This is a genomic window from Corynebacterium sp. HMSC076C10 (genome assembly GCF_001812455.1).
Lineage (GTDB): Bacteria > Actinomycetota > Actinomycetes > Mycobacteriales > Mycobacteriaceae > Corynebacterium > Corynebacterium jeikeium_D.
On sequence record NZ_KV809157.1, the window covers coordinates 103,730 to 160,796 of the forward strand.

Genomic DNA, 57,067 nt, shown 5'->3' on the forward strand with positions numbered 1-57,067 from the left:
TAACACGGGTTCAAATCCCGTACGGGGTACAAAGTTACTCCCCAGTCAGTCGGCTGGGGAGTTTTTGTTTTTTAAGCATCGAGGCGACTATGACCAGGGGCGACTATGACCAGTGAACGTTTCGCACGACTGAAGCTTCTCCTAGGGGAGGAGGGGCTAGAAACGTTGGCTGAATCTACCGTCATGGTTGTCGGACTCGGAGGCGTGGGGTCGAGTTGTGCCGAAGCTCTCGCCCGAGGCGGCGTGGGCAACCTCATCTTGATCGACGGCGATGTCGTAGAGCCGAGCAATCTCAACCGTCAGGCGCTGGCTTTTGTCTCCACGATTGGCCGGGTCAAAGCCGAGGTCATGGAGGCGATGGTTGCCGATATCAACCCGGATTGTACGACCTATGCCCGGCAGATTTTTCTTACACGCGAAAACCTGGCGGAGGCCTTCGAGCAGTTCCCGCGTCCGGATTACATCATCGACGCTATCGACGATGTCACCGGCAAGATTGAGATCGCGCAGTGGTGCGCGGAAAATCGCACCCACCTCATTTCCGCTATGGGTGGCGGAAATAAGCTCGACCCAGCTCGGCTAACCTTCTCGAAGATCAATAAGACTAAGGTCTGTCCGCTGGCGAAGGTCGTCCGTCAGGTGTGTATCCGCCGACGCATTCGCGGTCTTGAGGTGCTGTACTCATCCGAAGAGCCAGTGAGAATTGCGGACAAGGGCAGCGGTACCAAGGCGGAAACCCTCGGTACCATGAGCTACATACCGCCAATCATGGGGCAGATGCTGGCCGGAAAGGTCATTCGCCGTCTGCTCGGGTTCGAGGAAACCCCGCTGGCCCCGCGCATCGGCGGTCCGGCCGACGAAAACCAGCCACCAACGGAAAAATGATGCGGCTCATCGATACCCACTTTCACTACGATTTCCTGCCACCGGCTTCGCGCGAGTGCTTCAAAGCCGATATTGCGCAGGAAGGCGTGGAGATCATCGCGCAGACAGTCCGCCCCTCCGGATTTGTCGAGATAGAGCGCGAAAATCTCCCCATGGCCGCAGTCGGCTATCACCCGTGGTATATCGACGGCAACTACGAGCGCGAGCTTGAGATATTTCGCGAGGCCCTTCCACGCACCCGTTTCGTCGGTGAGATTGGCTTGGACTTCGCGCCCCGCAGGCTTGACGACGTTCCCGCCGAGACCCAAATCCACGTCTTCACAAGCATTCTCGATGCTGTCCGAGCCTCGAGCCAGCCGCATATTCTGTCCATTCACACAGTCCGCAGCGCCGATAGAGTGCTTGATCTGCTGGAACCACGCTTGGACTCCGACAAAGGGGTAGGGCTCGGTCAGAATCTCGTGCCCATCTTTCACCGTTTCGGTGGCACCAGCGATGAGCTGACCAGGCTTATCCGAGCCGGTGGCTATATCTCCGTCAATCCGCTCATGTTGCGGACCAAACGCGGACGGGCCTATGTGTCGCAGGTGCCCGTCGATAGGCTTTTGCTGGAAACTGACCTTCCGCACGAGCCTGGAAGCGGCTACGCGGCGGAGGCGGTCTCTGCCGAGGTCGTCGCGGCCTTGCGGGACACTGTCGCCGAGGTTGCGGCTCTGCGAAAAATGGATGAAGCGGAGCTTAAAAACGCACTGGCAAAAAATGTGGAAGCACTTGGAATTTAGCGCCTTGACCGGGCGATTTGCAGTTACTATCCACGTCTAGTGTATTGTTTAACAAGTCCGCAGCGCGCGGATGAAAGTTCTAAGCCCCGTTCGTCTAGCGGCCTAGGACGCCGCCCTCTCACGGCGGTAACACGGGTTCAAATCCCGTACGGGGTACAAAGATATATAGAGACAAGAGCCTTCACTCGTAATCGAGTGGAGGCTTTTGTCTTGCTGCTCACCCCTCCACCGCGGCACGGGATTTCCACAGTCCTAGTATCGAAACTATGAAACATTCAAAACTCGTTTGTATTGGTCTCGGTCACGTCGGTTCGTATGTCCTGACATATGCCATGGAATCCGGGCTGTTCGCTGAGATTGCCACGATTGACACGGCACCAGGCGTCGCGCATGGCGAGGCTCTGGACCAATCCCAGTCCACTGGTGTTCCCGGCACGGACTATGTCAATGTGCATGCTGGCGACTACAGCGATTGCACCGACGCGGATATGATTATCGTCGCTGCTGGTGCGTCCATTCTCCCTGATCCGGACGACCCGGATTCCCGTCCGGACCGTGCCGGGTTAGCCAAGCTCAGCGGGGAAGTGGTTCGCGATGTCATGCCGGGAATCGTGAAGCATACGCGCGATGCGATTGTCCTCTTTATTACTAATCCGCTCGATGCAGTGGTGCACTTGGCTCATACCGAGTTCGATTACCCCGCGGAAAAGCTCTTTGGCACCGGCACGATGCTAGATTCGGCCCGACTGCGCTGGGTAGTTGCCAAACAGCTCGGTATCGACCCGAAGTCAGTTACTGGCTACATGATGGGTGAGCACGGGCTTACGGCCGTCCCAATTTTGTCCACGCTGAACGTGCAAGGTGTGAGGTGGACAGAACTGGAAAAATGGCATGGCACGCAGTTGCCTTCACCGCAAGAAATTCAAGATGCCGTAGTCGGGGCAGCTTACGATGTTCTCAATGCCAAGGGCTGGACTAATGCTGGTGTTGCACGCTCCGCTTTGGAAATTGCCCGCGCGGTGATGCTGGATCAAAACAGCGTCCACCCGGTGTGTACACGCTTGGATGGTGAATACGGGTTGACGGATGTCTCGCTGTCGATGCCAGCGGTGATCGGCCGAGGTGGAATCATTCGTCGTATGCCGCCACAGCTAAACAGCTGGGAGCTGGAGCGACTGCGTGAATCTGCTCAGTACATCTTGAGCACCGTCGAGAACATGTAGAAGAAATTATGTAGATTCCACTTTTGCCGAAATAACACGGGGAAGTACTTTGCGCTCCTAAAATATTGCCATGAATTCGGCCAAGTCCACCTACGTTCCGGAGCTGACCAGCATCCGAGCCATCGGCGCGTTCGGCGTCCTGCTCACGCATGCCGCGTTTTGGACGGGCAATTACACCGGCGATTGGTGGGGGCGCCTCAACGGTCGATTCGAAATTGGCGTCACCATCTTCTTCGTGCTCAGTGCGGTTCTGCTCACAGGGCGCTGGCTCGGTTCGCCTGACGACGTCCCCGCGAACCGACCGGACTTGCGGAAGTATTTCACCAGCCGTGCGAAGAGAGTCCTGCCGGCCTACTGGATTGTGGTCACTGCGGCCTTTCTCATTCACACCGCAGACGACCCACCACCATCTGGTGGAGGGCTACAGGGCTGGTTGCGCACGATGTCGTTTACCCAGACGCTCCAATTCGGCTGGATTCACCCGGGCTTGCCGCAGATGTGGTCGATGGTGGTGGAAGTCGGCTTCTACTTGGTATTGCCGCTGGTGGGGCTTGGCATCTGGACGATCACAAAGGGGCGGTTACGGCCTGGTCCAACGTTGGCCATTATTATTGGTTTTGGCCTCATTGGGCCGGTCTGGACTGTGCTATCGCACCAGGAAAACCTGCTGCCGGTGGTGGCACGGCTGTGGCCGATGGCGTATTTCGACTGGTTCGCCATCGGTATGCTGCTGGCCTACGGTCGAAAGGTCGGATGGCGCGTTAATCTGGCCGCCAGCTGGTTGATAGCTCTGGTGCTGTTCGTTCTATCCACTACTACGCATGTGGGGCCGGCTACCTTGGTGCCAGATGATGTTGACCAGGCTTTGTGGAAGACCACGCTGTATGGCTTGTCCGCAGGCGCATTCGTGGCCCCGATTGCGCTGGGTACGGAGGTAAGGTGGCTTCGTCATCCAGCCTTGATGTGGTTGGGGGAGGTCTCCTACGAGTTCTTCCTCGTCCACGTGTTGGTCATGGACTGGGTAATGAGCTTGATGGGTTATCAGACCTTCCAGGGCTCGATGTTGGCAGTGGCAATTGTCACCACTGCCATCGCCCTGCCATTGTCGTGGCTGCTGCGCCGCATCACTGATGTACTAACGCAGAGGCCAGGGCCTGAGAGCCCGTGGGCTGCCTACTGATCGTCGTCGTCAAGCGGGCCGAGCTCAGCAACGAGCACTTCCTGCGCGACCTTCATCGCGGACAGTGCAGCTGGTGCGCCGCAGTAACCGGAAGCGTGGACAATGGCTTCGGTGATTTCGGTGCGGGTCAGACCGTTGGCGAGAGCGCCCTTGATGTGGCCGCGCAGTTCCTCGGTGGCTCGCAGGGCCACGAGCATTCCAATGTTGAGCAGGGATCGATCACGCTTGGCCAGTCCTTCGCGGCTCCAGACAGAACCCCAGACTGTGGCGGTGATGTGCTTCTGCAGGGTCTCTCCGTCGGAGCCGGCGTTGCGAGAGAGGGCGGCATCGACGAATTCGTCGCCCATTACCTCGCGGCGGATTTGGATGCCGGCATCGTAGCGGTCGGAGGAAAAGAGGTCATCATTGGGATTGCTCATGCTTGCTAAGTATAGGACTAGCAATGCGGATAAATTCCGAAATGTCTCCACTAGCTTTACTGCCACGACGCATAACCACGCTGAGGTTGCGAGTAAAAACGGTGTCGGTGGGGACGATGACGATGCGCCCGAGCGTTACCTGATCGCGAATTGCGCCACGGGCGATGATTGTTGGCGCTGCCAGCGCAATCATGCCAGCGCGCTGTGCCGAAAGAGAGCCAAATTCTCCGGCGGGTTCGGTGAGAGTGCCCAGTGCATCCTCCACCACCTGTCGGCTACCGGAACCCGGTTCGCGAATAACGAGTGGCGTCGCGCGCAGTTCTTCGACGGATATCTCGGCCCGCTCAGCCCACGGATGGCCAGTCGGCACGGCGAGGACCAATTCGTCGGTGCCGATGATTCGTTCTTCGAGGTCGTGCCGACCAGCCTCGCCCTCTACCAGGCCGAAGTCCACCGCACTGTCGGCCACTAGTTGCCGCACCTCACGGGAGTTTGCCTGCACCATCGACAGTTTGACTGCGGGATGTTGCCGGTGGAACTCGGCGGCCCAGCCGGGGTAGTAGAGCTCAGCGACAGTGTTGGACACCGCAAGGGTGAGGTGGCGGGGAACATTGTCGGAACGCAAGCTGGCGGCAATGCCCGAAAATCTGTGGCAGGCGGCGAGGAGATCTGGGAGAGCGTCGATAAGCACTTGCCCTTTTTCTGTAGGGGAGACGCCGTAAGGGGAGCGTTCGAAGACGGTGATTCCCAGCGCTCTTTCCGCCCGTGCGATGCGTGCGGACATGGTCTGCTGGTTGGTGCCGAGCTCACGTGCTGCCTTCGAGATCGCCCCCGCACGGGCGACGGTGAAAAGTGCTTCGAGTTCGGCCACAGCGGAGGGGTACATGCGTCAATGGTACCCCTCACAGAGTTTCGTGATAGCGGTGACTGCAGCAAGAACAAATACGGTATGGGCATGACCAACTCTCCTCGCAGTGATGTGCTTGCGCCCGCCGGGCCTGCGTGGGCAGGATCGCTGATGGGCACCTCCATCTTCGCCACGCTTACGCACATTCATGATGTGCCGGTGGTTCCGGAACTGCTTCTCGTCGTGGCAGGTGGCATTCTCGGTTTCATAGTGGTCGGTTGGTTGCGATTTCGAAACCCGGCTTTTCACTCGAAGTTGCAGGCGCCGTGGGGCATGTTCGCGATGGGCATTATGTCTCTCGGTAGTGCCGCAAGCTCGTTGTTTAACGATTCTGTGTGGCAGCTGGCGTCCTGGTGGATTGGCGCGCCGCTGGCAATCTACGTCAGTCTTCGTCAACTGCGAGGATTCGAAGGCGAGCCGACTTTTCAGTGGGGCCTTGCACTGGTCGCCCCGATGGTGGCGGCGACAAGCGGCGCGCAGCTGAGCGTTGACTACGGCACGTTCTATCACGTCTGCGCACAAATATTCTTTTGGATGGCGTTGATTACCGTTCTGCCGATTTTCGTACGCTGCTACGTCGCGCTGTTCTCCGGCACCATGCGTATCCCCGATTCCATCGCCGGTACTGCCTGGATTCCGCTCGGATTGGTCGGTCAGTCCACGGCCGCTGCCCAGCTGCTTTTCAACCGAACCTTCGCTGTCGCTTACGGCACCACCGTGCTCATTGTCGGTGTCTTCCTCGCCGCCATTGCTTTACGACGATTCACCCGCGCCGTAATCCGTTGGGCGGGATACAGCCCTGGTTGGTGGGGTGCAACCTTCCCCGTGGGCACTCTGAGTCTTGGTACGCACAACCTGGGTGGCACTATCGGCGCGCAGTGGCTGTACGTGATCAGCGCTGGGCTGCTGTGTTTGCTGGCTGTGCACTGGTGCGCGTGCGTGGCTCGATTTGTTTGGTGGGTGCGGAGCTAGCTAGTCAAGCTCGACCCGCACCCTCCCGTTGCGGTTCTGGTCTTCTCGTGGCGCAATACCCAGCGCGGCGGCGGGGAACAGAGCCGTGACGGCAAACAGTGCGGGGAAGCCCGCAGCGGCCACAATCGCACCCGAAACCGGAGGCGTTGCAGCGTAGATAATGTTCTGGAACGTGTTCTGCGTACCCATAGCGCGTCCGGACCAGAAGGGGCCTGCGTATTCAGCAACTGCGGTGAAGGCAAGACCATTCGGGCTGACCACGGCAACGGCCAGTGCGCAGACCAGCACAGTGCCAAGTGTGCGCCAATCAGCCCAGCTGGCAATCATCATTGCGACAGCCAGGATAAAAGTCGCACCCGAGACCCAGCGGTAGGGGCGGATGCGGGACCGAACGCGGTCGGAGACCACACCCATCAGTGCTCGCGATCCGGCACCGAGCAGCTGTGAGACCATCACAACCGTGCCCGCCGTGCTATCGGCATAACCCACGGACAACAGCCACACCAGAATGTAGGCGCCCATCATCGACTGCGGCCAAGACAGCAGCGCCGAGGCGATATGGATGCGCACAAGGTATTTGCCGTCGCGGTAAGGGCTGGCCGTGACGGTGGGGTTCGAGGCATCAGGGCGAGGGGGATTCTTTACGCCTATCAACACAAGCAACGCCAGCACGGCGCACAGGATTGCAGGCATCGCGAGTGCGACACCGATGCTGTAGTTTTGCGCGAGAGGGTGCAGGGTTACCGCTGATAGTGCAGCGCCAAGGGGCTGAGCCATTTGGCGAATGCCCATCGCAGTACCGCGTTGATGCGGCGGATACCAGCCCGACACCACGCGGCCGGATGCAGAATTCACGCTCGCCGCCGCACATCCAGCGAGGAAGAGCGCAGCCCCGAGCAGGGCCGGGCTTGACGACGAAGCCAGCGCCGCAAGCCCCGTCGTCAAGGCGGTAGAAGTCAAGCCTGCGAACAGAGCTGCGCGTTCGCCGTAGCGGTCGACAAACCAGCCCCAGGCGATGAGTGTGAAAACAATACCGGCCGCCGGCATTGCTGCGACGAGACCGGCGGCGGAGAGGCTTAAACCGTTTTCCTGCAGGGATGGGATGAGAAAAGGCACACCCATGTGAACGACGGACGAACCGACCGCCGCGAACATGGACAGAAGTAGGACAAGGTGACGGTAAGCGGGCATTACAGTCGGGAGCTCATCTCCTCAGCGGCGGCGAGAACCTTTGCGCCCCAGCATTCATAGGGCGACGGAGTCATGCGCTCCACGGGGCCAGAGACGGACAGGACTGCAATCATGCGGTGGTTGCCGTCGAAAACCGGGGCGGAAACAGAGGCGAGTGCGGGGTCGCGCTCGCCCATGGACTCAGACCAGCCGAGACGTCGGCAGTCATCGAGATCCTGTTCGTTGAAGTCGGCGTCGGGCAGCATGCGCTCAGCGAGATTGGCCGGGCCAAAAGCCAGCAGAACACGTGCGGCGGAGCCGGCGGTCAGCGGCATACGAGAGCCAACCGGCACGGTGTTGCGCAGCCCGGTGGCGGGCTCCATGGAGGCAATGCAGGTGCGGGTGTCGCCGGTGAGACGGTAGAGCTGCACGGACTCTCCGGTTACCTCTACTAGCTTCGGCAGGATGTGCGCTGCGGCGTCGGCAAGCAGGTCGGTTGTGACAGGCGTGATCTCGGTGAGGCCGGGGCCCGTCGTCCAGCGGCCGTCCGGAGTGCGGGTGACAAGGCGGTGTACTTCCAACGCCGTGGCCAGCCGATGGGCGGTGGCGCGGGGCAGGCCGGTGTCGTCGCAGAGCTCGGCGAGGGTGCGTGGAGTTTCTGCAACAGACTTGAGAATGAGTACCGAACGGTCGAGAACCTTAATGCCACTTAGAGCTGGCGTCTCGGATGTGCTAATCTGTCCCATGCCATGATATTAACATCTCATTCCTTGAGATAAAAGAGATATATCCGGAAGGCGGCTCACCCACTATGCGCACCACGGACACCAGCCCGAAGACTCTGGCCGAGAAAGTCTGGCATGACCACGTAGTCAAGCAAGGCGACAACGGCGAACCAGATCTGATTTATATCGATCTGCACCTCGTCCACGAGGTTACCTCGCCACAGGCTTTTGATGGCCTCCGTCTGGCAGGGCGCAAGGTACGCCGCCCGGATCTGACTATCGCAACTGAGGACCACAACGTTCCGACCACTGTCGCCGGCGGCAAAATCAATCTGATTGAGGAACCGACCTCTCGTACTCAGATTGCCACACTGCGCAAGAACGCCGAGGAGTTCGGTATCCGCCTGCATCCGATGGGCGACCGCGAGCAGGGTATCGTGCACGTCGTCGGCCCACAGCTGGGCCTGACTCAGCCGGGCACCACCGTCGTCTGTGGTGACTCACATACCGCAACCCACGGTGCTTTCGGTGCTATGGCCTTCGGTATTGGTACCTCCGAGGTTGAGCACGTTCTGGCTACCCAGACCCTGCCGCTGAAGCCTTTCAAGACCATGGCGGTTAATGTCACCGGCGAACTGCAGGATGGTGTTACCGCCAAGGACCTGATTCTGGCGATTATCGCCAAGATTGGCACCGGCGGCGGTCAGGGCCACGTTATTGAGTACCGCGGCGAGGCCATTGAGAAGCTGTCGATGGAAGCCCGCATGACCATCTGCAACATGTCCATCGAAGCCGGTGCCCGCGCTGGCATGATTGCTCCGGACGAGACCACCTTCGAATACCTGAAGGGTCGCCCGCACGCGCCGCAGGGCGAGCAGTGGGACGAGGCTGTCGAATACTGGAAGTCCCTGGTTACTGACGAGGACGCGAATTTCGACAAGGTCGTCGAAATCGATGGTTCCGCGCTGACTCCATTCGTTACCTGGGGTACCAACCCTGGCCAGGGAGTGCCGCTGGGGGAGACCGTGCCAGATCTGGAGTTCATCGCAGAGGACTCCGACCGCATCGCGGCCGAGCGCGCACTGGAGTACATGGATCTGAAGCCGGGCATCCCGATGCGCGACGTTAAGGTCGACGTGGTCTTCGTAGGTTCCTGCACCAACGGCCGCATCGAGGACATGCGCGCCGTCGCCGACGTGCTGAAGGACCGCAAGGTTGCCGACGGCGTCCAGATGCTCATCGTGCCGGGCTCCGCAAAGGTCCGTGCGCAGGCTGAGGAAGAGGGACTGGGCAAGATCTTCGAAGAGGCAGGCGCCGAATGGCGTATGCCGGGCTGCTCCATGTGCCTGGGCATGAACCCGGATCAGCTGACCCCGGGCCAGCGTTGCGCTTCGACCTCCAACCGCAACTTCGAGGGCCGTCAGGGCAAGGGTGGTCGTACCCACCTGGTCAGCCCGGCTGTCGCCGCAGCCACTGCCGTCGCCGGTCACTTCGCAGCACCGGCTGATCTCTAACTGACTCTCACTGCCGATCTTTGTACAACAGACCCAAGCAGAACTTCTAAGGACCTTTCACTATGGAAAAGTTTGATACTCACACCGGCGTCGGCGTTCCCCTGCAGCGATCCAACGTCGACACTGACCAGATCATCCCGGCTGTCTACCTAAAGCGCGTCACCCGCACCGGATTCGAGGATGGCCTGTTCAGCAACTGGCGCAACAACGAGTCCGACTTCGTGCTCAACCGTCCGGAATACGCAAAGGGCTCCGTCCTCGTAGCAGGGCCGGACTTCGGTACCGGTTCTTCCCGCGAGCACGCCGTGTGGGCCCTGATGGACTACGGTTTCCGCGTCGTCATCTCCTCCCGCTTCGCCGATATCTTCCGTGGCAATGCCGGCAAGGCGGGGCTGCTCGCCGCACAGATGCAGCAGTCCGATGTCGAGCTGCTGTGGAAGCTGCTGGAGGCTAACCCTGGCATGGAGCTCACCGTCAACCTGGAGACCCGCACCGTCGAGGCCGGTGAGCAGGTCTTCCCGTTCGAGGTCGACGACTACACCCGCTGGCGTCTGATGGAAGGGCTTGACGACGTCTCCCTGACCCTGCGCAACGAAGCGGACATTGTGGCCTACGAGGAGAGTCGTCCGGCCCACAAGCCTAAGACGCTGTAGGTCAAAAAATGCTCTAGCCCAATCCGCGGTAGGCGTTAGACTTGCCGTATGTATCTGGCAATCACTAAACACTCTCGGCTCGGTGAATCTTCGCCTGCTGAATCGGCACGCGATTTGGGATTTATTTTGCGAAAGCATCCCGATCGCGTGCATGAGTCCGAGTTAAAGTTCGGTGTTGCCAGAGTCTTTTTCCCCACGGCTACCGATGCCGAATGCACGGCAGCCCTTTGGGTTGATATTGACCGCGATGAGCTGCTGAAACTCAAGCAGTACCGCGCTGATACGTTCAATCTGACCGGCTACATCAATGACCGGCAATGGGCCGCGTCATCGCTTATGACAGTGGCGCTGAAGTCCGTCTTCTCCACGGCGATGGTCATGGAAAAGCCCTCGCCTTACGACGAAACCCCGAGCGACCTCACCGCGACAGTCGCCGCGGTACCCGGCACCGAGGAAGAAATCCGGGCTCTGTTCGAACCGCTGGGGTGGAACGTCGCCTGCGATTTTTCGAACAATATTGCCGGCCAGAAGTTCTCACCGACGGTAACGCTTTCGGGTAGGGCAACCGTCCGCGATTTGCTCAATCACCTGTATATTCTGCTGCCCGTCCTCGACGGTGGGAAACACTATTGGGTCGATGACCGGGAAATCGACAAGCTCGCCGCGCGTGCGCGGGACTGGCTACCGGAGCACCCACAGCGGGAGAGAATCCTGGGGCGCTATCTTGCGGATCAAAAAGGCCTGGTCAACGAGGCTGTCGTGAAGCTTGCTGGGGAAGCCGCTGCAATCGAACTGCCCCGCGGTGACCAGCCAGCCAAGCCACTTAATCGACAGCGCCAAGAGCGAGTACTGCGTGAAGTACTTAGCCTGCGCCCGCGCAGTGTAGTCGACATCGGCTGCGGTTCCGGCGTGCTACTGGGGCCGATGCTGGAGAATCCGCGAATCGCGCAGATCGTTGGTACCGATGTTTCTGTGGGGGAGCTTCGTAAGGCGCACAAGGCGCTGAACCTAGATCGCATGCCGGAGCGCCAAGCCGCGCGGGTTGAGCTTTTCCAATCCTCGGTCACCTATGTCGATGAGCGCATTGCGAACATGGACGTGGCAATCCTGATGGAGGTCATCGAGCACATTGATGCCGACCGGCTGCCCGCGTTGGAGAACAACGTCTTTGGGCTCGCACGCCCGCAGTATGTCATCGTCACCACCCCAAATAGTGACTACAACGCTTGCTACCCAAACCTAGAGCCTGGACAGTTCCGGCACCTCGATCACCGTTTCGAGTTCAGCCGCGCGGAATTTCGTCAGTGGGCCAGGGGCGTGGCCGAGAAGTTCGGTTATCTGGTGGACTTCGACGGTATTGGGGACGTGCACGAAACTTACGGCCAACCAACACAAATGGCGGTCTTTTCCTACGACTTCACCGCAGCAGAGGAGAGCTAACTATGAGTACCATCTCACTTCCTAACCTCAGCTTGGTCATGCTGGTCGGTGTCTCCGGTGCTGGAAAGTCTACCTTTGCGGCACGACACTTCGGCCCGTTTGAAGTCGTATCCTCGGATACTTGTCGCGGCATTGTTTCCAACGATCCGAATAACCAGGCGGCGACGGCGCCTGCTTTTGAGCTGCTGGAGACGATCGTCGGCAAGCGGCTGAAAGCAGGCTTACTCACCGTGGTCGATGCGACGAATGTGAAACCGCAGGACCGCGCCCGGCTCGTGAAGCTGGCGCGCAGACACCATGCGCTCAGTGCTGCTATCGTTTTGAATCTTCCGTTGGCGGAGGTGAAGGAGCGGCACAGGCAGCGCACTGACCGCAACTTCGGAGTGGAGGTGTTGGAGCGTCAGCACCGTGACCTGCGCCGAGGGCTCAAGCACCTGAAGCGCGAGAAGATTCACAACGTTTTCATCTTGAATTCCGCGGAGGAAATCGACAACGTCACCATTGAACGTGTGCCGCTGAAGGTCGATCGCAGCGATCTCCACGGCCCTTTCGACATCATCGGCGATGTCCACGGTTGCTTCGACGAGCTGACCGCACTGCTGGAGAAGCTCGGCTACGAGCTCTCGGCGGATGGCAGCAATGCTCATCACCCAGATGGCCGCAAGGCCATTTTCGTTGGTGACCTCGTTGACCGCGGCCCCAATAGCCCAGCCGTCTTGAAGCTGGTCATGGGGATGGTCTCGGACGGCAATGCTCTCTGCGTGCCCGGAAACCACGACTCTAAGTTGGTGCGCGCCCTCGACGGCCACAACGTCACCACGGGCCACGGGCTGGCCGAAACACTTACTCAGCTCGCAGGCGAAAGTGAGGAATTCCGGAAGGACGTCCGCGACTTCATCGACCACTTGCCGGTGCACTATGTGCTGGATGACGGCGCCCTGGTCGTAGCCCACGCGGGACTGCCTGAGCACCTCCATGGCAGGGCCTCCGGCAAGGTCCGCGAGTTCGCGCTCTACGGTGCGACTACTGGCAAGCGTGATGAAAATGGCCTGCCAGAACGTTTGGATTGGGCAGCGGACTACCGCGGTTCCGCCCGTGTGGTCTATGGCCACATGGAAGCGGACCGTCTGCGCTGGGTCAATAACACCATGTGCATCGACACTGGTTGCGTGTTTGGCGGCAAGCTCTCTGCGCTGCGCTATCCCGAGCTAGAGACTGTGCAGGTTGATGCAAAACACACCTGGTGGGAGGCCCCATCCCGCAAGACCACCAATCGCCCGGAGTCCGAGCTGCGCATCACTGACGTGTTGGATGTCGATGGTATCCAGACTGGGCGCCATGGACGCATCCGCATTGATAGTGACCGCGCGGCTGCAGCGCTGGAAACAATTAGTCGTTTTACGCTCGCGCCGGAGAAAATTCCGTACCTGCCACCGACAATGTCACCGGCGCCGACCTCGCAGCGAGAGGGATTCCTGGAACACCCGGAGGAGGCATTCCGCTACTACGCAGCGCACACTGACCAGGTCATTTGTCAGGAGAAGCACATGGGTTCCCGAGCTGTGCTCTGCCTGATCCGGCCAGGGGCAAAGACCCGTTTCGGTGCTAGCACCTACGCATATACCCGTACCGGACGCGCCTTCTTCGAAGGTAAGAATCCAGCACTCGACGAAATGACCAAGGCCGCAGAGCGCGCCGGGCTTTTCGATCAATTCGGCGACTGGGTCCTGCTCGACGGTGAAATGTTGCCTTGGAATCTCAAGGCACAAGGGCTTATCGACGACATCTATGCACCCACCGCTGCCGCGGGTATCGGTGCAGGGAGGCAGCTCGCGGTCGCTCTGCAGGCGGCAACCGATAGGGGAGTAGAGGTCGGCGGTCCCGCTCCAGAACAGACTCTGGACGAACTCGAGAAGTTCCGCGCTGCTTACAACCGCTATGTCGACAGCGACAACAAGATTCAGTTCGCGCCCTTCCAAGTGCTGGCAAGTGAGGATGCCACCTGGCACCACAAGCCGCACTCATGGCACTTGGATATCGCGAACCAGCTGGTAGCAGCTGACAGTGAGATCTACCGGCAGACGCGCTGCTTCGTCCTCGACCCCAGTGACCCGGAACAGGTGGAGGCCGCATCGCAGTGGTGGTTGCAGCTGACAGAGTCGGGCGGGGAGGGGGCCGTCGTCAAGCCAATGGAAAACGCGGCAGTGGACCGTCAGGTGCAGCCCGGTATGAAGGTGCGGGGGCGGGAGTATCTGCGCATGATTTATGGGCATGACTACCTGCACCCGCAGCGTCAAGAGCAGTTGAAGCGGCGAAATCTGCAGCACAAGCAGTCATCGGCGCTGCGCGAGTATGCCCTCGGCATTGAGTCGCTGGAGCGCCTAGCGGCCGGCGAACCACTGCATCGGATCCATGTTCCGGTCTTCGGCGTGTTGGCGCTGGAGTCAGAGCCGATGGATCCGAGGTTGTAGGGATTACTTCACCGGCAGCGCCGAGGCGTAGTAATCAGCCGTGGTCATCACACCGTCGTTGAAGCCCAGCACCCAGGCAGAGCCCTTCTTGCACAGGATTTCCTCGTCGAAGGGCAGGGTGCCCTCAGCGGACCAGGCGGCAAGCAGGTCTGGGATGGTGATGCCCTGAGAGCAGATGACGCTGACTCCGCCTAGCGCGACAATGTCTTCGAATGCCTTCTTGGACTCAACCTGGTTGGCAATCCAGTGCTCGTCGCCAAGCCGTTCGTCGACTGTGACCTGCATGCCCAGCTCTGCGGCGAGTGGCGCGACGGTGTCCTGGCAACGCACGGGCTCGGCGGAGTAGATCCGCTCGGGGCGGAAGCCTTCCAGGGCGGAGACGAGCAGTTCCGCTTGACGACGTCCCTTCTTATCCAGTGGCCGCAGTGCATCATTGCCGTTCCAGTTGGTGCGACGGTGCGCACGCCCATGGCGAACCAGAATGAGACGGGTGTCCGGTTCCTTGTTCATGCGCTTGCGGGCCTTGACCAGCACGTCGCGGTCGAGGTCGTAGGACAGCAGCTCCTCGGCTTCGTCCCAGGAGACCCAACGAAGCTCGTTGACCTCGGAGTTCTGTTCGAATTCGCCGTCTAGAACCTCAGCGGTCCAGTACCAGACCAGCTTCGTGCGTCCGGCGACAGGGTAAGAGACGTTGCCGACGAGCTTGCCCAGACGGACGCGGTAGCCGGTCTCTTCCCAGATTTCGCGGACGGCGGTGGCAATGAGGTTCTCGCCGGCGTCGAGCTTGCCTTTCGGCAGCGACCAGTCGTCGTAGGAGGGACGGTGAATCACGCAGATTTCAGGGTTGTGGACATCGCCGCGCCATAGAACCGCGCCAGCCGCGAAGGTCGGCTTGGTGACATCCTGACCTGGCTTCGTTGGAATCTGGCGCAGGCGACCGGTCACGGAGGTATCGCCCTTGAGGTCCTTGTCCTCTTCGTGCATCATCGTGAATTCCCTTTCAATCCTTTGTCGCCGACCTAGTTTAGTATCGCAGTGTGAGAACGTCTCGCTAGACTTGTTGGAGATTAGAGACTAACGGAGGAAGGTCGCGGCGATGGTGCAGGTTTCAGTGATGGGTGCGGGCTCGTGGGGCACGACGCTCGCCAAGGTTTTTGCTGATGCGGGCAATCCTGTACGGCTGTGGTCGCGACGTGCGGAGCAGGCACAGCGTATTCAGATCAGCCGCGAAAACCACGACTACCTGCCTGGTCTGGGGCTGCCGCGCAACATCGAAGCCACCTCGGATGCAGAGGCCGCGCTGAAGGGCGCGGATGTGGTGGTGCTGGGCGTGCCCTCGCAGACTCTGCGTGACAACCTCAAGGTCTGGAAGGACTTCATCGGGCCGGAGACGATTCTGCTCAGCCTGGCCAAGGGTGTGGAGCGCGAGACACATCTGCGCATGAGTGAGGTCATTGCGGAGGTCACAGACCTGCCAGCAGAGCGTATTGCGGTGCTGTCCGGCCCGAACCTCGCCCGCGAAGTTGCGATGGAGCAGCCAGCGGCAACGGTGATTGCTTGCGCCGATGAGAACAATGCCAAGATGATTCAGGCGGCAGTTGCCACTAATTACTTCCGCCCGTACACCAACACCGATGTGATCGGCTGCGAAATCGGCGGTGCCTGCAAGAACGTCATTGCGTTGGCCTGCGGTATGGCCGCTGGTCAAGGATTGGGTGAGAACACGCTGGCAACCATTATCACCCGTGGCTTGGCGGAAATCACGCGTCTGGGCGACGCGGTTGGTGCAGAAGATAAGACTTTCGCGGGATTGGCGGGCCTCGGTGACTTGGTGGCCACTTGTTCCTCGCCGCTGTCGCGTAACCGTACCTTCGGCGATCGTCTCGGTCGCGGTGACACGATGGAGCAGGCGCAGCACGCTACGCGCGGTCAGGTGGCTGAGGGTGTGATTTCTTCAATCTCGGTCCGTGACCTCGCTCGTCGCAATGGCGTGGAAATGCCAATTACTGAGGCCGTTTACGCCGTCTGCCACGAAGGCGCGAAGGTCGATGAGACAATTCGCAAGCTGATGGGGCGAAGCCGCAAGTCGGAGTAACCACTTCAACGAGGTCGGGGCTAAACTAAGTCACCATGACTTCGTCGAATAGCTCGTCTGCAGATCGCATTTCCGTCGCCGTCATCTACGGTGGCGCAAGCCCTGAGCACAGCGTCTCCTGTGTCTCGGCCGGCGCAATTATGGATCACCTGGATGAGGACCGCTTCCGAGTGGTTCCCATTGGTATTACCAAGGATGGTGTCTGGACCGTCGGGACGCGTGAGACGGATACGCTGCGCACACAGGGGCGTACGATGCCGGAGGTCATCCCGGGCGAGGAAGTTGCGCTGAGCACGTCGCCGTCACGCCGCGGTGAATTCCGCTTCGTCACCGGTGATCGCGCCGGCGAGGTTTTCGACACCGTCGACGTCATCTTCCCGGTACTCCACGGTCCGCACGGCGAGGACGGCACGATTCAGGGGCTCTTTGAGCTTTCCGGCATTGCTTATGTCGGCCCGGGCGTGCTCGCTTCCGCGGCGGGAATGGATAAGGAACGCACGAAGAATCTCTTGCAGGCAGCGGGGCTTCCTATCGGCAAGCAGGTTGTTTTGCATGTCGGCGAGTCGCTTTCCGACGAGGACAAGGAGACCCTTGGCCTGCCGGTGTTCGTTAAACCTGCCCGTGGTGGATCGTCGATTGGCATTTCCCGCGTGGATGATTGGGCGAATCTGGATGCGGCGGTAGAGCTGGCCCGAGAGCACGACTGGAAGGTCATTGTAGAGGCCGGTGTAGACGGCGCCGAGGTGGAGATTGGTGTGCTGCAGCGCGCTGACGGCAGCCTGCAGGTATCAGTTCCGTCGTTGCTGTGTGGCACGGAGGACTCCGACGAGGGCTTCTACGGTTTTGAGACCAAGTACTTGGATGATGTCGTCTCGGCGCAGATCCCGGCTGAGCTGCCGGAGGATGTTTTGAAGGCACTGGACACGGATGCTCGTCGGGCGTTCAGGGCACTGGGCTCTGATGGTCTGACTCGCGTGGACTTCTTTGTCACGGATAATGGCCCGATTATCAATGAGGTCAACACCATGCCGGGCTTTACCCCGATTTCGATGTACCCGCAGATGTTTGCGGCTTCCGGTGTTGCCTACGAGGAGCTGCTCAGCGCCCTGATTGAGCGGGCGCTGGTAGCTCGTCGATAGAAGTTGGTTCTTACTTTTCTTCGCTCGGCGAGATGTTCTCCAGGTTGTCCGCGATGACCGAGGAGAGCACCGGCATCAGTGAGCTGGCCTCCGACATCGGCATTTCAACGGCGACGAAGCGCTCCCGGCCCATGGCGTACCAGGTGGCGGAGGTACCAGAGGAAAGCGTTGGTTCGTTGAACCAGACAATGTCGCCAACCTGCGTCAGCTGCTGCGTGGTGGTGCTATAGCCAGCCGGCTCGTCGACACCACAGCGCAGCACCACCGGATCGGCTGGGGTGCCGCCCCAAATGACCATGTCCTTCGGCATGTCAGCCGGCATTTCCTCTGCGTTCAGAAGGTGACGGTTGCCAAGCTCGCGGGGGAGGGCAGCCTCCAAGCCGCTGCAGCGCTTATCAGCTTCCGGAGCTGCCAGTTCTACCAGTGGGACGCCGCCGCGCTCCGGCTTGTTCTTGTACTCGGAGTCCGGGCGCAGCGCCTCGGCGAGGTCACTCAGGGCATCCTCCGCCTCTGCATTTCCTTCGGCGGTAATTGCAACAACCGGTTCGCGCCCGACGGTGAACCAAGTCGCCAAAGACTCGTCGGTACTGTCGATAACACGCAGCCACGAAATGCCCTTGACCTCTTCGGTCTTAGCCAGTTCGTTGTACTGGCTAGGTACGTTCGCGCCACAGCGCAGCGTGATGCGGTCTTGTTCCAAGTTTCGGTACACAGCGGCACCTTCTGGAGCTGGCTCTGCAATGTCGGCGCGAACCAGACCTGCGGCGCGATCTGGCAGTCGGTCGAGCAGTTCCGCACACTCGGGCGAGTCATTGGCGGGGAGCTCCGGGTTGGAAATCGCGACTGGCTTTGTCGCCTGATTATCCTGGTAAATCTTTGCGGCAAAAATAATGCCGAGGATAGCGATAATGGCGATAGCGAGTGCGATGCCCGCGCGTGTCCGGCTACCCTTGGACTGAACTGTTTCTCCCGATGGGGGTGCGTCTACCATGGGCCTGATTCTACGTTGTCCGGTACCAACTCCAATTGGTTGGGGGCAATACCGAGACGGGTTCCGCTATTAACGGTTAACCATCGACTATTAGGAATGTGACTCGACACTGTGACTGAATTGACCATTGGCGATATTGGCGAGTTTGGGGTCATTGAGGCCATCCGGGCTATCGCCCCGTCGGCACGCAATGGCGACGATGCCGCCGTCTTGACGCAGACAACCCCCAACGCCCGTTTTGTCACTTCCACCGACATGTTGGTGGAAGGGCGCCACTTCCGCCTGGACTGGTCGACACCTCAGCAAGTTGGAGCTAAGGCCGCAGTACAGAATTTCGCCGATATCGAATCGATGGGCGCGCGTCCAACGGCCATGCTTTTCGCCATCTCAGCACCGTTGCATACTCCGGTGAGTGTGGTCACCGGTATCGCCGAGGGATTGTGGCAGGAAGGCAAGCAATGTCCGGCGGAACTCGTCGGTGGTGACATGGTCAGCGGAGATTCTCTGGTGATTTCCATCAGTGCGATGGGCGAACTCGGTGGGCTTGGGCGGCCGCTGCTGCGCTCAGCGGCACGCGCGGGGGATACGGTGATTGCGTCGGGACGCATCGGCTACTCTGCGGCGGGCCTTGCGCTGCTGCAGCACTGCGGAAGCCCGGCGAGGGTTCCAAGTGAGTTTGCGCAGCTGGTGGCAGCACACTGTACGCCCGAATTCGAATACCGCAGGGGTGCCACGGCGCGAGCTACAGGTGTGCGTTCACTGACGGACAATTCCGATGGACTGGTGGTGGATCTCCGCGCTATTGCGCAGGCCTCCAGGGTTACTTTGGAAGTTGACAGCAGTGCCATTGCGCCCGATGAGTTGCAGATTGCCGCTGGTGAATACCTGGGCATCGACCCGTGGGAGTGGGTGCTCACCGGAGGGGAGGACCATACACTGATCGGTTCGACGCCGGGGGAGCCTCCGACGGGGTTCCGCGCTATCGGTACGGTGTCGAAGGAAAAGTTCGATTCGGTGCTTATCGACGGCAAACCTCCTGCCCGCGATGCCGGTTGGGTTTCCTTTTAAGAGTTCGAAGAGGTTTTGAGAAGAAAGGCTGCATGACATGGATCCGTTGCCGGTCGAAGAAGGGTGGCAGAAGGCGCTGGAGCCAGTGGCCGATGACATCCACCGGATGGGGCAGTTCCTGCGCGAGGAGAACGCGGCCGGCTACGGTTACCTGCCCGCGGGCACCGATGTGCTGCGCGCCTTTACTTATCCATTCGATGAGGTGAAGGTGCTCATTATCGGTCAGGACCCGTACCCGACCCCGGGGCATGCGATGGGGCTTAGCTTCTCGGTCCAGCCGGATGTGAAGCCGGTACCGCGGTCGTTGGCGAATATTTTTAAGGAGTACTCCTCCGACCTGGGGCTCCCGACTCCCTCCAACGGTGACCTCACTCCGTGGAGTAGGCAGGGCGTGGCCCTGTTCAACCGTGTACTGACCGTGCGCCCGGGTGCTGCTGCCTCGCACCGCGGTAAGGGCTGGGAGGCAATCACGGAGCATGCCATCAAAGCATTGGTCGCCCGTGATCAGCCTCTCGTGGCCATTCTGTGGGGACGCGACGCGCAGAGTTTGCAGCGTTGGCTCCCCGGCGTGGACTGCATCTGTTCGCCGCACCCGTCACCGCTGTCGGCATCCCGTGGGTTCTTCGGGTCGCGTCCGTTCAGCCGGGCCAATGAGTCGCTGATTCGTCAGGGAGCTACCCCTATCGACTGGACGCTAGAATAGGAATTCATGTCTTTGCAGATTGGTTCTGCCGCCATTGTCGGCTGGGTTGCCCGGGGGATTGACGCGCTTCAATCCCGCCGCGATGAGATTAACAGTCTCAATGTCTTCCCAGTACCGGATTCCGATACCGGGTCGAATATGCTCGCGACGTTGAGTTCGGCCTATGAGGAAGCGCAAAAGGCTGACGCTTCCGATGTTCGCGCAGTCACCGCGGCCCTAGCTGCCGGTGCAGTGCGCGGCGCCCGCGGTAATTCGGGCACTGTGCTCTCGCAGGTTTTTCGCGCAGTGGCTGAGGCTGCCTCCGGTAGTGGCATTGGCGTTGAGTCGGTACAACACTCGCTAAAGCTAGCTGTGCAACATGTTTCCCAAGCGATTGCCAATCCGGTGGAGGGCACGATTCTGACAGTCCTGCGGCACGCCGCGATTGCCGCGGAGGAATTTGAGGGCGACTCGATTGAGGAGCTCGCCGACACAATCGCGGATGCCGCTCGCGATGCGCTGGCGAAAACCCCTAGCCAGCTCCCGGCACTGCAGCAGGCGGGCGTGGTCGACGCCGGCGGCGCGGGGTTGGTCATTCTGCTCGACGCGCTTGCCGACGAAGTCAGCGGCCGCGCAGCCGCACCGGTCGATTTGCATGTCGGCGCGCCACACGTAGCCACCGTTGAAATGGAGGTCATGTACCTGATTTCCTTGGCGGATACCCTGGCGGTGGAAGCGCTGCGAGAGCGGTTGAACCCGCTGGGCAATTCGCTCATCATCGCAGGTGATGCTGGTAATGCGCAGACCGCGCAGTACATGGTGCACATCCACACAGTGGAGCCGGGCGCGGTTATCGAGGCAGCACTTGACTTCGGTCGTCCGGAACGCATCCGTATCGAGGTGCTCGATGAGCCGGCACCAACACCTGAGTCCACTCGCATCCTCATTGCGGTAGTGCCGGACGGTCCGCTGAATGATCTCATCACCTCCTCGGGAGCGATTGCTATCAGCCCGACCCCCGCTCCGACTCCCACATCCACTCCCACAGATCGCGCAGCCATCGCCGACCAGGAGTTCGCTGACAATGTGGTCACCAAGGCGCTGACTGCCATGCGGGGTGCGGATGAGGTAATCCTGCTGCCAAATGGGCTGGTCAGCGACCAGGAATTGGCGGATATCGAATTCGCTGCTGCCGCGGCTAATCCGACTCTCGCGGTAGTGTCCACAGCCTCCATTCCGGCTGGCCTTGCTGCCTTGGCCGTGCATTCGGCTGAGCTGCCGCTGGCGGTTGCTGCGTATGCGATGGGAGAGGCCGCCAATGGCACGCGTACGGCTGTAGTCGCTGCGGACGTCGATAAGCCCCTGACTGACGCGCTCACAGAGACCATCTCAGACCTGTTGGCTGGCGGCGGGGAACTAGTGACTCTGCTGCTCGGGCGCGGATCTGAGGGCGTTGACATAGCGCAAGTGCGGGCGCGGCTGGACAAGCCTGTGGAGGTCGTAGCCTATGATGCGACCGGCATCGATGAGCTGGTGCAGGTAGGAATCGAGTAGCGCGATGCTCGGATGGCTCGGCTCGGATTATGCGCGCACGCCCCTGAATATCGTGGTGGGGCCAAAGATTGCAAAGAAGCTGCATACGGCTTTTGGTATGGAGACCGTCTCGGATGCGCTGACGAACTTCCCAAAGCGCTACGTGGCGCAGGGCAAGAGCTTAGATGTGTCATTTTCCGACATTGGCGACACCATCACCACAGTCGTGGAGGTGCACAGCATTTCGCCAGCGCCCGCCTTCGCCGACCGACGCAAGCCACTGAAAATCTATGTCAGCGACGGCGTGCGCATTCTTCCGGCCGCGATTTTCGGTGCCGAATGGCTGCGCAATATGCTGCACCCCGGTGTGCGTCTGCTCATTGTTGGCACGCTCAGCGAGTTCCGCAATGAGCTACAGCTGAAAAATGTTGATTGCATGGTGCTTAAAGCCGATGGTTCGGTAGGCGCAGCCACTGGCAAGCTGGCCACACTGACGAAGACAGCCAAGGGGATTGCGGAGATGCAGCGGCTGCTCACGCGCCCCTATCTGCCCATTTACCGTGGCCGTAAAGGAGTAGCGGGTATTCACCTGGCTCTGTACATGCAGCGCATCCTCGAATGGTTACCGCTCCAGCCAGACCCATTGCCCGCCACGCCGGAGGGACTTACCGATTTCGACTCCGCACTGCGTGGCGCACACTTTCCCTCCATCGCGGGCCCCGACATCGCGCTTGCCCGACTGAAGTACGACGAAGCGCTTGAGCTCCAGCTCGCGGTTGGTGCACGCAAACGTACTCAAGCGAGCCTCACCGCTCCGGCCTGCATGGAAGTCGCCGGGGGACTTCGCGACGAGCTACGCCGGGGGTTGCCGTTTTCGCTTACCGACGGTCAGGTCGCGGTCGCAGCCGATATTGCGGACGATATGTCGCAGCCCAGCCCAATGAACCGCCTGCTAGCAGGTGAAGTCGGCTCGGGTAAGACCGTGGTGGCCCTACTGGGAATGCTGCAAGCAGTCGATTCCAGCAGGCAGTGCGCGATGCTGGCGCCGACGGAAGTCCTGGCCCAACAGCACTACCGATCGCTGACAGCGATGCTGGAGCAAGCCGGAGTAGCAGTGACTGTACGACTGTTGACGGGATCGATGTCGACGAAGGAGCGCCGGGCAACCCTGTTGGAGGCAGTCAACGGGGAGGCTGACATTGTCGTCGGCACGCATGCCCTGCTCAGTGAGGGCGTGGAGTTCTTCGATCTCGGGCTGGTGGTCGTCGATGAGCAGCACCGCTTTGGTGTGCGCCAGCGCGATCAGCTGCGCAGCAGGGGACGGGGTGGAATGACACCGCATCTGTTGGTGATGTCGGCAACCCCCATTCCGCGCACGGTAGCGATGACCATTTTTGGCGACCTCGCAGTTTCGCAGTTGACGGAATTGCCACGGGGACGTCAGGAGATCCAATCTTTTGTCGTACCGACGCTGGAAAAGCCGCGCTGGGAGGCACGAACCTGGGAGCGGATTGGGGAAGAAGTGGCCAAGGGCAACCGCGCCTTCATTGTCTGTCCCCGCATTACCCGCGACGAGGAACAGTTCCTCGACGAGTCCGTGGAGGCGGTGTTCGACCGAGCGAGGAAGAAACTTCCCGGTGTACGTATCAGTCAGTTGCACGGCAACATGACACCGGAGGACAAAGACCGCGTGATGCAGGCCTTTGCCACAGGACAGCTGGATGTGCTGGTGTCCACCACAGTTATCGAAGTCGGCGTGGATGTACCAGAGGCCACGATTATGATGATTCGCCGCGCCGAGAGCTACGGCATCTCGCAGATTCACCAGCTGCGCGGTCGTGTCGGCCGTGGTGACCGGGGTGGACTGTGCTTCTTGTGTACCCACACGCATTCGCAGACACCCGAGCGCACCCGGCTGGAACGCATTGCCGCCACCACCGACGGCATTCAACTGGCGGAGTTGGATCTGGCCACGCGTAGTTTCGGCGATCTGCTCGGCGATGACCAATCGGGGCTGGCGACTGGCCTCGGCCTGGTGGACCTCACCACCGACGGCGAAATCATCGAGCGCACCCGACATGATGCCATGGTTCTCCTCGATGTTGATGAGAGGCTTGTGGGAGAGCTCATCTCCGATATCGATGAAGAGCAGTCGAACTACTTGGACCGCTCCTAGTAAGACCAAAGTAGACTGTTGGGCATGGTAGATGTCTGTGCACCTTTTGCAGGAGTAGTCCGCTGGGAGGTCGCCGAGAAAGACTCGGTGACGACCGGTCAGGTCATTGCGGTCGTGGAGGCCGTCAAGCTAGAAACGCCGGTTTTAGCGCCCTGCCCGGGCACGGTCGCGGAGGTGGCGGCAGATCAATTTGTGGATGTCGAAGGTGGTCAGCTGCTGGCACGAATCACGCCAGCAACTCACAGCACCACGGCACAGCACAACGGCAACGAGAACACATCGCACGAAGGGAAGTAGATGACCCGCATTATTGCAGGTGAGGCACGCGGCCGTAGGCTAGTCGCGCCCAAGGGAGAGACCACGCGGCCAACTAGCGACCGCGCGAAGGAAGCCATCTTTTCTTCCTGGTCCACACGCTTTGGGCTAGAGGGAACTCGCGTTCTCGACCTGTTCGCTGGCTCGGGTGCGCTCGGTTTGGAAGCGGCTTCGCGCGGCGCGCGTTCCGTCGTGTTGGTGGAAAACGATCCGAACGCCATTGCCGCTATTGAAAAGAACATTCGCACCGTGGGGCATCCCGATGTGGCCGTGTCTCCGATGAAAGTGTCGTCGTACCTTGCGGGCGCGCCGGGCGAGCCTTTTGACCGCGTCATTGCGGATCCTCCCTATGAGCTGGCGGGGGAGGCCGTTACAGAGATGCTCGAGGCGCTGCGCAGCTTCCTCGCGCCGGGCGCGGTTGTGACTGTGGAGCGTCACCGCGATGACGAGGAGACGCAGTGGCCCGAGGGCTACGAACAGCTCCAGCAGAAGCTGAAGCGCCGCATTCACGGTTTGGCGCGCTTCGACACCGCTATCTATAACGCTTAACGTTCTTCTTTACGCTTTACGACGGCCAAAGGTGGTTTACCTCTATGACTCACGCATGCTGCCCCGGTTCCTACGATCCCATGACCTCTGGTCACCTCGATGTGATTGAGCGTGCCGCGCGCCAATTCGATCAGGTGACCGTGCTGGTTACCCACAACCCGAATAAGCAGGGCATGTTCAACGTCGAAGAGCGCATGGACCTCATTCGGCAGTGCACGCAGCACTTGGACAATGTGCAGGTGGACTCCTGGTCGAAGCTGTTGGTTGACTACACCTCCGCGCAGGGTATTACCTGCCTGGTCAAGGGGCTGCGCTCGGCAGCAGACTACGAGTACGAGGCTCCCATGGCGCAGATGAATCGGCGCATGACGGGCATTGAGACTCTCTTTGTGGAGGCTGATCCGAAGTACGGTCATGTGTCGTCGACACTGATGAAGGAAGTTGTTCGCTACGGCGGTTCGGTGGAAGGGCTAGTTCCTGAGCCTGTCTTGCACGCCCTGCAGCGCCGACTGAAGTAGCATGTAAGTCATGTTTCGCGTCTTCGAATCTCTTGATGAACTGGTCCAGATCCTAGAAGAGGCACACGGCGTGCCACTGTCGGCCAATTGTATGGTTCCGCGTCAGCGTGTTCTCGAGTTGCTCGATGAGCTGAGGGATGCTTTCCCGGCTGAGCTCGATGACGCGCAGGACGTCTTGGACCAGCGGGATGAGATTATCAACGATGCTGAAGCCCGGGCGAACAACACCATTTCGACTGCGGATGAAGAAGCCCATCGCATTGTCGACGAGGCCGAGGCCCGCGCTAATCACACCGTCGAGGATGCCAATGCCCACGCAGCTGGCACCGTCGCGGCCGCTGAGGACGACGCCCGTCGCCTCCGCGAGGATGCTCAGCACGAGTACGACAGCATTGTGGATCGTGCTTCTGCCGAGTCCGATCGCCTGATTCACGCTGGTAACGAATCCTACGAGCGTTCCGTTGCGGAAGGCCGTGAGGAGCAGGCTCGCCTGGTCGCTGAGTCGACGGTCGTCCGCGAAGCCAATGACGAGGCGAATCGTCTGCTTTCCGACGCACACGCGGATTCCTCTCGCCTCCGTGAAGAGTGTGACCGCTACGTCGATTCCAAGCTCGCCGAGTTTGAACAGACTCTCCAAGAGACCCTGCGTAATGTCGGTCGCAATCGCTCGGTACTGCGTTCGGGGGCCGGTGCCGTCGGCGGTGGTGCAGGGGCACAGAGCGCGCCGTCTTCCTTCTCCGAGGGGCAGGAACGCCGCCGGTACGAGCGTTAGCGCATCTTCGGGGTAGACTGAGGTCTATCATGACTGACTCATCCCCATTTGTTCTGGACGTTTCGACATGTCTGCAGGGCGGCATGCCCGAGCAGTTCCGCAAGGTAGGCGATAGCCCTGTCCGCGTTGGTGTCGAGATGATTGGCATCGCCGCTGGCGAGGAGGTTGTCGTTGACGGCATTGTCACGAACCTCGGCAGCGGTGTCATGGTTGACGCGACTGTGACTGCCAAGGCCACCGGCGAGTGTGTCCGCTGCCTAGCCCCGCTGAATCCGGAGCTCAGCTTCCACATTTCGGCTGTGTTTTCCAACAACGAGGACTTCATCACGGGCGACGATGCCGAGGAAGAAGACCTCGAAGACGAAGTTGGCCAGATCGTCGACAATACGGTGGATATCACTCAAGCCGTCATCGATGAGGCGGGCTTGAACCTGCCCTTCAATCCGACCTGTCTGGATTTCGATTCCAGCTGTGCTGAGTCGGACTCGGAAGTGCCCGAACCAGACGGCATCTCGGGTGAAGAGGAGCGTATTGATCCGCGTTGGGCTGGCCTGGCGGAAAAGTTTGGCTCGCTCGGCGACGATAAGTAATCGACGACGACTTAGACGAAGAATTTAAAGGAGATATAACGGATGAGCCGCAAGCGTCGGCTAACCGGTGAGGCGGCTAGGAAGGCGGCCTTCGAGGCCGTCGATCACGCCCCGCTGCTGGAAAAACTCGGTGTTGAGCTACCAGAGGAGTCCCTGAAGCTCGCTTTGACCCACCGCAGTTTCGCGAATGAAAATGGCATGCTGACCAATAACGAGCGTCTAGAGTTCCTGGGCGACGCCGTGCTGGGCATGTGCGTTGCTGAAGAACTCTACCGTCGCTTCCCGGACCGCGCTGAGCAGGATATTTCCAAGATGCGCGCAGGTGTCGTGAACATGTACGCGCTGGCTGACCTGGCCCGCAGTATCGGGTTGGGAGAGCACATTCTCCTCGGCCGCGGTGAGAAGGCCACCGGTGGCGCGGATAAGCACTCGATTCTCGCTGACACCACCGAGGCGCTGCTGGGTGCTATTTACCTGCAGCATGGCTTCGAGGTTGCCCGCGAGACCGTGCTTCGCCTGTTCAACCAGATGATTGACGATGCCCCGACTGAGTCCCGCGGCCGTGACTGGAAGACGCTGCTGCAGGAACGCCTGGCGGCCAAGCAACTACCGGCTGCTGAGTACACCGTGCGCACCACCGGCCCCGACCATGACCTAACTTTCTACGTCGACGTGCTGGTTGACGGCGTGGTTAAGGGCAGCGGTACCGGCGCCACGAAGAAGGAAGCCGAAATGCACGCCGCGCATCAGGCGCATACCGCACTGGCCTAATGCCTGAGCTTCCTGAAGTCGAGTCCGTACGCCGCGGTCTCGACACTTACGTCGTCGGTGGCCGCATCGACGATTCCTTCGTCTACAACGCTCGTGCCGTGCGGCGCCAACCCGGTGGCGCCGCGGAGTTTATCGGTCGTACGCGCGGGCGCACGGTTGTCGCTACGGATCGCCGCGGTAAGTTCATGTGGCTCACGCTTGACGACGACTCCGCGGTTGCCATCCACCTGGGCATGAGCGGCCAATTGCGCGTGGAAGCTCCGTACACTCCCGATACGCTGCCTGGCCGTCACACCCGAGCCGCTTTCGACATCGCCCTTCCGGACGGCGCTCGGCACCTAATCAACTTCAACGATCAGCGCACCTTTGGTTGGGTCTGGGCCTGTGAACTGGTCGAATCCCATGGATGCTTAGTTCCGGAACCCGCAGCCAAGATCGCGCCCGATCTATTGGAGCCCACCGTCGATGTGGTTGCCCTTGCACGCCGCATGATGAAGTCGCGTTCACCGATCAAGGCCGTATTGTTCAACCAGAACATTGTGTCGGGTATCGGCAACATCTATGCCGACGAAATGCTGTGGGCGGCGAAGGTCGATGGTCGCGTGCCGGCGTGTGACCTTTCGGTCCGTCGTTTAGCGAAACTTTTGCGCGAGGGGCAATCGGTACTCGAGCGGGCGCTAGCGGCCGGCGGCACCAGCTTCGATGCGTTATATGTGCATGTCAACGGCGAAAGCGGCTATTTTGAGCGGAGCTTGAACGCCTATGGACAAGCGGGGGAGCCGTGCCCGAGGTGTGGGCGCACAATTGTCCGTCTGCCATTTGGGAATAGATCGAGTTATCTGTGTCCCACCTGTCAGCGCTAGAATTTCCTTATGAGTTTCATGGAGCAAGCAACCGACTGGGTAAATGCTTGGAATGACAAGTACTGGCTGCTCATGATTGTTCTGCTGATTGGTACAGGTTTGTACTTCTGTTGGCGGACCATCATGGTGCAGATCCGGTACATCCCGGAGATGTTCAGGGCCATCACTGAAAAGCCCTCTGATATTTCTGAGGGCGTCAAGGGCATCTCGGCCTTTAAGGCCTTTACAATTTCGGCAGCCTCACGCGTGGGTACCGGAAACGTCGCAGGTGTGGCGGTGGCGATCACCACCGGTGGCCCTGGCGCGGTGTTTTGGATGTGGCTGCTCGCCGCGATTGGTGGCGCAACCAGCTTCGTGGAGTCTACGCTGGCACAGCTGTACAAGGTGCGGGATAAGGACTCTTACCGAGGCGGCCCGGCCTACTACATCACCAAGGGGCTAGGGGAGAACTGGCGCTGGATGGCATCGCTGTTCGTCATCGCTATCACGGTGACCTACGGTTTCGTGTTCAACGCGGTGCAGTCCAACTCGATTACGGCGGCTGTGGCTCAGTCGACCGGGCAGGAGACACCGATCTTTAAGTTCTGTGTCGGTATCGTGCTGGCCATCTTGGCTGGTGTCATCATCTTCGGTGGTGTGCAGCGTATTTCGGCGGTGACGCAGATTGTCGTGCCGATTATGGCCGTGGCCTACATTATCCTCGGCCTGATTGTCTTGGCTCTCAACATCACCGAGGTGCCAGGCATGATCAAGCTGATTTTTGAGCACGCCTTCGGTATCCGTGAGATTGCTGGTGCTGCCGTCGGTACCGCCATGATGCAGGGTATTCGCCGCGGTCTGTTCTCCAATGAAGCCGGTATGGGTTCCACTCCGAATGCGGCGGCGACGGCATCGGTGTCGCACCCGGTCAAGCAGGGCCTCATTCAGACGATGGGCGTCTACTTCGATACCTGGGTCGTCTGTACCATCACCGCGGTTATCATTCTGCTGTCCGACCCGACTTTCGGCGGCGATGTAGAGGGCACCGCGCTGACTCAGGCCGCGCTGTCGGCGCAGGTGGGCACGTGGGCAATCCACGCGATTACGGTTATCATCTTCTTCCTTGCGTTCTCCTCGCTGGTGGGCAACTACTACTACGCCGAAGCAAATATCCCGTTCCTGTCTAAGAGCAAGGCTGTCCTGAATACCGTGCGCGTCCTGGTCATCCTGTGCGTTATTGGCGGAGCTGTCGGTTCGGTGCCGCTCGTCTGGTCGCTTGCAGATACCTTCTCCGCACTCATGGCCACCATTAACATCATTGCCATTCTCCCGCTGGGCGGCGTAGCCGTCGCGCTTCTGCGGAACTACTCTGAGCAGAAGTCCAAGGGGCTCAATCCGGTATTCCACCGCGATGATCTGCCAAACCTCCGCGGCCACGACAAGATCGAGTGCTGGGACGGTTCCGACCCGATGACAGTGCGTGAGTCCGATGTCGCTTAACGACGTCCGCCTCACCGCGTGGGTACACGGTCGTGTTCAAGGTGTTGGTTTTCGCTGGTACACCCGCGCGACGGCTCTGGAGTTGGGGTTGGTCGGTTATGCCCAGAACTATCCGGATGGTCGGGTGTTAGTTGTTGCCGAAGGGCCACGGGCAGACTGTGAGAGTTTGCTCGCTTGGCTTGAGGGGCCGAATACTCCGGGAGATGTGACGGCAGTGGTGCCGTTATGGCAGGAACCGAAGGGTGCATTGAGCACGTTTGACCGTCGTTAAGCGGGTGCCAACTGCCTTCTCTCCCCCCCCATGTCGGTGTAGGAATCCGAAAAATTCGAATACGTTCTATCCCTCGCTCTACGTCGTTGTTTTTACGCAGTTGGCGGGGGATTTTTTCGTGTCTTCAGGTAGTCAATAGGGACGTTGTAGAGGTCTCAGAGTGCTAAAACTACGCAAACGGGAACAAGAATACGTAAATACGGAAGACGAGTGGATTAAGTTAATAACTACCTACTGACAGACAGGGGAGGCACAAATGGCGCCTGAAGAAGTAATTGCACAGTCGGGAAACTCAGCGTGGATGCTAATCTCGGCTTCGTTGGTCTTGCTCATGACACCGGCGCTCGCGCTGTTCTACGGCGGCATGTCGCGACAAAAGTCGGTGCTCAACATGATGATGATGAGCTTTGGTGCGGTCGGCGTTGTCGGTGCCATTTTCGTGCTGTGGGGCTGGTCGATGTCCTACGGATCGCAGTCGATCGGTGGTGTTTTTGCCAACCCATTCGAATTCTTCGGTCTGCGTAACTCAATCACGGATGGCGACGGCAACTACATCGCGGGTGCAAATGGTTACCCGAACATCATCGACATCGGGTTCCAGCTCACGTTCTGCTCTATCTCCGTGGCACTGATCTCTGGAGCGCTGGCCGAACGCGTGAAGTTCTCCACCTGGTTAATCTTCGTCGGTTTCTGGACGACGTTGGTGTACTTCCCAATGGCCTTCATGGTTTGGGGCGGCGGCCTGCTGAGCCACTCGGCAGAGGGGCTGTCGGCGAAGCTGTTCGGTACCGCTGACGGTGAAGCATTGATCGCTCCGATTGACTTTGCTGGCGGTACGGTTGTGCACATTGCTGCTGGTACTGCCGCTTTGGTGCTGGCGATTATCGTCGGCAAGCGCAAGTCTATCGATGGCAGCCAGCATCGCCCGCACAACCTGCCACTCGTCATGCTGGGTGCTGCACTGCTGTGGTTCGGCTGGTTTGGCTTCAACGGCGGTTCGGCATTTGCTGCCGACGGTGTCGCTGGTCTGGCATGGCTGAATACGACGGTGGCAGCGTGCGTGGGGATGCTCGGCTGGATTTCACTCGAGCGTATTCGTGATGGACATCCCACCTCGCTGGGCGCCGCTTCGGGTGTCATCGCAGGGCTTGTGACTATTACTCCGGCCGCAGGAGATATGAACCCAGTGACGTCAATCATTCTGGGCTATATCGGCGGTGCGCTGGCTTGCTGGGGCGTTGGCTTAAAGTACAGGTTCAACTTCGATGACACCCTGGATGTGGTTGGTCTGCACCTGGTTGCAGCTATGTGGGGAACGATTGGTGTCGGTCTGCTGGCCAACGACCGAGGACTGCTTACCGGCGGTGGCATCGACGGCCTGAAATTGTTTGCCATCCAGATCATTATTGCTGTCATCGCGGCGGTGTTCTCGGGCGTGCTGACGTACATCATTGCCCGAGTCCTGAAGGCAACCGTCGGTTGGCGTATCCACGGCGAGCAGGAACATTCTGGTATCGACGTCGCTCAGCATGGTGAGTCGGCCTACACGTCAGCCAAGCAGGCGGCTGTGTAAACAAGGCTGTGTAAACGATCTTGTGTAACAGGGGGCGTGCTTGGGGTAATTCAGCTCCAAACCGTAACTACGGGTAAGATATTGCCCCATGTATTTGAAATCGCTGACTCTGAAGGGCTTTAAATCCTTCGCTTCGGCGACGACGATGAAATTTGAGCCCGGCATCTGCGCAGTTGTCGGCCCGAACGGATCCGGAAAGTCGAATGTCGTCGATGCCCTCGCGTGGGTTATGGGTGAGCATTCCGCCAAGACCCTCCGTGGCGGCAAAATGGAAGATGTCATCTTTGCGGGTACCTCCGGGCGAAAGCCCTTGGGGCGCGCAGAGGTAACTCTTACCATCGACAATTCCGATGGGGCACTTCCCATTCAATATAAGGAAGTCTCTGTCACGCGTCGCATGTACCGCGACGGCGCAAGTGAGTACGAAATCAACGGTTCTCGCGTCCGTCTAATGGACGTGCAAGAACTCCTCAGCGACACCGGTATTGGCCGCGAGATGCACATCATCGTAGGCCAGGGCCGGCTTTCGCAGATTCTGGAGTCACGGCCAGAGGAGCGTCGTGCGTTTATCGAAGAAGCTGCAGGCGTGCTCAAACACCGCCGCCGCAAGGAGAAAGCGCAGCGCAAACTCCAGTCGATGCAGGCTAACCTCGACCGTCTGCAGGATCTGACAGGTGAGCTTTCCCGTCAGCTCAAACCGCTGAAGCGTCAGGCTGAGGCCGCCTCTCGCGCCCAGACTGTGCAGGCAGACCTGCGCGACGCCAAGTTGCGTTTGGCTGCCGCGGACTTCGTGGATTTGCAGGACAGCCTCAATGACATTGCTGGTCAAGCCAAGCTCATTGAGGAAAAGGTGGAGGCCGCCACGGAGCGAGCCGAGATTGCCGCTGAGCGCACTGCAGAACTCGAAGCCGAACTGGAGGACATCACTCCAGCTGCCGATGCTGCCCGTGACCTTTGGTTCCGTCTCTCCGCACTCGGTGAGCGTATTCAAGCGACGGCCCGCATCGCCGCCGATCGCGCGGCCGACCACTCCGTCGCTCCGTGGGTAGGCCCAGACCCGGACTTCCTGGAGCAGCGTGCCGACGACGCCGCCACCGAAGAAGCCACGCTCGCTGAGGCTGAGGCAGAGGCCCGCGAAAAACTGGAGGAAATCCGCGAAACGCTCTTCGATGCCGAGGAGACTTTCCGCGAAGCCGAAGCGGAGCACCTCGCGGCCGTTCGCGCAATCGCCGACCGTCGCGAAGGCGTGGTTCGTCTCATTTCCGCAGAAGAATCTCTGCGCACCCGCTTGGAAGCCGCCGAGGCCGAAGCTGCACGCCTTGCCGAGCAAACCAATGAGGCCGACGAACGCCGTGCCGATGCCACCGAAGCTGTGGAAAACGCCGCGCAGGAGCTAGCCGAGGCAGAATTCGAAGGTCCCGAGCTGCAGAGTGCTTATGAACAGGCCAACCGGGAAGCAGAGCTGGCCTCTACACGGTTGAAAGAACTCCGCGCTGACGAGCGCGACCTCGAGCGCAGCGTCTCAGGTCTTTCCGCCCGCATCGAAGCTCTGGAGACCGCCCGCACCGCCGCTGCCAACGACGGCACCGCGTGGCTACGTGAAAAGCACGAGCTCGGCGTTCTCTCTGAAGTCATCGATGTCGACGCTGGCTGGGAAAAAGCGCTCACTGCCGCCCTCGGCGCGGCCGCCGAAGCACTGGTCAGCGAGGGCAGTGGAGATTCGCTTATCGACGAGCTGGTGGCCACGGGCAAGGGCAGTGCCGTTGTTATCAATTCTGCGGATGCATCCGACTCTTGGCGCTTGGACATCACTCTGCCCGCACAGGCATCCTGGCTGCTCGATCATGTGACAGTGCCCGCGGAGCTTTCAGGTTCGTTGACCTCTCTGCTCGTTGACGTCGTGGCCTGCGAGGACGAACACGTCGCCCGTGAGCTGGTGACCCAGGATACTCGACTGCGCGTTGTTGACCGCGATGGTGTGTTGCGTGGTTCGGGTTGGGTAGCTGGCGGTGCTGGCGGCACTGCCTCAGGTGTGGAAATCGCTGCGGATATTGCCAAGGCTCGCGAGGAACTGGCGGAAGCACAGGCGCGGTTGAGTGACCTCGGTGGTGTGCTCTCCGGTGCACAGGCCGAAGAAGAGGACCGCCGCACGGACGCGGCGGCCGCCCGTGCTGCGTTGCGTGAGCATCAGAGTCGTATGAAGGTCCTCACGGATGCCCGAACTCGGGCCACAGCGCAGCTGTCCGGCGTGGTGCATGATGCCGAACGCGCTGAGCAGCGCGGAGCCGAAGCCGCGGACCGAGTAACTAAGCTCCAGAAGGAGTTGGCGGAGGTCGCAGACCGCTTAGCTCGCGTTGACCGTGACCCCGAGGAGGGGGAACCGTCGACAAGCGAACGTGACCGTGCCTCGGAGGCGCTGACGGCTGTGCGCGCCATGGAAACAGAGGCGCGTCTGTCGCTGCGTACGGCAGAGGAGCGACTGTCGAGTGTACGAGGCAAGGCCGAGCGGCTCCGTCGCCAGGCTGCATCGGAGCGCGTAGCGAAGGCTCGCCATGAGCAGGCGCAGATGGCGAAAGTTGCCCAGCGCGAATTGGCAGAAGTTGTCGCGGAGCTGGCTGAGGACTTGCACGCGAAGGTCAACGTGTCGTTGGCGAGGGCAGAGGCCGATCGCGACGATGCCGAGGCGCAGAAGAAGACGGTGTCGCAGGCACTATCAGCGGCCCGGACGGAGGCGAATACGGCGCAACGTGAGCTGGCACAGCTAACGGATTCCGCGCACCAGGGCGACATCGCCCGTGCGCAGGCGCAGGTCCGCGTGACCGAGGCTGCAGAGCGCATCGTCGACCAGTTGGGGCTGTCTGTCGATGACCTGCTCGCGGACTTTGCTCCTGATGAGAACTTCGACCGCGCAGCCGTGACGAAGCAGCTCAAACAGGCGGAGAAGGATCTGCGTGTGCTCGGCCGCGTCAACCCGTTGGCGCTGGAGGAGTATAAGGCGATGGAGGAGCGCTACTCTTTCCTATCCACGCAGCTCGATGATGTCCTCAAGGCCCGCCAGGACCTCACCGATGTTGTCGAGGAAGTCGATGCCACGATCCTGCAGCTCTTCACAGACGCGTGGAACGATGTCGAGGCAGAATTCCCCGCGGTCTTTCAAACGCTTTTCCCGGGCGGCGACGGACGACTGGTTCTCACCGAGCCGGACAACCTGCTCACGACAGGTATCGAGGTTGAAGCCCGCCCGCCGGGCAAAAAGGTTAAGCGGCTGTCGTTGCTCTCCGGCGGCGAGAAGTCGCTGACGGCGCTGGCAATGCTCGTCGCTATTTTCCGTGCGCGCCCGAGTCCCTTTTACGTACTCGACGAGGTGGAAGCCGCGCTTGACGACGTTAACCTGCGTCGCCTTATTGCGCTGCTCGAGGAACTCCGCGCGACCAGTCAGCTGATTGTCATTACGCACCAGAAGCCAACAATGGACGTTGCGAATGTGCTCTACGGCGTGACCATGCGGGGCGATGGTGTGACTCGAGTAATCTCGCAGCGAATGTCACCGGCATCCGCAACTCCGTCGACAGGAGCGGAGTAAGCGCGGAGTAAGTGAGGAAGAGTCGTTGATACTGCATAATGAGAGTTATGACTCCAACTCAGTGGATACTCCTTGTCGTCGCGATTGTCGTTATTATCGCGCTGCTCTTTGTTGTGGGCTATGTCCGCAGGAAGAACCAGCGCATTTCCTTTGCGAAGGAAGATACTAAGGAACTCACCCAGCAGGAGAAGTCTGGAAATTACCAGGCCACTAGTGGTTTTAACTTCGCTCCGGCCGGTGGTGGGACTGATACCCGCGAGAAGCAGCCGGTTGAAAAACCGATGCCGAAACCGGCGGAAAAGCCGATTGAAAAGCAGGCCCCGGAGCCAGAGGAAAAGCAGGCTGATATACCTGCCGATCAGCCGGACGGTTCACTGCTGAAACCAGAAGGTCGACTGGTTATTCCGGATAACCCCACCGAAATGGAGGGGGATTATGACCGCGTAATGCGGGAAATCCCAATCGATTTGCCAACGGCCGGGGAAGAGGAATCAGAGCTCGAGCCGGAACCACAACCAGAGCCCGAAGCAGAGCCTGAGGTAGAGGTAGTTCCTGCTCCTGAACCGGAGCTGGAGCCGGAGCCGACTCCCGAACCGGAGCCGGAAGCTGCGCCGGAGCCGACGCCAGAGCCAGAAGCAGAACAGCAGATTGACTCCATCGACCCGGCTGAGGGACGTCTGGGCCGCCTGCGCGGTCGTCTGTCACGGTCGCAGAATGCAATTGGCCAGTCTGTGCTCGGCATCTTGGGCGCGGGTGACCTTGATGAGGACGCGTGGGAAGAGGTTGAAGACATCCTGGTTATGGCTGACCTCGGTGCGGCTGCGACGCAGCGTGTCGTCGATAAGCTGCGCGAGCGTATTGCCAGCCAGAAGGTGAGCACGGAAGAGCAAGTGCGCGCCCTGCTGCGTGAGGTGTTGATTGAGGAGTGCAAGCCTGAGATGGACCGCTCCATCCGCGCACTTCCGCACGAGGGCAAGCCCGCAGTGATTCTGGTAGTCGGTGTCAACGGCACAGGTAAGACCACGACGACGGGCAAGCTGGCTCGTGTACTGGTCGCCGGTGGCCACCGTGTTGTTCTCGGCGCAGCGGATACCTTCCGTGCTGCTGCAGCCGACCAGCTGGAGACCTGGGGGCGACGCGTTGGCGCGGAGACCGTTCGCGGCGCTGAAGGCGCCGATCCTGCTTCTATTGCATTTGAGGCAGTTGCTCACGGTATCGAGTCCGGCGCTGATGTGGTGCTCATCGACACCGCCGGCCGCCTGCACACCAAGGTCGGTCTGATGGACCAACTGGACAAGATTAAGCGCGTGGTGGAGAAGAAGGCTCAGGTTGACGAAGTCATCCTGGTTTTGGACGCGACGGTTGGCCAAAATGGTCTACTGCAAGCTCGTACGTTCCGGGATGTAGTAGACATCACCGGCGTTGCCCTGACCAAGCTGGACGGTACCGCGAAGGGCGGCATTGTATTCCAGGTGCAAAACGAGCTCGGTGTGCCGGTGAAGTTGGTTGGCCTTGGTGAAGGTGCTGACCACCTGGCGCCGTTTGAGCCGGAGAGCTTCGTAGACGCACTGCTCGGCGGCCGCAAATAGTAACTAACATCGATGAGTGAATTTTCCATCGATTGGTGAGTACAGCGTCGCCCGTTGCCCCCGGCAAAAATAAAGGCCTCGGAGCCACCGCGTAGATTTCTGTAGAGGATACGCGGGGCTCCGGGGCCTTTAATGTTGAGGTGCTAGGAATCTAGCGGAGAGTTGTGCTAGGAATCCTTAGAATTCTTGCGTGCGAGGCGGGTAGCTGCCACGCCACCGACCAAGAGTGCAAGAGCGGCACCGCCGAGGGCAGTCGCCTGAACACCAGTGACTGCTAGCCCAGTGTTCTTGGTCCCGGTTTGCTTACCGTCATTCTTAGGGGTGTCGGGCTTGTCGCCTGGATTTTCCTCCCCAGGATTCTCGTCCTCCCCGGGCTGTTCGTCACCTGGGTTTTCATCGTCGCCCGGAGCGTCATCGCCTGGGTTCTCATCGTCGCCCGGAGTTTCGTCATCGGAGGTCGGACAGTAGCCGTAGACTCCGGTTGCCGGGTCGATCTTGCTCATATCACGCGGGGAACCGTCGGGGCACGTTGCGGTGTCATCGACTCCCGGCGGAATTCCGTCATTTTCTGGGGCATCTTCATCAGGCTCCGGAGTTGGGCCGGAATCATCTGAAGTGCCACAAGCACCGTAAGCCCCGGTTGCCGGGTCAATCTTGCTCATGTCACGCGGGGAACCGTCGGGACAGGTCTGGGTGTCCTCAACGCCCGGTGGGATGCCATCGTTAGATGAACCTCCTGGATCCGGGTTTGCAGCGTCATCTACACACTGGAAAGTACCGCCAACATTTTCAAAATGTTGACCGGCGGGGCATTCCGACGGGGCGGGGTCAGGAATCTGTGCGGTGGCAGCGCCAACGCCGATGAGCATGCCGGCTGAAGCGGCAGCGGCCACCATGGTCGAAGAGAGCTTCTTCATTTGGAAACCTCACAATGTCTATAGGAAAGCCCTGTAATCAACGGGCTTAAGTGGGGGAACACTGTTCACGCTTTTGATGCTAATAACTAATTACAGTCTTTGGTGACGTGAGCTTGGGGAGGGGGTAAATCGAAATTGTTGACTCGTCCAAGTCCCAGTAAGGGAAAGCGGGAACTTATATTTACAACGCTGAGTGTGTACACCCGTTGTGGTTGGAGCATCTTTAGAACTCGTCACTGTTCACTCGGCGGGGAGGCTTTTCTGTCTTCGCTAGCGAAGCTTGGCATCTGATCGTGTCGGGGTGGCGAGAGGCGGGTGGGAGCGTAGAGGGTTGGTAAAAAATCGGTACCTGTGGGTTTTATGCTTCGAGCTCTAGACGTTATGACTTTTCGGAGGTGTGACGCACAAAAATGCTCCCGATGCTGAATTGGCATCAGGAGCATTTTATGTTTCGTTAGCGGGGTAGAACCCTAAGCTTCTTAGCGGTTCTTGCGGGCGATGCGGGTAGCGGCGACACCGCCGACCAGGAGAACCAGAGCGGCTCCACCCAGGGTGGTGGCGTCAACGCCAGTGGCTGCCAGGCCAGTGCTCTGCGTCGAAGAAGCCTTCTTGGACTCCGAGGTATTGTGTTCAGACTTCTTGGAGTCCGAAACCTTCTTTACATTCTCGGAAGAGGTCGTCTTCTTGGACTCGGAAGCCTTCTTCTCAGCCTTTTCCTTGGCCTTCTTCTCTTCCTTCGTGCACTTGTTTTCGTTCTTGCACTCAGCAGAGATCTTGATGCCAACGTTTACCTTGACATCCTTGCCGTCCTTGCCTGGCTTACCGTCCTTGCCGTCCTTGCCATCCTTGCCCGGCTTACCGTCCTTGCCGTCCTTACCCGGCTTACCCGGCTTCTCGTCGTCCTTGCCTGGCTTGTCAGCGTCCGGCTTGTCCGTGCCTGGTTTGTCAGTGTCCGGCTTCGCCTCGTCCTTGACGCAGACACCGAAGACGTTCGGGTTGCCTGGGACTGGCTTGCTCATGTCGAAGTGCTCGCCCTCCGGGCACTGCTTATCAGAAATGCCTGGGTTTCCCAGGTCGCCCGGCTGGGACCCATTGTCGCCCGGTGTTTCGGGCTTAGGAGCCTCCTGGTCCGCGACGCACTGGAAGGTTCCGCCGACGTTCTCAAAGTGCTGGCCGTCTGGGCACTTGTCCGGCATTGGGGCCGGAATTCCGTCAGTGGAATCCTGCTCAGGCTGGTCTGCGACGCACTGGAAGGTGCCTCCGACGTTCTCAAAGTGCTGGCCGGCGGGGCACTCGGTCGGCATTGAGTCCGGAATCTGTGCAGTAGCGGTGCCTGCGCTTGCAATCATGCTGGCGGAGAAGGCAGCGGCGGCGATAGCCGTGGTGAACTTCTTCATGAAAACCTCTCAAGGAGTCAAACGGTCAGAGACCAATGAATCTGATTTCGCCGTTCATCCCTCATCGTGCACGGCGGAAAATAAAACCAGGCCAACTGCGGTTAACTAGGTTCATGATTAACCATAAACTGGTTGATATATGAATGGTATTGGAGGTAGTTATAGGAATAACATCAGGTGCGCAGTGGCGTGCTTTGACCTGCTGCAATGCCGCCGGTTTGCTATTTGGCTTACACCATTCCGGGGGAGGTTCTTACTAAGGGTGGCCTTAGCAAAAGCTAGCCACTGGCGTTATCTTTCTGTTACCTAGCTGGTGGTAACTGGGTTGGATAAACGTTCTTTATGCAGTAGGGCATTCATATCTGGAGGCTCGTTTAATTGTCACGTTAAAATAACGAACAGTAATCTAACGTCCTTGAGAATAAAAGAGCTTCGTCCTATTGCTATTTTTTACTTCCTATTGGTTACACCCGAATCGGGGCATTTAGGGTGGGTGGGCTGCAATCGTTGTCGATAGGCGAAGCTGTAGATATGTGCCAAATGGAGTATCCAGCGGGTACGGTAGAACAGTTAAGAAAAAACAAGGCAAAAGGGGAGCTGGAAACTTGTTTGAGTCTCTTTCCGATCGTTTGACGGGTGCCCTGCGGGGGCTGGGCGGGAAGGGCCGCCTGACTGAGGCGGATATTAACGCCACCGCCCGCGAGATTCGGCTGGCTCTTCTGGAAGCCGATGTCTCCCTCGAGGTTGTCCGTACCTTCATCAAGCGCATCAAGGAACGCGCTAACGAAATTATTGGCAGCCAGACTGTCAACCCGGCAAACCAGATTATTGAGGTCGTCAATGAGGAACTGATTAACATCCTCGGTGGCGAGACTCGACGGCTGAATATGTCGAAGCAGCCACCAACAGTTATCATGCTGGCCGGTCTGCAGGGCGCTGGTAAGACCACCTTGGCCGGTAAATTGGCCAGGTACCTCACGGATCAGGGGCACACCCCGGTCCTCGTCGCCTGTGACCTGCAGCGTCCAGGTGCGGTGCAGCAGCTGGAAATTGTCGCTGAGCGTGCAGGCGTGCCGTGCTTCGCACCGTTCCCGGGCACCAGCCTCGATTCCACCCATGAAATGGGCACCAGCGAGGACAACCCAGTTGACGCCGCGTTCCGTGGCCTCGCTTATGCTCGCCAGCATCGCCACGATGTGGTGATTATCGATACCGCAGGTCGCCTGGGTATCGATGAGGTTCTGATGAAGCAGGCTCGCGACATTCGCGATGCCATCAACCCGCATGAAGTTCTGTTTGTCATCGACTCCATGATTGGTCAGGATGCGGTAGAGACCGCCAAGGCCTTCCGAGACGGCGTTGACTTCACCGGCGTTGTACTGACCAAGCTCGATGGCGACGCGCGCGGTGGCGCTGCACTGTCTATCCGTGAGGTCACCGGTAAGCCGATTCTGTTCGCCTCCACGGGCGAGAAGTTGGAGGACTTTGACGTCTTCCACCCAGACCGTATGGCCAGCCGCATCCTGGGCATGGGTGACCTGAAGACGTTGGTTGAGGTCGCTTCCAAGGAAATCGATCATGAGCAGGCTGCCAAGTCCGCCCAGAAGATTGGTTCCGGCGAGCTGACTCTCGAGGACTTCCTCGAGCAGATGATGATGGTCCGCAAGATGGGCCCAATCGGCAACATCCTCAAGATGCTCCCCGGCGGCGCGGAAATGTCCAAGGCCGCGGAAATGGTCGACGAAAAGCAGCTTGACCGCATCGAGGCGATTATCCGCGGTATGACTCCGGAAGAGCGCGAGAATCCGAAGATTCTGAATGCTTCACGACGTCGTCGTATCGCCAACGGTTCCGGTGTGTCCGTTTCAGAGGTTAACCAGCTCATCGAGCGTTTCAATGAGGCGCGGAAGATGATGGCGCAGATGGCCGGCCGATTTGGTATGGGCGGTGGTCGCCCATCGAACCGCAAGGCGAAGCGTGGTCGAAAGGGCAAGGGCAAGAATAAGCGCAAGGGCGCTAACCGTGGTCCAACGCCACCGAAGGCAATGCGCGGTGGTGGAATGCCCGGTATGCCTGGAATGCCAGGTATGCAGGGCATGCCGGGTATGCCTAGCATGGCTGAACTGCAGAAGCTGCAGAAGCAGATGGGTAATCAGCTGCCAGAAGGTATGGAGGACTTTGACCTCAACAATCTCGACTTCGGACAGGGCAAGAAGTAGCGGGGACTAGAAGTAGCTAGTCCCGCAGAGCCTTCTGAATCTGGCGGTCCATTTCAGGACTGAAAGTGGCCGCTAGTTCATCGGTGATGTGATTGCTGTCGCGGTAGACGTAGATATTGCCAATAACTTTACGGCAGGTGGTCGGACCGCAGAAGATGTCGGAGAAATCTAGACTGTGCCCGTTGGGGAAGTTCGCAAGAATCTCCTCAGCGGGATTTTCTGCATTTAGGGCAGTTTTGCGGTGGATAGCGCAGTCTTCTTCCGCTTCTTCGCATACGCTGGGGGAGAATTGGTCCAAGTCCTCCCGTAGCGCCCATGGGTTATCGCGGATAGCGAAGAAATCAATTCCGCGTTCTTGTAGAGCAGCGAAAAACGAGACATAGCCATCCGGTGTGTAGTCGCCCGGCTGCGGTGGGTCCGCCTGGAACAAGGGTCTGGTCGAAGTGGTGAAAACCATCTCTGGCTGAATCTCGTCAATTTTGTGCAGAGCCTCGAAAGTCCAGGCCACGCAGATATCGCCGACTCCGTGGATCGGTTCTAAGGTCGCTGGACAGCCTTGTCGGAGAAGAACCACCACTCGGTACCCGTTGTTTTTGCCGTAGGCATCAATCGGGGCAAACCAATGTTCCATGTGCGAGCCGCCGACGATGACAATCGATTCACTAGCATCTGGATCACCGTAGACACACGGCTGGGTCTCATCGCGCCAACGGCGATTCGGCGGGAAGTATCCGACGTCCTCACCGCCTGTCGCAAGGCAGCCATCGAGGGCAGGTTCCGGCCAAAGGTCCGTGATGAAATCGGTATTCGGCTTTGTGGCTGCCTTGGGGACCTCGTACCCGTCGGTAAGCGCGAGTGCACCTGGATAGACCTCTGGATCTAGGCTGGTGGCGGAGGCGCGATTGACGCGCACCTGTTGCACGTTGACAAGGCTGGACATGCCGACCAACGCAATGACGACAATAGTGCCGACTACCGCTAGACGACGAGCCGGGCGACGATGCTTCATTGCGTGGATTGCATCGCCGACGACGGGCTGAGTCCGGGTCGGTCGGCGAGTCGATTGAGCCAGCGGCAGCTCGACATACTTGTTGGTGACTTTGGCCAAAATAAAGGAAACGACGATCACTGCGGTGCCAAGCTTCAGCCCCGGAGTATCGCGGTTGAGGTAGTTTATGGCCAGGATGAGAAGAGGCCAGTGCCACAGGTAGAGCGCGTAGGCGCTCTGGCCTACTTCGCGCATTGGGCGGCTGGCCAGGAACTTGGAGATCCAGCCCGCCTCAGGGCCGGCGATAATAATCAGCGCAGCACCACCGAGGGGCCATAGGGTCCAAGGGCCTGGGAACTGCGCGGCGCCATCGAAGATGAAACCGGTGGAGACTACCAGTGCGAGGCCGATGCTGGCTAACAGCACTCGAAGAGGCTTGGGCATGGGGACGGAGCCCCGGCCAAGAATCAGTCCGAGTAGTGCGCCGAGGCAGAGCTCCCAGAGGCGGCTGACAGTGGAGTAGTAGTTCCACCCCTGGTTTTCGGAGTGCATATAGAAGGCATAGACAAGCGAGCCGAGAGTGATAACTGCCAGCAAAGGGGTGAGGATTCGGCGGAGCTTACCGCCAGTAGCGTCGGTGCGCTTCGCCTCCACCGGTGAGGTGACCGCGCCGACAATCTGGGGTGAGCGCGTCATCCAGGCGAGTAGGGAGATGAGCAAAATGGAGCCGAGATAAAACTGGCCCTGCACCGACATTGACCACAGGTGCTGCAGTGGGGAAGTTTCGCTCTCTGCGGCAGCGTAGTCCGAGCCCTGGAGTGCCAGTTCATAATTTTGGTAGTAGAGCAGGCTGGCGCGGAGTTGCTGGGCAATGTCGATGGTGCGAAGCGATGGAATGAAGTAAATGACAAACAGGGTTGTCGCGAAGAGGACCAGCACCAGTGTCGGGATTAGGCGACGCAGCGTGCGCCAGATACTCCACCATGGATTGATTGACTGCCTGGGGTTGATGGCATTGCGGTACTGCGCGCCGAAGAAGAAAAACCCGGAGAGCAAGAGGAATACGTCCACACCACCGGAAACGCGGCCGACGTAAACGTGGAAAAGGACTACGAGGGCAATCGAAATGCCCCGTAGTCCGTCCAAGTCATACCTATATTGGGTGCCGGTGGTTTGCATAGAATGTTACGTTACCGCACTGTCAACGACGTTCAGCCTTAGTGGGTATGCAGCGTTTCGAGTGCGCAGTTTTGTTAATTTCCAAAAACTGCTGGTAACATACCTCGAGTTGTCTCAATGAGAATCCTCAGCTGAGGCACGACTGCGAATTCATCGGATCCGGCCACGGCCGCCCGGTGGTCACGCGCAGTGTAAATATCCCAAGGGCAAAACCGGTCCGAAGCACTTCGTTAGTAATTACTCGTGAGCTCGGATGCATAAGTATTGTCCAGTGACATAGAAGAAAGAGGAACTCCTCATGGCAGTCAAGATTAAGCTGCAGCGCCTGGGTAAGATTCGTACCGCTCAGTACCGCGTTGTCGTTGCTGATGCTCGTACCCGTCGCAACGGTGCGGTCATTGAGAACCTGGGCATCTACCAGCCGAAGGAAGAGCCGTCGATCATCAAGATTGACTCCGAGCGCGTTCAGTACTGGCTGGGTGTCGGTGCACAGCCGACCGAGCCGGTTCTGGCTCTGCTGAAGGTCACCGGCGACTGGCAGAAGTTCAAGGGCCTCGAGGGTGCAGAGGGCACTCTGAAGGTTGCTGAGCCGAAGCCGACCAAGCTCGAGCTGTTCAACAAGGCTCTGGAAGAGGCCAACAACGGCCCGTCCGCTGAGGCCATCACCGCTAAGCGCCGCGAGGCCAAGGAAGCAGCGAAGGCTGCTAAGGAAGCTGAGGAGGCCGCAAAGGCTGCCGAGGCTGAGGCTGCTGAGTCCGAGGCTTCCGAGGACGCCGAGTAATAAGGACGCTGAGTACGCCGCTTAGCTAATCCGGGCGCTACCTTATACTTCAAGACGAAGTGTTGGGTGGCGCCTTTTTGCTTTACGCGGGGTGTTTTACAGAGCCTTTATAAGAGAGGGAGTGTGCGCGTGTCAGTAGCTGACATGGTGCTTATTGGCCGAGTGATCAAGCCCCACGGTGTGCGCGGGGAAGTCGTCGTCGATGCGACAACGGATGACCCGGAAGGGCGTTTCGCAGTCGGGACCACGCTGTTGGGTGTACAGGCCGGCCGTGAGGAACAGCTGACTGTGAAAACGGCACGCCCGCACCAGGGGCGTTTGCTGATTCGCTTCGAGGAGATTCCGGGCCGCAATGAGGCCGAGCGTCATCGGGGTATGAAGTTTTATGCCGAGCCCGTCTTCGAAGACGAGGACTTTTATGACTTTGAACTTGAAGGCCTGCGCGTAGTCCACAACGGCACCGATATCGGCGAGGTCACTTCTATTGTTCGTGCTCCCGCTCATCGTCTCCTTGAAGTCACGCTTGACGACGGCGCCCGAGGGGTACTCATCCCTCTGGTAGAGGAAATCGTTCCGGGAGTTGACCTTGAGAATTCTACTGTCACCATCACCCCGCCGGAAGGACTGTTGGAGCTGTGAGCTTACGTCTCGATGTAGTCACAATCTTCCCGGAGTACCTCGAGCCACTGCGTCATGCGTTGCTGGGCAAGGCAATTGAGCAGGGCATTTTGAGTGTCGGCGTACACAACCTGCGCGACTGGGCGCCAGGTGTACACCAGGCCGTGGATGACTCGCCCTACGGCGGTGGCCCCGGCATGGTTATGAAGCCGGATGTCTGGGGTCCCGCCCTCGACGAGGTAGCGACGCTGAAAGCGGAGCAGTCGCTCACGTCCGCGGTGCCACATTTGGACAATGTCCGCCATGATCAGAAATTGGGTTTGGCCGAGGAATCTTCCTATGCTGCAGCGGAAGTGCCGTCGTTAAGCGAAGAAGATTCAGCGAAGCCCCTGCTGATCGTCCCGACCCCGGCGGGCGAGCCGTTTACGCAGCAGATGGCGCAGGAGTTCTCACACGAGGAGCACATTGTGTTCGCGTGCGGGCGCTACGAGGGCATTGACCAGCGCGTTATTGATGACGCTGCTAATCGTTACCGCGTGCGTGAGGTATCTATTGGGGACTATGTGCTGATCGGCGGGGAAGTGGCGGTACTGGTGATTGCGGAGTCCGTCGTGCGGTTGATCCCGGGTGTGTTGGGCAATCGCAAAAGCCACGAGGAGGACTCTTTCTCTGACGGTCTGCTCGAAGGGCCGTCTTACACCAAGCCGCGCGAGTGGCGTGGACTGACAGTGCCGGACGTTCTCCTCAGCGGCAATCACGCGCTGGTGGACCGTTGGCGGCGCGATCAGTCACTCATCCGCACGGCCGAACGTCGTCCCGATTTGCTTGCCGACGTCGACCTCAGCGCCCGTGACCGGGAAATAATCCAAGGAGTCATTGGGGAAGTAACCGAGGAGAACTGCTAGTGGCACGTGTTCGAATTGCGCGACCTCGGCACGTCATTGGTTGGCTAGCTGTCCTTGGGGCGCTGGCGTGGTTCACTCAGACGCAGCTGGCGGGGAGCGTGGATCAGTCGTTTGCGGGTTGGGTCAGTGACCTGCATGGGGCGCGGGATGGCCGCGTCGATAGTTTGATGCTGGCTTTGAGCGAGATTATCCGGCCGATTTACGTCGCGCCGGTCACGCTTGTTGCTGCGGCACTCCTGTGGTTCCGCTTCCGTGCGTGGGCGTTGCTATTGCCGGCGTCATTCGGTTCGTCGATTGCGGTGACTTATGCCATGAAGTGGTTTTTGGACCGCGACCGACCGGGTGAGGAGTTCTCGCTGGTCAACCTACACGATGCGGCGTTTCCTTCTGCACATGTGGCAGCGGTTACTTCCAGCGGTATGGCCGCGATGCAGCTTGCCATCCCCGTATTGCGCCGCACAGCCCGCAAGCTGCTCGACTTGGCCATTATCGCGCTTATCGGCGCTGTGGCACTGTCGCGCGTGTGGGTCGGGGCGCACTGGCTTACCGATGTTATCGGCGGCCTCATCGCCGGAGTTATCGGCTTAGCAGTTGCGCTGCTAGTTCTTAGGAGATGGCCACGAGCACGGCGCTACGCGCTGCCTTAGTCTCCTCGTAGAAGGCCACGAGTTCGCGGTACCGCTGTGTCGCAGTGGCTTCGTCGATAAGCGAACCATTGTCCGTGATGCGGGCGGCAAGATCGATGCTTGCCAGCGTCTGGTGCACGTCGCCGACGCGATCGGCGCGGATGACTGCAGACAGCGGCTTGCGGCAGACGCGGTCGGCGCCGAGGATGGCCTCCGCCAGCGGGTCGCCGAGTGCCTGGCCGTCGATGGGATTGCCGGTCAACGTGCGCAGCAGGGACTCCCAGTCCGTGTCGATGTCCAGGGCATCTTCGTCCGGAACGTCGACGAAGTGCTGCAGGATAATCTTCTCCGCGCCGTCGGTAACAAGCCCCGCCGTGCCGCCGTCGCTGGTCGCCGCAGGTGCTGCGACCTCAACTAACCGCGCTGCCTCCTCGTCGGAGATGCGCAGGTATTCGGCACAGAGTTTCTGCTTCATGGGGCTCCTTTTCCGGTGATTACTGCGAGCCTTCTGTGGGGCGTTCGCCAATTGGTACTTCCACGATAGTAAAGTTGCCCGGGTGATTTCATCAGTAATTGCCCGAGAACTCGCCGCCACTGGTGCGGACGTTGCCGAAAGTGCCGTCGCCGCCGCTATCAAGCTTCTCGACGAAGGCAACACCGTGCCTTTCATCGCCCGCTATCGCAAGGAAGTAACCGGCGGACTCGATGACACACAGCTGCGTTTCATCGAGGAACGCGTCGTCTACCTGCGCGAACTAGAAGATCGCAAGCAAACGATTCTCGCCGCTATCGAAGAGCAGGGAAAGCTTAACGACGACCTGAAGGCCGCCATCCTCGCCTGCGACACTAAGGCGCGGTTGGAGGATCTCTACCTGCCGTACAAGAAGAAGCGCAAGACCAAGGCCGATATTGCGCGTGAGGCCGGGTACGAACCGCTGGTGGAGGAGCTGCTGGCCGACCCAGCCGCGGACCCCGAGACTCTGGCCACTAAGTACGGCGAGGCAGCTGGTAAGGATGCGAAGGACGCTCTGACCGGTGCCCGTGCCATCTTGGTCGATCGCTTCGCTACCGATGCTGATTTGGTTGGCTCTGTCCGTGAGCAGGTGTGGTCCTCCGGTTCCGCCGCCGCTGCCGTGGTGGAGGGCAAGGAGACTGCGGGTGCGAAGTACCGTGACTACTTCGAGCACAACGAACCTCTGGACACCATGCCTAGCCACCGCGTGTTGGCCGTGCTGCGCGGTGAGGCCGAGGGCATCCTGACGCTCAACATCGATGCGGGTGAGGATGAGACCTACGAGCACATGATCCGTGAGGCCTTTGAGCTTCCCGACGGCGGTGCCTCCAAGTGGATTGACCAGGCCGTTCGTTTCGGTTGGCGCACCAAGTTGGAGGTGTCCGCTGCCCTCGATGCCCGCACTCGACTGAAGGAGCGCGCCGAGGCCGAAGCCGTGGATGTCTTCGCCCGTAACCTGCGTGACCTGCTGCTGGCCGCACCGGCTGGCCAGCGCGCCACTCTCGGCCTGGACCCGGGATACCGCAATGGTGTGAAGTGCGCCGTTGTCGACTCCACTGGCAAGGTCCTCGACACTGCCATCGTCTACCCGCACCAGCCGCGCAATGACTGGTCCGGCGCCAAGGAGCAACTGGCCACTCTCTGCGCCACGCACCGCGTGGAGCTCATGGCCATCGGCAACGGCACCGCTTCCCGCGAGACCGAAACCCTGGCCCGCGAAATCGCTGACCTCATCGCTCAGGCCGGCGGCAAGAAGCCGACCCCTGTGGTGGTTTCTGAGGCCGGTGCTTCCGTCTACTCCGCATCGTCCCTGGCAGCAGCCGAGTTCCCGGACATGGATGTATCTCTCCGCGGCGCAGTCTCGATTGCCCGCCGCCTGCAGGATCCCCTTGCCGAGCTCGTCAAAATCGACCCGAAGTCCATCGGCGTCGGCCAGTACCAGCACGACGTTTCCCAGACCAAGCTCGAGCACTCCCTGGACGCTGTGGTGGAGGATGCCGTCAACGCTGTCGGCGTGGAGGTCAACACCGCCTCTGCGCCGCTGCTCGGTCGCGTTGCTGGCGTGTCCTCGACTGTTGCGGACAACATCGTCGCTTACCGAGACGAAAACGGCGCTTTCACCTCCCGCAAGGAGCTGCTGAAGGTTCCGCGTCTTGGCCCGAAGGCCTTCGAGCAGTGCGCCGGCTTCCTGCGCATCCACGGTGCTAACAACCCGCTGGATGCCTCCGCCGTGCACCCGGAGTCCTACCGCGTCGTCGATGCCATTGCCGCGTCGACCGGCGTTAGTGTCCAGGAGCTCATCGGCAACTCCCGTGTCCTGTCCAAGGTGCGTGCTGCAGACTTCGTCGACGAGTCCGCAGGTATCGGCCTGCCCACCGTCCAGGACATCTTGGCCGAGCTGGACAAGCCTGGCCGCGATCCGCGTCCCGAGTTTGTCACCGCCACCTTCAAGGAAGGCGTGGAGAAGGTCTCCGATCTTCAGCCCGGCATGATTCTCGAGGGCACCGTCACCAACGTCGCGGCCTTCGGCGCCTTCGTTGACGTCGGAGTCCACCAGGACGGCCTCGTCCACGTCTCCAACATGGCCCGCGGTTTCGTCTCCGACCCGCACGAGGTCGTCCGCTCGGGCGAGGTGGTCAAGGTGAAGGTTCTCGACGTTGACGTCGAACGCAGCCGCATCGGTCTATCGCTCAGGCTTGACGACGACGCCTCGGATGCCAAGCCAAAGCGTGACGGCGGTCGCGGAGAAGGCCGTGGAGGCGGCCGAAAGCGTGGTTCCCAGAATAAGAAGCGCGGTGGAGCCAACCGCGGTGGAGGCGGCGGTTCCATGGCCGACGCGCTGCGCAGGGCAGGCTTTTAGCGCTTGATCTGTTAGCGCTTGATTTATTAGCGCATAGCCTATTAGCGCATAGCGTCGATGCGGCTGTTGATCTCACCCGCGACAGCCGCAGCCATTCCATCCGGTACGACGATGGTGTAATCGGACCCCGAGGTCTCAATCTTGACTGCCTCGCCTGACCGTGCCGCCACGGTGATGCGGCCATCATTGCCAAGTCGAAGCCCAATACCGCCACCGTCGGCCCAGTTATAAGTGGCCGGCTTCGCATATTTGATGGTTCGAAGCTCAATGGGGTGTTTCATCTTCAGCGGTCCACAGCCGTTAAAAACGGTAATGGAATCTGTCTTCGGGTCCGTGTCTAGTGTCATGCCGGTTTCATATGCGATGAGGAATAGCGGCGTGCACAGCAGAAAAACAATGCCGAGGCTTGGCAGGAACACTGCGAGCGCTACAGACACCACGCACCAGACTGCGAGGGTGACCTTGACCCCCTTAGAGATGGTCACACTGACATCGATGGGAGTCGGGGCTCCTTCTCGATGGGGCAACTGTGGCGATGTCGGCTCGGTGACCGTGGCGTCGGTAAGCGAGGAGTAGTCCTTGAGGCGGCGCGTCACGAGCAGGGCCGCTACTAGGCCGATGATGACGCCGGCTATTGCATAGATCCAGCCGATTCGGGCGGTCGTAGGGTCCGTCGTGCCGATCTGCGGGATGATAATCGCGAATTCAATGCCGATTAAGAAGCCGCAGAGGGCGAGGTTGGTTATTGCAATTGGCTTCCGTACAACAAGCGGCGTACTGGTCTTGGCGCCGAGCCAACCGATCTGTGCACATGCGATGACGATGATGGCCATAATCAATGTGCTTGGAATTGGCGGCATGAAACCGTTGGGAGTGCCGCTACCGCTCCAATGCGTTGCTAACTGCTCCGGTAGTCGGTCGGAAATAGCAATTACCCACAGAAGCTGTGCAATGGCCAGAACGCACGGGGCGATGATTGTTCCTCGAACAATCCAGGAGTCAAAGCGTGGAATCTGCTGCATGGAGACAATCTAGCAGTTGGGGGGGGTGTTTTGTAGCAACGGTCAGCGGCGGTCGGCGGCGTTCGTTATTGGTGTGCTGTATCAGCGTGACGTTGTAGCGAGCGGTTGTAGCGTGTCGTCTTAGCGTGCGCGGACTTTCGCAAGAAGATGCACCTCGCGACATTTGATAACACACTCAATAACACACTCGAAAATACAAGCGAAAAAGTTTTACTAAAGGGGTTGTACAATCGAACGGGCGTGCTAGAATGGGGGTATCAAGAACAAAGTGCTTGAGCTTCTCTTCTTGGCGTTGAGCTAGTGGTATTCACTCGTCCTCGACGCTGAGCGGGGTTGGGGCTTTGGGGGAACAATGTCTGAAAAAGATAGTCCGGCCAAACAACCGTCCGATGTTTACCAAGCGGCTCTGCTGCCTGAAGCGCCGCAGTTTTTCCACGAGTCATCCACGAACCAGTTGGCGGTGGCGGGTATCCAACGCAACCGCTTGGAACTGGGTATAGCTTGCGGTTGCACGCCGAAGTCGCTTGAGATTGATGTGGATGCATACATTGCTGAAATCGCGCCCGAGTTGGGTATTTCCCGCGGTAAAGCGCTCGAGTATGTAGAGGTCGGCATTCAGTTAGCGCGCATGCCTCGGCTGGGTGCCTTTATTAAAGCTCGAGCTCATTTGCCCTTTGCGCATTTGATCACCATTGCTCGCGCGACAGCGCCGCTCCACGACCCAGAGGTGCGTGCAGCTGTTGAAGAAGAAATTGCCCGCTTTGTCATTCCCCGAAAGCATGGCGAGGCACTCCGGGGAGTGCGCAGCCTACATAAATTCCTGCAACGGGTTATCGAAGAAATTGAACCTCAGCTTCGCCCCAAAAACCTTCCGGGTGATGTCGATCCGCTGCTTCCTGCAGGAGAATGCGAAATAGTAGGAGAGAGTATCGGTTTTGAAGAGAGCGACAACTTCGCGGAAGTTTTTATGGAGCTGGAAAAGACCCGCGCTCTCGAATTCAAAACCACCCTCGAGTCCATCTCCAGCTCAGCTGGCTGCACTCGAGTCGAAGCTTTGACACACCTCATCCGCGGCACCGCCGAGGCAAAAATCGTACTCAACCTATACTGTCCTGCCACAGAGGAGCGCCCCCGCACCGCCTGGCTTGGCGGCGTTGGCTGGATCTCGCAGTTAGCTACGCAGGCGTGGATTGATAAGGTCACGCATATTCGTATGCTTGCCGACGAAACCGCGGAGGGCTACGCCCCAACCGAAAGTCAGAGGGCCTTCGTTAAAGGTCGGGACGGAACGTGTCGCTTTCCGGGATGTGATGTACCCGCGGAGCTCTGCGACATTGACCATATTGAGCCGTACGACAAAGAGCACCCAGAGGAGGGCGGGGCAACGGAAACGCCGAACCTCCACTGCCTCTGCCGCTGGCACCACAACATGAAAACAGCTGGTCTGTGGAATGTTGCACGTGATCGGGATGGGGTGGAACTGTGGACGTCGTCAAGCACGGGCAAAAAGGCGGTGAGCCTGGAAGAAGGGCCGCTTGCCGGGCACGGGCGCTACACTTTCGACAAACGGGGACTGCGGATGACGCAGGCGCTGGCAGAATATAACGAGTATCGCCAGGAGCTGATAGAGCAATCACGGAAGCTGGTCGAGGAAGCGCGCAAGGGAGAAGGCACCGATACTCCCAACCCGCAAGACCCCCAAGACTCGGAAGCTCCCCAAGACCCGCAAGACCCGCCGAACATGGATGAGTTTGGTTTCTGACCAGGGGGTGTGTAATAATTTCCAGGTTGTCTTTATAGGCAGCTTTACCTGTTTCGGGCATGAACCGGCCGAGCGTCCCTCCGCGGGAAAGCGCCGCCAGGGTCCTCTGTCTATGCAAAAAGTAAAGGAATAAGTTTCCATGAACATTCTTGACAAGGTTGATGCAGCATACCTGCGCGACGACATTCCGGAGTTCCGCGCTGGTGACACCGTCGAGGTCGACGTAAAGATCGTTGAAGGTAAGACCGAGCGTATTCAGGTCTTCAAGGGCGTCGTTATCCGCCGTCAGGGCGGTGGCGTCCGCGAGACTTTCACCGTCCGCAAGATGTCCTTCGGTATCGGCGTTGAGCGTACCTTCCCGGTGCACTCCCCGAACATCGACGAGATTCGCGTTGTCTTCAAGGGCGACGTTCGCCGTGCGAAGCTGTACTACCTGCGCAACCTGCGCGGTAAGGCTGCACGCATCAAGGAGCGCCGCTAGTCTTTTGGCGCAAAATAATCCCCATCGAGTGTTGAGCTCGGTGGGGATTTTTCTATCGCGTATAGTCTTTTCCCATGACCGACGACGATTCTCGCGAACAGACTGACGGCCAAAAAGAAGACCGTACTGAAGGCTTGAAAGGCTTCCGGAAACTTGACGAGGAGCCTGAAAAGCACACTCCGTGGTACATCGAGATTCCAATCATTATCGTGATTGCCCTGCTCATCAGTGCTGGTGTGCAGTCCTTTATCGGCCGCGTCTATGTGATTCCATCCGAGTCGATGCAGCCGACGCTCAACGGATGCGCCGGGTGCACCGGTGACCGCATTTGGGTGGATAAGGTTTCCTACCAGTTCTCAGATCCCAAGCCCGGCGATGTTGTCGTCTTTAATGGCCCGGAGTCCTGGAATAGTAACTACGTGTCACAGCGTTCTACTAACCCGGTGGCAAACTCGCTGCAGACGGTTGGTTCCTGGATTGGCCTTGTCGCCCCGGATGAAAATGCGTTAGTCAAGCGTGTGATTGCCACGGGTGGGCAGACTGTGCAGTGTCGCCCAGGAGATCCCGGCATCATGGTTGACGGCAAGATGACAGACCAGGATTTCATTAAAACTCCGGCAGACAAGCCAGTGGTGGATAATCTTGGCTCAGAGCAGTGTGGTGGCCCGTACTTCGGCCCTGTGACAGTGCCGGAGGGGAACCTGTGGGTCATGGGTGATAACCGCACCAACTCTGCGGACTCTCGCTATCACATGGGCGACGAGCTGCAGGGTACTGTGCCGCTGGATAACGTCGTCGGCAAGGTGCAGGCAATCATCCTGCCGTTTAACCGCATCGGTGGCGTCGATGATCCGGACATCCAGCACAACTAGGCAGCACAGTCTGCTCACGCCGCCGGCGCCGAAACTGCGGAGGCTGAAGCAGTCGCGCACGATAGAGGTCGCGCTGGCAAAGCGCGGCTTTGGACCTGTAGCCGGGGTCGACGAGGCTGGTCGCGGCGCCTGTGCAGGCCCGATAGTTATCGCCGCCTGCTGCCTTCCAGAACGCCCTATCGCAGACCTGGATAAGCTCACCGATTCTAAGAAGCTCACGCCGGCCGCACGCGAACGGCTCTTTCCGCTCATCCAACGCTTCGCCACCTCTTTTTGCGTGACGACGATCCCCGCGTCCTACATCGACAAATTCGGCATTCAGGACGCGAATGTCACTGGAATGCGCCGCGCGGTAGCCGGGTTGGGACAGCGTCCTGGCTATGTGCTTACCGACGCACTCAAAGTGTCTGGCTTCACGGCACCCTATTTGCCCGTGATTGGTGGTGATTCCGCTTGCCGATGTATTGCTGCTGCGAGTGTCTTAGCCAAAGTCACCCGCGACCGCATTATGGTTGACCTATCGGAGAAGTATCCGGACTATGGTCTGGCGGGGCATAAGGGCTACGGCACGGCATCGCATATGGAAGCGATTTCACGCCATGGCGCAACCCCGGAGCATCGGTGGTCATACCGCAATGTGCGCTTGGCACACGCGGAGTATCTTGAGCACCCCGAATAGACCAACATGTACAAAAAGAGCAACATGTAAACACTCGAAGGAGCCGTCGCGGTCGTGAGCGCAGAAGATCTAGAAAACTACGAGGCCGACGTTGAACTATCCCTGTACAAGGAGTTCCGCGATGTCGTTAGTCAGTTTTCGTACGTTGTTGAGACGGAGCGCAGGTTCTACCTTGCTAATGCTGTGGAGCTGATTCCGCACAACAGCGAAAACGAGGTCTATTTCGAGCTGCGGATGTCGGATGCGTGGGTGTGGGATGTCCATCGCCCGGCTCGGTTTGTCCGCTACGTGCGCGTTATCACTTTCAAGGATGTCAATATCGAGGAACTGGATAAGCCGGACTTGCGACTGCCGTAGGTTATCGTCGCCTGTCATCGCATGTTATGGCTAGCTGCTAACAGTTATCCACAGTCGAAAAATTATCCACAGTTAGGGCCCTCTGAGCATTTATCGGAGGGCCTTTGTCATGCCCGCTGTGCAAGAGTGTTTCCGAACCGCCAAGGCGGCAAAAGTCTAGGCAGTAAACCGCCAAGGCACAATTCAAAGGGGAACCGGGGGACCAGGGCGATGACACAGAGCTTTGAAGAACTAACCACAAGACAGCTCGGCGCGTTTGGGGAGGATTTCGTCGCCGAGATGTTGGAGGATCAGGGGTGGGAAATTATTGCTCGGAATGAGCGGGTGGGGCGCTATGAGCTCGATCTTATTGCTGAAGATGTTGACGGCAGGCTGCATTTTGTGGAGGTAAAAACGCGGCGCAGCTCGCGAAGTAGTCAGTTTGGGGACGGCAGAGAGTCCATCACAGCAGCCAAGCTTCGTCATTTGCGCAAGGCGGCGGCACAGTGGCTGTCAGAGAGTTCTACCAACTGGTTAGAGTCCGTAGTTATCGACTGCGCAGAAGTCACAGTGTCCAGCCCTTCGTCCGGTCCTCCAGTCGTTGCAGTTACGTACATTCCCGCAATCAGCGACGCGATCATGTGGGACTGCTAGATGACTGTCGGTACAGCTCTTGCAGTCAGCCTCAGCGGCATTGAAGGAACTATTGTGCAGGTGGAAGCCGATGTTGGGCGTGGCTTGCCGGGAATGTATATCGGTGGGCTCGGCGATGCCGCCGTCGGAGAAGCCAAACATCGCGTGCGCACGGCGGTTGCTAACTCGCAGTTGCCCTGGCCGAAGACAAAAGTCGTGGTGAGTCTGTCGCCGGCGCATATCCGCAAGCACGGCACTAGCTTTGACCTCGCCATCGTCTGCGCCATCCTTATCGCAACCAGCGATGACATGGAGGCGCGAGGTCGTCTCCGCCACACGGTTCTCATTGGCGAACTTGGGCTCGACGGTTCCATTCGCCCGGTGCGTGGAGTGCTGCCGCAGGTCCTTGCCGCCCGCGAGGCCGGTGCCCGTTGGGTTGTCGTTCCCGCCGCCAACGCCGCCGAGGCCGCGCTCGTCGACGGCATCGCAGTCTGCACCGCAGCCGACCTCACACAGCTATGGGGCTGGGTACTCACCGGCTCAGGTTTGACGACCGCGCTTAACGACGACCCCAGCGAACAAGCCTTCTCGGTAGACCTGGCCGATGTCGATGGCCAACCTGAGGCCCGCTTCGCCCTCGAGGTAGCCGCAGCAGGTGGGCACAATCTGTTCATGCAGGGTTCTCCGGGAACTGGGAAGTCCATGCTCGCTGAGCGCTTGCCCACAATTCTGCCGCCATTGCAGAAGTGGCAGCAGCTGGAGGTCACCGCGCTGCATTCGGTGGCCGGAGCGCTCGATACTGCGGACACTCTTATTCAACATCCGCCGTTTGTGGCTCCACATCACAGCGCGACTGTGGCAGCGTTAGTCGGCGGCGGTGCTGTGCCCAAGCCCGGCGCGATTAGCCTTGCCCACCATGGGGTGCTGTTCTTGGACGAAATCACCCTCATGCGCCCGGCGGTATTGGATGCGTTGCGGATGCCGATGGAAAACGGGGTGGTCGTCCACCTGCGTACGCACCATCGAGTGACCTTTCCGGCGAGAACACAACTAGTCATGGCGACCAATCCCTGTCGGTGTGGGGCGGCGTATGCCAGCGAATGCACCTGTTCTAGTACCGAGCGAGCCAAGCATGGTCGCGCATTATCGGGCCCGCTACGCGATCGCATGGATCTCAACGTTACGCTTAGTCCTGCCGGGGCCAAGCTGGGAATTAAAAACAAAGCACACAATGAGCCCTCCGCGGCCGTTCGCGATCGGGTACAGGCCGCACGTGACCGTGCCCGCCATAGGTGGCAGGCCCTGGGGCTTGCCGACGAAGCAGCCGTCACCAACGCGAGTGTGCCACGCTCGCTTCTCCGTCGTCACGCGGGCTTAGACGAAGAAGCGATGGCGTTATTGGACTTCCAGTTGAGGAACGGAGAGATTACCCAGCGGGGAGTGGACAAAGTAATCGCAGTGGCGTGGACGCTCGCAGATCTCGGGGGAGTAGACGCGTTTACCTTCGAGCACGTGCAACGTGCCTGCCAGCTGCATGACCGCGGGGGCGGCTAATACAACCGAACCATTATCAAGGGGGAGAAATGGACGAAATTCACGCGTGGGCTTACCTGAATCGGGTGGTAGAGGCGACGCATCCGCAGATTGTGCGGCTCGTGACGGAGTTTGGCCCGGTAGAGGTAGCGGAAAGGATCAAGGCTCGCGCCGGGCTGCCGGAAAGTCTGCTCAATACGACGCAGGCACGGGCCGACGTTGACCAGAGCGGCCACGATTTGGAGCTGGCGGCAGCGATGGGGTGGCGTCTTATTTATCCGGGGCACCCAGAGTGGCCGGGGGAGCTGCTGTCCTGCTTTACGACGCTCGAAGTCCGTGACCGCGCCG

Annotated in this window: 52 protein-coding genes and 1 tRNA gene (1 of these 53 only partly in view); 42 read left to right on the forward strand and 11 right to left on the reverse strand. The window is 59.5% G+C overall.

The features are described from left to right. Positions 1–105: 105 nt before the first annotated feature. The 5 genes from HMPREF2857_RS09475 to HMPREF2857_RS09495 all read left to right on the forward strand — a co-directional run bounded on the left by HMPREF2857_RS09475 (position 106) and on the right by HMPREF2857_RS09495 (position 4,070). Entirely contained in the window at positions 106–885 is a 780-nt protein-coding gene (locus tag HMPREF2857_RS09475; protein WP_016422512.1) for a tRNA threonylcarbamoyladenosine dehydratase, read from the forward strand. Further along, entirely contained in the window at positions 882–1,667 is a 786-nt protein-coding gene (locus tag HMPREF2857_RS09480) for a TatD family hydrolase (RefSeq protein ID WP_231367188.1), read from the forward strand. Before HMPREF2857_RS09475 ends, HMPREF2857_RS09480 begins: the two co-directional genes overlap by 4 nt. An 83-nt stretch (positions 1,668–1,750) precedes the next feature. Then, positions 1,751–1,823, forward strand: a tRNA-Glu gene (locus tag HMPREF2857_RS09485). 110 nt (positions 1,824–1,933) lie between these two features. Further along, positions 1,934–2,890, forward strand: a complete 957-nt coding sequence (locus HMPREF2857_RS09490; protein ID WP_016422514.1) for a lactate/malate family dehydrogenase — start codon at positions 1,934–1,936, stop codon at positions 2,888–2,890. 70 nt (positions 2,891–2,960) lie between these two features. Next, entirely contained in the window at positions 2,961–4,070 is a 1,110-nt protein-coding gene (locus tag HMPREF2857_RS09495) for an acyltransferase family protein (protein ID WP_070643938.1), read from the forward strand. Here HMPREF2857_RS09495 and HMPREF2857_RS09500 read toward each other — a convergent pair. Then, complete coding sequence (locus HMPREF2857_RS09500; protein WP_016422516.1) at positions 4,064–4,489, reverse strand: carboxymuconolactone decarboxylase family protein; 426 nt, start codon at positions 4,487–4,489, stop codon at positions 4,064–4,066. The two genes, HMPREF2857_RS09495 and HMPREF2857_RS09500, sit on opposite strands and share 7 nt — an antisense overlap. Beyond that, positions 4,473–5,375 carry a LysR family transcriptional regulator gene (locus HMPREF2857_RS09505; protein ID WP_070643940.1) on the reverse strand — a complete coding sequence of 301 codons (903 nt, stop codon included), beginning with the start codon at positions 5,373–5,375 and terminating at the stop codon, positions 4,473–4,475. The genes HMPREF2857_RS09500 and HMPREF2857_RS09505 overlap by 17 nt, the downstream gene beginning before the upstream one ends. Positions 5,376–5,444: 69 nt before the next feature. Between HMPREF2857_RS09505 and HMPREF2857_RS09510 the strand changes: the two genes are divergently transcribed. After that, positions 5,445–6,368 (forward strand): TDT family transporter, encoded by a 924-nt coding sequence (locus tag HMPREF2857_RS09510; protein ID WP_070644058.1) that lies wholly within the window; start codon positions 5,445–5,447, stop codon positions 6,366–6,368. Here HMPREF2857_RS09510 and HMPREF2857_RS09515 read toward each other — a convergent pair whose 3' ends face one another. Both HMPREF2857_RS09515 and HMPREF2857_RS09520 read right to left on the reverse strand, forming a co-directional pair. Continuing rightward, positions 6,369–7,559, reverse strand: a complete 1,191-nt coding sequence (locus tag HMPREF2857_RS09515) for an MFS transporter (protein WP_070643943.1) — start codon at positions 7,557–7,559, stop codon at positions 6,369–6,371. Continuing rightward, positions 7,559–8,284, reverse strand: a complete 726-nt coding sequence (locus HMPREF2857_RS09520; RefSeq protein WP_016422526.1) for an IclR family transcriptional regulator — start codon at positions 8,282–8,284, stop codon at positions 7,559–7,561. The genes HMPREF2857_RS09515 and HMPREF2857_RS09520 overlap by 1 nt, the downstream gene beginning before the upstream one ends. A gap of 65 nt (positions 8,285–8,349) precedes the next feature. On the opposite strand from HMPREF2857_RS09520, the gene leuC reads away from it, so the two are divergent. The 4 genes from leuC to HMPREF2857_RS09540 all read left to right on the forward strand — a co-directional run bounded on the left by leuC (position 8,350) and on the right by HMPREF2857_RS09540 (position 14,341). After that, entirely contained in the window at positions 8,350–9,777 is a 1,428-nt protein-coding gene (gene leuC, locus HMPREF2857_RS09525; protein ID WP_070643946.1) for a 3-isopropylmalate dehydratase large subunit, read from the forward strand. Between the two features lie 62 nt (positions 9,778–9,839). Then, on the forward strand, positions 9,840–10,430 hold the full coding sequence (gene leuD, locus HMPREF2857_RS09530) for a 3-isopropylmalate dehydratase small subunit (protein ID WP_049189541.1): 591 nt from the start codon (positions 9,840–9,842) through the stop codon (positions 10,428–10,430). Between the two features lie 48 nt (positions 10,431–10,478). Continuing rightward, positions 10,479–11,870, forward strand: a complete 1,392-nt coding sequence (locus HMPREF2857_RS09535; RefSeq protein WP_070643948.1) for a 3' terminal RNA ribose 2'-O-methyltransferase Hen1 — start codon at positions 10,479–10,481, stop codon at positions 11,868–11,870. 2 nt (positions 11,871–11,872) lie between these two features. Continuing rightward, positions 11,873–14,341, forward strand: coding sequence for a polynucleotide kinase-phosphatase (locus tag HMPREF2857_RS09540; protein WP_070643951.1), 2,469 nt, complete (start codon positions 11,873–11,875; stop codon positions 14,339–14,341). 3 nt (positions 14,342–14,344) lie between these two features. Here the strand turns inward: HMPREF2857_RS09540 and HMPREF2857_RS09545 are convergent, their stop codons facing one another. Further along, positions 14,345–15,325, reverse strand: coding sequence for an NUDIX hydrolase (locus HMPREF2857_RS09545; protein ID WP_172954645.1), 981 nt, complete (start codon positions 15,323–15,325; stop codon positions 14,345–14,347). Between the two features lie 112 nt (positions 15,326–15,437). Between HMPREF2857_RS09545 and HMPREF2857_RS09550 the strand changes: the two genes are divergently transcribed. Continuing rightward, entirely contained in the window at positions 15,438–16,436 is a 999-nt protein-coding gene (locus HMPREF2857_RS09550) for an NAD(P)H-dependent glycerol-3-phosphate dehydrogenase (protein ID WP_016422532.1), read from the forward strand. 35 nt (positions 16,437–16,471) lie between these two features. Next, positions 16,472–17,575 carry a D-alanine--D-alanine ligase family protein gene (locus HMPREF2857_RS09555; protein ID WP_070643953.1) on the forward strand — a complete coding sequence of 368 codons (1,104 nt, stop codon included), beginning with the start codon at positions 16,472–16,474 and terminating at the stop codon, positions 17,573–17,575. 10 nt (positions 17,576–17,585) lie between these two features. Here the strand turns inward: HMPREF2857_RS09555 and HMPREF2857_RS09560 are convergent, their stop codons facing one another. Further along, the gene (locus HMPREF2857_RS09560; protein ID WP_070643956.1) at positions 17,586–18,566 is read right to left on the reverse strand and encodes a DUF3515 domain-containing protein; all 981 of its coding nucleotides are present in this window, start codon (positions 18,564–18,566) and stop codon (positions 17,586–17,588) included. 111 nt (positions 18,567–18,677) lie between these two features. Here HMPREF2857_RS09560 and HMPREF2857_RS09565 point away from each other — a divergent pair, with 111 nt between their 5' ends. The 16 genes from HMPREF2857_RS09565 (at position 18,678) to ftsY (ending at position 36,898) form a co-directional block, all read left to right on the forward strand. Then, positions 18,678–19,634 carry a thiamine-phosphate kinase gene (locus tag HMPREF2857_RS09565; protein WP_070643959.1) on the forward strand — a complete coding sequence of 319 codons (957 nt, stop codon included), beginning with the start codon at positions 18,678–18,680 and terminating at the stop codon, positions 19,632–19,634. A 37-nt stretch (positions 19,635–19,671) separates the two neighbouring features. Further along, entirely contained in the window at positions 19,672–20,337 is a 666-nt protein-coding gene (locus HMPREF2857_RS09570; protein WP_048735462.1) for a uracil-DNA glycosylase, read from the forward strand. 6 nt (positions 20,338–20,343) lie between these two features. After that, a complete protein-coding gene (locus tag HMPREF2857_RS09575; protein WP_070643961.1) occupies positions 20,344–21,870 on the forward strand; it encodes a DAK2 domain-containing protein in 1,527 nt (508 codons plus the stop codon). Positions 21,871–21,874: 4 nt separating this feature from the next. Continuing rightward, entirely contained in the window at positions 21,875–24,025 is a 2,151-nt protein-coding gene (locus HMPREF2857_RS09580) for an ATP-dependent DNA helicase RecG (RefSeq protein WP_070643964.1), read from the forward strand. A gap of 24 nt (positions 24,026–24,049) precedes the next feature. After that, complete coding sequence (locus HMPREF2857_RS09585) at positions 24,050–24,322, forward strand: acyl-CoA carboxylase biotin carboxyl carrier protein subunit (protein WP_070643966.1); 273 nt, start codon at positions 24,050–24,052, stop codon at positions 24,320–24,322. Then, entirely contained in the window at positions 24,323–24,889 is a 567-nt protein-coding gene (rsmD, locus tag HMPREF2857_RS09590) for a 16S rRNA (guanine(966)-N(2))-methyltransferase RsmD (protein WP_048735471.1), read from the forward strand. 44 nt (positions 24,890–24,933) lie between these two features. Further along, complete coding sequence (gene coaD / locus HMPREF2857_RS09595; RefSeq protein WP_016422540.1) at positions 24,934–25,407, forward strand: pantetheine-phosphate adenylyltransferase; 474 nt, start codon at positions 24,934–24,936, stop codon at positions 25,405–25,407. Between the two features lie 10 nt (positions 25,408–25,417). Further along, complete coding sequence (locus tag HMPREF2857_RS09600) at positions 25,418–26,179, forward strand: SPFH domain-containing protein (protein ID WP_049171555.1); 762 nt, start codon at positions 25,418–25,420, stop codon at positions 26,177–26,179. A gap of 29 nt (positions 26,180–26,208) precedes the next feature. Then, entirely contained in the window at positions 26,209–26,769 is a 561-nt protein-coding gene (locus HMPREF2857_RS09605; RefSeq protein ID WP_070595147.1) for a YceD family protein, read from the forward strand. A gap of 42 nt (positions 26,770–26,811) precedes the next feature. Beyond that, positions 26,812–27,540, forward strand: coding sequence for a ribonuclease III (gene rnc / locus HMPREF2857_RS09610; protein WP_038628630.1), 729 nt, complete (start codon positions 26,812–26,814; stop codon positions 27,538–27,540). Then, on the forward strand, positions 27,540–28,403 hold the full coding sequence (mutM, locus tag HMPREF2857_RS09615) for a bifunctional DNA-formamidopyrimidine glycosylase/DNA-(apurinic or apyrimidinic site) lyase (protein ID WP_070643969.1): 864 nt from the start codon (positions 27,540–27,542) through the stop codon (positions 28,401–28,403). The genes rnc and mutM overlap by 1 nt, the downstream gene beginning before the upstream one ends. Positions 28,404–28,421: 18 nt before the next feature. Beyond that, positions 28,422–29,882 carry an alanine/glycine:cation symporter family protein gene (locus HMPREF2857_RS09620; RefSeq protein ID WP_070603807.1) on the forward strand — a complete coding sequence of 487 codons (1,461 nt, stop codon included), beginning with the start codon at positions 28,422–28,424 and terminating at the stop codon, positions 29,880–29,882. After that, entirely contained in the window at positions 29,872–30,153 is a 282-nt protein-coding gene (locus HMPREF2857_RS10990) for an acylphosphatase (RefSeq protein ID WP_069358780.1), read from the forward strand. Before HMPREF2857_RS09620 ends, HMPREF2857_RS10990 begins: the two co-directional genes overlap by 11 nt. A gap of 256 nt (positions 30,154–30,409) precedes the next feature. Beyond that, positions 30,410–31,726 carry an ammonium transporter gene (locus HMPREF2857_RS09625; RefSeq protein WP_070643972.1) on the forward strand — a complete coding sequence of 439 codons (1,317 nt, stop codon included), beginning with the start codon at positions 30,410–30,412 and terminating at the stop codon, positions 31,724–31,726. Positions 31,727–31,814: 88 nt separating this feature from the next. After that, a complete protein-coding gene (gene smc / locus HMPREF2857_RS09630; protein ID WP_070643974.1) occupies positions 31,815–35,309 on the forward strand; it encodes a chromosome segregation protein SMC in 3,495 nt (1,164 codons plus the stop codon). Positions 35,310–35,356: 47 nt separating this feature from the next. Then, a complete protein-coding gene (gene ftsY, locus HMPREF2857_RS09635) occupies positions 35,357–36,898 on the forward strand; it encodes a signal recognition particle-docking protein FtsY (RefSeq protein WP_070643977.1) in 1,542 nt (513 codons plus the stop codon). Between the two features lie 167 nt (positions 36,899–37,065). On the opposite strand, the gene HMPREF2857_RS09640 is transcribed toward ftsY, so the two are convergent. Continuing rightward, complete coding sequence (locus tag HMPREF2857_RS09640; protein ID WP_048735495.1) at positions 37,066–37,815, reverse strand: hypothetical protein; 750 nt, start codon at positions 37,813–37,815, stop codon at positions 37,066–37,068. Positions 37,816–38,294: 479 nt separating this feature from the next. After that, complete coding sequence (locus HMPREF2857_RS11210) at positions 38,295–39,212, reverse strand: hypothetical protein (protein WP_070643979.1); 918 nt, start codon at positions 39,210–39,212, stop codon at positions 38,295–38,297. A gap of 605 nt (positions 39,213–39,817) precedes the next feature. Between HMPREF2857_RS11210 and ffh the strand changes: the two genes are divergently transcribed. After that, positions 39,818–41,431 carry a signal recognition particle protein gene (ffh, locus tag HMPREF2857_RS09650; RefSeq protein WP_048735500.1) on the forward strand — a complete coding sequence of 538 codons (1,614 nt, stop codon included), beginning with the start codon at positions 39,818–39,820 and terminating at the stop codon, positions 41,429–41,431. A 16-nt stretch (positions 41,432–41,447) separates the two neighbouring features. Here the strand turns inward: ffh and HMPREF2857_RS09655 are convergent, their stop codons facing one another. Continuing rightward, positions 41,448–43,565, reverse strand: coding sequence for an acyltransferase family protein (locus HMPREF2857_RS09655; protein WP_246819690.1), 2,118 nt, complete (start codon positions 43,563–43,565; stop codon positions 41,448–41,450). A gap of 331 nt (positions 43,566–43,896) precedes the next feature. On the opposite strand from HMPREF2857_RS09655, the gene rpsP reads away from it, so the two are divergent. The 4 genes from rpsP (at position 43,897) to HMPREF2857_RS09675 (ending at position 46,549) form a co-directional block, all read left to right on the forward strand. Beyond that, entirely contained in the window at positions 43,897–44,379 is a 483-nt protein-coding gene (rpsP, locus tag HMPREF2857_RS09660; RefSeq protein ID WP_038628648.1) for a 30S ribosomal protein S16, read from the forward strand. A gap of 144 nt (positions 44,380–44,523) precedes the next feature. After that, positions 44,524–45,018, forward strand: a complete 495-nt coding sequence (gene rimM / locus HMPREF2857_RS09665) for a ribosome maturation factor RimM (RefSeq protein WP_070643983.1) — start codon at positions 44,524–44,526, stop codon at positions 45,016–45,018. Beyond that, positions 45,015–45,902: a tRNA (guanosine(37)-N1)-methyltransferase TrmD gene (gene trmD, locus HMPREF2857_RS09670; protein WP_070643985.1), complete on the forward strand. Its 888-nt coding sequence runs from the start codon at positions 45,015–45,017 to the stop codon at positions 45,900–45,902. The genes rimM and trmD overlap by 4 nt, the downstream gene beginning before the upstream one ends. Next, positions 45,902–46,549: a phosphatase PAP2 family protein gene (locus HMPREF2857_RS09675; protein ID WP_070643988.1), complete on the forward strand. Its 648-nt coding sequence runs from the start codon at positions 45,902–45,904 to the stop codon at positions 46,547–46,549. Before trmD ends, HMPREF2857_RS09675 begins: the two co-directional genes overlap by 1 nt. Here the strand turns inward: HMPREF2857_RS09675 and HMPREF2857_RS09680 are convergent. Then, positions 46,509–47,003: a DUF1877 family protein gene (locus HMPREF2857_RS09680; RefSeq protein ID WP_049171521.1), complete on the reverse strand. Its 495-nt coding sequence runs from the start codon at positions 47,001–47,003 to the stop codon at positions 46,509–46,511. The two genes, HMPREF2857_RS09675 and HMPREF2857_RS09680, sit on opposite strands and share 41 nt — an antisense overlap. An 82-nt stretch (positions 47,004–47,085) precedes the next feature. Between HMPREF2857_RS09680 and HMPREF2857_RS09685 the strand changes: the two genes are divergently transcribed. After that, a complete protein-coding gene (locus tag HMPREF2857_RS09685) occupies positions 47,086–49,401 on the forward strand; it encodes a Tex family protein (RefSeq protein ID WP_070643991.1) in 2,316 nt (771 codons plus the stop codon). A gap of 41 nt (positions 49,402–49,442) precedes the next feature. Here the strand turns inward: HMPREF2857_RS09685 and HMPREF2857_RS09690 are convergent, their stop codons facing one another. After that, complete coding sequence (locus HMPREF2857_RS09690) at positions 49,443–50,423, reverse strand: DUF1648 domain-containing protein (protein WP_070643993.1); 981 nt, start codon at positions 50,421–50,423, stop codon at positions 49,443–49,445. Positions 50,424–50,775: 352 nt separating this feature from the next. Between HMPREF2857_RS09690 and HMPREF2857_RS09695 the strand changes: the two genes are divergently transcribed. From HMPREF2857_RS09695 to dprA, 8 genes are all read left to right on the forward strand, one after another. Then, positions 50,776–52,185, forward strand: a complete 1,410-nt coding sequence (locus HMPREF2857_RS09695) for an HNH endonuclease signature motif containing protein (RefSeq protein ID WP_070643996.1) — start codon at positions 50,776–50,778, stop codon at positions 52,183–52,185. Between the two features lie 139 nt (positions 52,186–52,324). After that, complete coding sequence (rplS, locus tag HMPREF2857_RS09700; protein ID WP_070643998.1) at positions 52,325–52,666, forward strand: 50S ribosomal protein L19; 342 nt, start codon at positions 52,325–52,327, stop codon at positions 52,664–52,666. A 74-nt stretch (positions 52,667–52,740) separates the two neighbouring features. Next, positions 52,741–53,538, forward strand: a complete 798-nt coding sequence (gene lepB / locus HMPREF2857_RS09705) for a signal peptidase I (protein ID WP_070644001.1) — start codon at positions 52,741–52,743, stop codon at positions 53,536–53,538. Next, positions 53,513–54,217, forward strand: coding sequence for a ribonuclease HII (locus tag HMPREF2857_RS09710; RefSeq protein WP_210384791.1), 705 nt, complete (start codon positions 53,513–53,515; stop codon positions 54,215–54,217). Before lepB ends, HMPREF2857_RS09710 begins: the two co-directional genes overlap by 26 nt. Positions 54,218–54,271: 54 nt before the next feature. Beyond that, positions 54,272–54,574 (forward strand): DUF2469 domain-containing protein, encoded by a 303-nt coding sequence (locus tag HMPREF2857_RS09715; RefSeq protein WP_005509529.1) that lies wholly within the window; start codon positions 54,272–54,274, stop codon positions 54,572–54,574. A gap of 210 nt (positions 54,575–54,784) precedes the next feature. Further along, a complete protein-coding gene (locus HMPREF2857_RS09720; RefSeq protein ID WP_070644004.1) occupies positions 54,785–55,207 on the forward strand; it encodes a YraN family protein in 423 nt (140 codons plus the stop codon). Continuing rightward, positions 55,208–56,740 (forward strand): YifB family Mg chelatase-like AAA ATPase, encoded by a 1,533-nt coding sequence (locus tag HMPREF2857_RS09725; protein ID WP_070644005.1) that lies wholly within the window; start codon positions 55,208–55,210, stop codon positions 56,738–56,740. 29 nt (positions 56,741–56,769) lie between these two features. Next, positions 56,770–57,067, forward strand: the 5' portion of a protein-coding gene (gene dprA / locus HMPREF2857_RS09730) for a DNA-processing protein DprA (RefSeq protein ID WP_070644008.1). 839 nt of this gene lie beyond the right edge of the window; 298 of the gene's 1,137 nt are visible here — the first part of the coding sequence; its start codon is at positions 56,770–56,772; its stop codon lies off the right edge, out of view.

Bases quoted from the DNA above. Each gene is read 5' to 3' on its own strand.
- HMPREF2857_RS09475 (WP_016422512.1), top strand. From the start codon at position 106: ATGACCAGTGAACGTTTCGCACGACTGAAGCTTCTCCTAGGGGAGGAG.
- HMPREF2857_RS11210 (WP_070643979.1), bottom strand. From the start codon at position 39,212: ATGAAGAAGTTCACCACGGCTATCGCCGCCGCTGCCTTCTCCGCCAGC.
- HMPREF2857_RS09695 (WP_070643996.1), top strand. From the start codon at position 50,776: ATGTCTGAAAAAGATAGTCCGGCCAAACAACCGTCCGATGTTTACCAA.
- smc (WP_070643974.1), top strand. From the start codon at position 31,815: ATGTATTTGAAATCGCTGACTCTGAAGGGCTTTAAATCCTTCGCTTCG.
- HMPREF2857_RS09550 (WP_016422532.1), top strand. From the start codon at position 15,438: ATGGTGCAGGTTTCAGTGATGGGTGCGGGCTCGTGGGGCACGACGCTC.
- HMPREF2857_RS09560 (WP_070643956.1), bottom strand. From the start codon at position 18,566: ATGGTAGACGCACCCCCATCGGGAGAAACAGTTCAGTCCAAGGGTAGC.
- HMPREF2857_RS09500 (WP_016422516.1), bottom strand. From the start codon at position 4,489: ATGAGCAATCCCAATGATGACCTCTTTTCCTCCGACCGCTACGATGCC.
- rimM (WP_070643983.1), top strand. From the start codon at position 44,524: ATGGTGCTTATTGGCCGAGTGATCAAGCCCCACGGTGTGCGCGGGGAA.
- HMPREF2857_RS09575 (WP_070643961.1), top strand. From the start codon at position 20,344: ATGTCTTTGCAGATTGGTTCTGCCGCCATTGTCGGCTGGGTTGCCCGG.
- HMPREF2857_RS09620 (WP_070603807.1), top strand. From the start codon at position 28,422: ATGGAGCAAGCAACCGACTGGGTAAATGCTTGGAATGACAAGTACTGG.
- HMPREF2857_RS09600 (WP_049171555.1), top strand. From the start codon at position 25,418: ATGTTTCGCGTCTTCGAATCTCTTGATGAACTGGTCCAGATCCTAGAA.
- HMPREF2857_RS09585 (WP_070643966.1), top strand. From the start codon at position 24,050: ATGGTAGATGTCTGTGCACCTTTTGCAGGAGTAGTCCGCTGGGAGGTC.
- rplS (WP_070643998.1), top strand. From the start codon at position 52,325: ATGAACATTCTTGACAAGGTTGATGCAGCATACCTGCGCGACGACATT.
- HMPREF2857_RS09495 (WP_070643938.1), top strand. From the start codon at position 2,961: ATGAATTCGGCCAAGTCCACCTACGTTCCGGAGCTGACCAGCATCCGA.
- rnc (WP_038628630.1), top strand. From the start codon at position 26,812: ATGAGCCGCAAGCGTCGGCTAACCGGTGAGGCGGCTAGGAAGGCGGCC.
- HMPREF2857_RS09570 (WP_048735462.1), top strand. From the start codon at position 19,672: ATGGATCCGTTGCCGGTCGAAGAAGGGTGGCAGAAGGCGCTGGAGCCA.
- mutM (WP_070643969.1), top strand. From the start codon at position 27,540: ATGCCTGAGCTTCCTGAAGTCGAGTCCGTACGCCGCGGTCTCGACACT.
- HMPREF2857_RS09490 (WP_016422514.1), top strand. From the start codon at position 1,934: ATGAAACATTCAAAACTCGTTTGTATTGGTCTCGGTCACGTCGGTTCG.
- HMPREF2857_RS09605 (WP_070595147.1), top strand. From the start codon at position 26,209: ATGACTGACTCATCCCCATTTGTTCTGGACGTTTCGACATGTCTGCAG.
- rpsP (WP_038628648.1), top strand. From the start codon at position 43,897: ATGGCAGTCAAGATTAAGCTGCAGCGCCTGGGTAAGATTCGTACCGCT.
- HMPREF2857_RS09515 (WP_070643943.1), bottom strand. From the start codon at position 7,559: ATGCCCGCTTACCGTCACCTTGTCCTACTTCTGTCCATGTTCGCGGCG.
- leuC (WP_070643946.1), top strand. From the start codon at position 8,350: ATGCGCACCACGGACACCAGCCCGAAGACTCTGGCCGAGAAAGTCTGG.
- HMPREF2857_RS09640 (WP_048735495.1), bottom strand. From the start codon at position 37,815: ATGAAGAAGCTCTCTTCGACCATGGTGGCCGCTGCCGCTTCAGCCGGC.
- HMPREF2857_RS09580 (WP_070643964.1), top strand. From the start codon at position 21,875: ATGCTCGGATGGCTCGGCTCGGATTATGCGCGCACGCCCCTGAATATC.
- lepB (WP_070644001.1), top strand. From the start codon at position 52,741: ATGACCGACGACGATTCTCGCGAACAGACTGACGGCCAAAAAGAAGAC.
- HMPREF2857_RS09540 (WP_070643951.1), top strand. From the start codon at position 11,873: ATGAGTACCATCTCACTTCCTAACCTCAGCTTGGTCATGCTGGTCGGT.
- HMPREF2857_RS09690 (WP_070643993.1), bottom strand. From the start codon at position 50,423: ATGCAGCAGATTCCACGCTTTGACTCCTGGATTGTTCGAGGAACAATC.
- rsmD (WP_048735471.1), top strand. From the start codon at position 24,323: ATGACCCGCATTATTGCAGGTGAGGCACGCGGCCGTAGGCTAGTCGCG.
- HMPREF2857_RS09480 (WP_231367188.1), top strand. From the start codon at position 882: ATGATGCGGCTCATCGATACCCACTTTCACTACGATTTCCTGCCACCG.
- leuD (WP_049189541.1), top strand. From the start codon at position 9,840: ATGGAAAAGTTTGATACTCACACCGGCGTCGGCGTTCCCCTGCAGCGA.
- HMPREF2857_RS09720 (WP_070644004.1), top strand. From the start codon at position 54,785: ATGACACAGAGCTTTGAAGAACTAACCACAAGACAGCTCGGCGCGTTT.
- HMPREF2857_RS09555 (WP_070643953.1), top strand. From the start codon at position 16,472: ATGACTTCGTCGAATAGCTCGTCTGCAGATCGCATTTCCGTCGCCGTC.
- HMPREF2857_RS09710 (WP_210384791.1), top strand. From the start codon at position 53,513: ATGATCCGGACATCCAGCACAACTAGGCAGCACAGTCTGCTCACGCCG.
- HMPREF2857_RS10990 (WP_069358780.1), top strand. From the start codon at position 29,872: ATGTCGCTTAACGACGTCCGCCTCACCGCGTGGGTACACGGTCGTGTT.
- HMPREF2857_RS09520 (WP_016422526.1), bottom strand. From the start codon at position 8,284: ATGGGACAGATTAGCACATCCGAGACGCCAGCTCTAAGTGGCATTAAG.
- HMPREF2857_RS09545 (WP_172954645.1), bottom strand. From the start codon at position 15,325: ATGCACGAAGAGGACAAGGACCTCAAGGGCGATACCTCCGTGACCGGT.
- HMPREF2857_RS09505 (WP_070643940.1), bottom strand. From the start codon at position 5,375: ATGTACCCCTCCGCTGTGGCCGAACTCGAAGCACTTTTCACCGTCGCC.
- ftsY (WP_070643977.1), top strand. From the start codon at position 35,357: ATGACTCCAACTCAGTGGATACTCCTTGTCGTCGCGATTGTCGTTATT.
- HMPREF2857_RS09680 (WP_049171521.1), bottom strand. From the start codon at position 47,003: ATGAAGCAGAAACTCTGTGCCGAATACCTGCGCATCTCCGACGAGGAG.
- HMPREF2857_RS09510 (WP_070644058.1), top strand. From the start codon at position 5,445: ATGACCAACTCTCCTCGCAGTGATGTGCTTGCGCCCGCCGGGCCTGCG.
- coaD (WP_016422540.1), top strand. From the start codon at position 24,934: ATGACTCACGCATGCTGCCCCGGTTCCTACGATCCCATGACCTCTGGT.
- HMPREF2857_RS09625 (WP_070643972.1), top strand. From the start codon at position 30,410: ATGGCGCCTGAAGAAGTAATTGCACAGTCGGGAAACTCAGCGTGGATG.
- HMPREF2857_RS09725 (WP_070644005.1), top strand. From the start codon at position 55,208: ATGACTGTCGGTACAGCTCTTGCAGTCAGCCTCAGCGGCATTGAAGGA.
- HMPREF2857_RS09535 (WP_070643948.1), top strand. From the start codon at position 10,479: ATGTATCTGGCAATCACTAAACACTCTCGGCTCGGTGAATCTTCGCCT.